At 59.4% G+C, this 57531-nt stretch carries 48 protein-coding genes and 8 tRNA genes (1 of these 56 only partly in view); 41 read left to right on the top strand and 15 right to left on the bottom strand.

What is annotated here, in order from left to right:
• Nucleotides 1-448: the end of an efflux RND transporter permease subunit gene (locus ACZ3HH_RS14085; protein WP_465805426.1), read on the top strand. It extends 2639 nt beyond the left edge of the window; only the last 448 of its 3087 coding nucleotides appear in the window; the start codon falls outside the window, past its left edge; the stop codon is at nucleotides 446-448.
• Nucleotides 449-904: 456 nt separating this feature from the next.
• Here the strand turns inward: ACZ3HH_RS14085 and ACZ3HH_RS14080 are convergent.
• Nucleotides 905-980 (bottom strand) — tRNA-Asn (locus ACZ3HH_RS14080).
• Between the two features lie 225 nt (nucleotides 981-1205).
• Between ACZ3HH_RS14080 and ACZ3HH_RS14075 the strand changes: the two genes are divergently transcribed.
• Nucleotides 1206-1436 (top strand): hypothetical protein, encoded by a 231-nt coding sequence (locus tag ACZ3HH_RS14075; protein ID WP_008007186.1) that lies wholly within the window; start codon nucleotides 1206-1208, stop codon nucleotides 1434-1436.
• Here the strand turns inward: ACZ3HH_RS14075 and ACZ3HH_RS14070 are convergent.
• A complete protein-coding gene (locus ACZ3HH_RS14070) occupies nucleotides 1433-1633 on the bottom strand; it encodes a hypothetical protein (protein WP_465805424.1) in 201 nt (66 codons plus the stop codon). The genes ACZ3HH_RS14075 and ACZ3HH_RS14070 overlap by 4 nt on opposite strands.
• A 233-nt stretch (nucleotides 1634-1866) precedes the next feature.
• Nucleotides 1867-3063: an amino acid aminotransferase gene (locus ACZ3HH_RS14065; RefSeq protein ID WP_460146698.1), complete on the bottom strand. Its 1197-nt coding sequence runs from the start codon at nucleotides 3061-3063 to the stop codon at nucleotides 1867-1869.
• Between the two features lie 352 nt (nucleotides 3064-3415).
• Here ACZ3HH_RS14065 and uvrB point away from each other — a divergent pair, with 352 nt between their 5' ends.
• The 13 genes from uvrB (at nucleotide 3416) to ACZ3HH_RS14000 (ending at nucleotide 15312) form a co-directional block, all read left to right on the top strand.
• The gene (uvrB, locus tag ACZ3HH_RS14060) at nucleotides 3416-5431 is read left to right on the top strand and encodes an excinuclease ABC subunit UvrB (protein WP_008007189.1); all 2016 of its coding nucleotides are present in this window, start codon (nucleotides 3416-3418) and stop codon (nucleotides 5429-5431) included.
• 335 nt (nucleotides 5432-5766) lie between these two features.
• Entirely contained in the window at nucleotides 5767-7248 is a 1482-nt protein-coding gene (gene gltX / locus ACZ3HH_RS14055) for a glutamate--tRNA ligase (RefSeq protein WP_465805421.1), read from the top strand.
• 190 nt (nucleotides 7249-7438) lie between these two features.
• Nucleotides 7439-7514, top strand: a tRNA-Ala gene (locus tag ACZ3HH_RS14050).
• 79 nt (nucleotides 7515-7593) lie between these two features.
• Nucleotides 7594-7669, top strand: a tRNA-Glu gene (locus ACZ3HH_RS14045).
• 53 nt (nucleotides 7670-7722) lie between these two features.
• Nucleotides 7723-7798 (top strand) — tRNA-Ala (locus ACZ3HH_RS14040).
• Between the two features lie 80 nt (nucleotides 7799-7878).
• Nucleotides 7879-7954: transfer RNA gene (locus tag ACZ3HH_RS14035), tRNA-Glu, on the top strand.
• Between the two features lie 182 nt (nucleotides 7955-8136).
• Nucleotides 8137-8676 carry a TetR/AcrR family transcriptional regulator gene (locus tag ACZ3HH_RS14030; RefSeq protein ID WP_465805419.1) on the top strand — a complete coding sequence of 180 codons (540 nt, stop codon included), beginning with the start codon at nucleotides 8137-8139 and terminating at the stop codon, nucleotides 8674-8676.
• A 30-nt stretch (nucleotides 8677-8706) separates the two neighbouring features.
• Entirely contained in the window at nucleotides 8707-9540 is an 834-nt protein-coding gene (locus ACZ3HH_RS14025) for an alpha/beta fold hydrolase (RefSeq protein WP_465805417.1), read from the top strand.
• 48 nt (nucleotides 9541-9588) lie between these two features.
• On the top strand, nucleotides 9589-10026 hold the full coding sequence (locus tag ACZ3HH_RS14020) for an acyl-CoA thioesterase (RefSeq protein ID WP_465805415.1): 438 nt from the start codon (nucleotides 9589-9591) through the stop codon (nucleotides 10024-10026).
• Between the two features lie 183 nt (nucleotides 10027-10209).
• The gene (locus tag ACZ3HH_RS14015; protein ID WP_465805413.1) at nucleotides 10210-11169 is read left to right on the top strand and encodes a tRNA dihydrouridine synthase; all 960 of its coding nucleotides are present in this window, start codon (nucleotides 10210-10212) and stop codon (nucleotides 11167-11169) included.
• 130 nt (nucleotides 11170-11299) lie between these two features.
• Complete coding sequence (locus ACZ3HH_RS14010; protein ID WP_465805412.1) at nucleotides 11300-11746, top strand: Hsp20 family protein; 447 nt, start codon at nucleotides 11300-11302, stop codon at nucleotides 11744-11746.
• A gap of 189 nt (nucleotides 11747-11935) precedes the next feature.
• Complete coding sequence (locus ACZ3HH_RS14005) at nucleotides 11936-12634, top strand: DUF1266 domain-containing protein (protein WP_465805410.1); 699 nt, start codon at nucleotides 11936-11938, stop codon at nucleotides 12632-12634.
• Entirely contained in the window at nucleotides 12631-15312 is a 2682-nt protein-coding gene (locus ACZ3HH_RS14000) for a DUF805 domain-containing protein (RefSeq protein ID WP_465805408.1), read from the top strand. The genes ACZ3HH_RS14005 and ACZ3HH_RS14000 overlap by 4 nt, the downstream gene beginning before the upstream one ends.
• Here ACZ3HH_RS14000 and ACZ3HH_RS13995 read toward each other — a convergent pair.
• From ACZ3HH_RS13995 to ACZ3HH_RS13985, 3 genes are all read right to left on the bottom strand, one after another.
• Nucleotides 15309-17000, bottom strand: coding sequence for an Hsp70 family protein (locus ACZ3HH_RS13995; protein WP_465805406.1), 1692 nt, complete (start codon nucleotides 16998-17000; stop codon nucleotides 15309-15311). The genes ACZ3HH_RS14000 and ACZ3HH_RS13995 overlap by 4 nt on opposite strands.
• 114 nt (nucleotides 17001-17114) lie before the next feature.
• Entirely contained in the window at nucleotides 17115-20393 is a 3279-nt protein-coding gene (locus ACZ3HH_RS13990; protein WP_465805404.1) for a sensor domain-containing protein, read from the bottom strand.
• 84 nt (nucleotides 20394-20477) lie between these two features.
• Nucleotides 20478-21368, bottom strand: a complete 891-nt coding sequence (locus ACZ3HH_RS13985; RefSeq protein ID WP_007905966.1) for a LysR family transcriptional regulator — start codon at nucleotides 21366-21368, stop codon at nucleotides 20478-20480.
• 159 nt (nucleotides 21369-21527) lie between these two features.
• On the opposite strand from ACZ3HH_RS13985, the gene leuC reads away from it, so the two are divergent.
• From leuC to ACZ3HH_RS13890, 19 genes are all read left to right on the top strand, one after another.
• A complete protein-coding gene (gene leuC, locus ACZ3HH_RS13980) occupies nucleotides 21528-22946 on the top strand; it encodes a 3-isopropylmalate dehydratase large subunit (RefSeq protein ID WP_367372129.1) in 1419 nt (472 codons plus the stop codon).
• Nucleotides 22947-22957: 11 nt separating this feature from the next.
• A complete protein-coding gene (gene leuD / locus ACZ3HH_RS13975; RefSeq protein WP_007905962.1) occupies nucleotides 22958-23602 on the top strand; it encodes a 3-isopropylmalate dehydratase small subunit in 645 nt (214 codons plus the stop codon).
• Nucleotides 23603-23756: 154 nt separating this feature from the next.
• Entirely contained in the window at nucleotides 23757-24524 is a 768-nt protein-coding gene (locus ACZ3HH_RS13970; RefSeq protein WP_465805402.1) for a class I SAM-dependent methyltransferase, read from the top strand.
• Nucleotides 24525-24617: 93 nt separating this feature from the next.
• Nucleotides 24618-25700 (top strand): 3-isopropylmalate dehydrogenase, encoded by a 1083-nt coding sequence (leuB, locus tag ACZ3HH_RS13965; protein ID WP_008007203.1) that lies wholly within the window; start codon nucleotides 24618-24620, stop codon nucleotides 25698-25700.
• Between the two features lie 67 nt (nucleotides 25701-25767).
• Nucleotides 25768-26880 (top strand): aspartate-semialdehyde dehydrogenase, encoded by a 1113-nt coding sequence (gene asd / locus ACZ3HH_RS13960; RefSeq protein ID WP_007935182.1) that lies wholly within the window; start codon nucleotides 25768-25770, stop codon nucleotides 26878-26880.
• Nucleotides 26881-27158: 278 nt separating this feature from the next.
• A complete protein-coding gene (locus ACZ3HH_RS13955; RefSeq protein ID WP_460146689.1) occupies nucleotides 27159-28169 on the top strand; it encodes an aspartate-semialdehyde dehydrogenase in 1011 nt (336 codons plus the stop codon).
• A gap of 208 nt (nucleotides 28170-28377) precedes the next feature.
• The gene (locus tag ACZ3HH_RS13950; protein ID WP_465805399.1) at nucleotides 28378-31026 is read left to right on the top strand and encodes a FimV/HubP family polar landmark protein; all 2649 of its coding nucleotides are present in this window, start codon (nucleotides 28378-28380) and stop codon (nucleotides 31024-31026) included.
• A gap of 355 nt (nucleotides 31027-31381) precedes the next feature.
• A complete protein-coding gene (gene truA, locus ACZ3HH_RS13945; RefSeq protein ID WP_217857957.1) occupies nucleotides 31382-32206 on the top strand; it encodes a tRNA pseudouridine(38-40) synthase TruA in 825 nt (274 codons plus the stop codon).
• Nucleotides 32207-32269: 63 nt separating this feature from the next.
• Nucleotides 32270-32902, top strand: coding sequence for a phosphoribosylanthranilate isomerase (locus tag ACZ3HH_RS13940; RefSeq protein WP_465805397.1), 633 nt, complete (start codon nucleotides 32270-32272; stop codon nucleotides 32900-32902).
• Between the two features lie 211 nt (nucleotides 32903-33113).
• Nucleotides 33114-34034: an acetyl-CoA carboxylase, carboxyltransferase subunit beta gene (accD, locus tag ACZ3HH_RS13935; RefSeq protein ID WP_056744405.1), complete on the top strand. Its 921-nt coding sequence runs from the start codon at nucleotides 33114-33116 to the stop codon at nucleotides 34032-34034.
• Nucleotides 34031-35338: a bifunctional tetrahydrofolate synthase/dihydrofolate synthase gene (gene folC / locus ACZ3HH_RS13930; protein WP_465805395.1), complete on the top strand. Its 1308-nt coding sequence runs from the start codon at nucleotides 34031-34033 to the stop codon at nucleotides 35336-35338. The genes accD and folC overlap by 4 nt, the downstream gene beginning before the upstream one ends.
• Nucleotides 35322-35987: an SPOR domain-containing protein gene (locus tag ACZ3HH_RS13925; protein ID WP_465805393.1), complete on the top strand. Its 666-nt coding sequence runs from the start codon at nucleotides 35322-35324 to the stop codon at nucleotides 35985-35987. Before folC ends, ACZ3HH_RS13925 begins: the two co-directional genes overlap by 17 nt.
• Nucleotides 35988-36085: 98 nt before the next feature.
• Nucleotides 36086-36646, top strand: a complete 561-nt coding sequence (locus ACZ3HH_RS13920) for a CvpA family protein (protein ID WP_460146684.1) — start codon at nucleotides 36086-36088, stop codon at nucleotides 36644-36646.
• A 41-nt stretch (nucleotides 36647-36687) separates the two neighbouring features.
• Nucleotides 36688-38193 carry an amidophosphoribosyltransferase gene (gene purF, locus ACZ3HH_RS13915; RefSeq protein WP_007905939.1) on the top strand — a complete coding sequence of 502 codons (1506 nt, stop codon included), beginning with the start codon at nucleotides 36688-36690 and terminating at the stop codon, nucleotides 38191-38193.
• Between the two features lie 79 nt (nucleotides 38194-38272).
• The gene (locus tag ACZ3HH_RS13910; RefSeq protein WP_048395135.1) at nucleotides 38273-39484 is read left to right on the top strand and encodes an O-succinylhomoserine sulfhydrylase; all 1212 of its coding nucleotides are present in this window, start codon (nucleotides 38273-38275) and stop codon (nucleotides 39482-39484) included.
• Nucleotides 39481-40257: an SDR family oxidoreductase gene (locus ACZ3HH_RS13905; protein ID WP_465805390.1), complete on the top strand. Its 777-nt coding sequence runs from the start codon at nucleotides 39481-39483 to the stop codon at nucleotides 40255-40257. The genes ACZ3HH_RS13910 and ACZ3HH_RS13905 overlap by 4 nt, the downstream gene beginning before the upstream one ends.
• Nucleotides 40258-40507: 250 nt before the next feature.
• A tRNA-Val gene (locus tag ACZ3HH_RS13900) sits at nucleotides 40508-40583 on the top strand.
• Nucleotides 40584-40602: 19 nt separating this feature from the next.
• Nucleotides 40603-40679, top strand: a tRNA-Asp gene (locus ACZ3HH_RS13895).
• A 93-nt stretch (nucleotides 40680-40772) separates the two neighbouring features.
• Nucleotides 40773-40849 (top strand) — tRNA-Asp (locus tag ACZ3HH_RS13890).
• A 299-nt stretch (nucleotides 40850-41148) separates the two neighbouring features.
• Here ACZ3HH_RS13890 and ACZ3HH_RS13885 read toward each other — a convergent pair.
• Nucleotides 41149-42282 carry a catalase family protein gene (locus ACZ3HH_RS13885; RefSeq protein WP_465805388.1) on the bottom strand — a complete coding sequence of 378 codons (1134 nt, stop codon included), beginning with the start codon at nucleotides 42280-42282 and terminating at the stop codon, nucleotides 41149-41151.
• A gap of 3 nt (nucleotides 42283-42285) precedes the next feature.
• Complete coding sequence (locus tag ACZ3HH_RS13880) at nucleotides 42286-44118, bottom strand: di-heme-cytochrome C peroxidase (RefSeq protein ID WP_465805387.1); 1833 nt, start codon at nucleotides 44116-44118, stop codon at nucleotides 42286-42288.
• 269 nt (nucleotides 44119-44387) lie between these two features.
• On the opposite strand from ACZ3HH_RS13880, the gene ACZ3HH_RS13875 reads away from it, so the two are divergent.
• The 6 genes from ACZ3HH_RS13875 (at nucleotide 44388) to ACZ3HH_RS13850 (ending at nucleotide 47898) form a co-directional block, all read left to right on the top strand.
• A complete protein-coding gene (locus ACZ3HH_RS13875; RefSeq protein WP_123720773.1) occupies nucleotides 44388-45101 on the top strand; it encodes an FKBP-type peptidyl-prolyl cis-trans isomerase in 714 nt (237 codons plus the stop codon).
• Between the two features lie 293 nt (nucleotides 45102-45394).
• Complete coding sequence (locus tag ACZ3HH_RS13870; protein WP_123496210.1) at nucleotides 45395-45850, top strand: YkvA family protein; 456 nt, start codon at nucleotides 45395-45397, stop codon at nucleotides 45848-45850.
• A gap of 111 nt (nucleotides 45851-45961) precedes the next feature.
• Entirely contained in the window at nucleotides 45962-46303 is a 342-nt protein-coding gene (locus ACZ3HH_RS13865) for a helix-turn-helix domain-containing protein (protein WP_030131674.1), read from the top strand.
• On the top strand, nucleotides 46300-46671 hold the full coding sequence (locus ACZ3HH_RS13860) for a hypothetical protein (RefSeq protein WP_007898892.1): 372 nt from the start codon (nucleotides 46300-46302) through the stop codon (nucleotides 46669-46671). The genes ACZ3HH_RS13865 and ACZ3HH_RS13860 overlap by 4 nt, the downstream gene beginning before the upstream one ends.
• Nucleotides 46672-47079, top strand: a complete 408-nt coding sequence (locus ACZ3HH_RS13855; protein ID WP_465805382.1) for an SEL1-like repeat protein — start codon at nucleotides 46672-46674, stop codon at nucleotides 47077-47079.
• Between the two features lie 528 nt (nucleotides 47080-47607).
• Complete coding sequence (locus tag ACZ3HH_RS13850; RefSeq protein WP_465805685.1) at nucleotides 47608-47898, top strand: hypothetical protein; 291 nt, start codon at nucleotides 47608-47610, stop codon at nucleotides 47896-47898.
• 147 nt (nucleotides 47899-48045) lie between these two features.
• Here the strand turns inward: ACZ3HH_RS13850 and ACZ3HH_RS13845 are convergent, their stop codons facing one another.
• On the bottom strand, nucleotides 48046-49836 hold the full coding sequence (locus tag ACZ3HH_RS13845; protein WP_465805380.1) for a bifunctional diguanylate cyclase/phosphodiesterase: 1791 nt from the start codon (nucleotides 49834-49836) through the stop codon (nucleotides 48046-48048).
• A gap of 134 nt (nucleotides 49837-49970) precedes the next feature.
• Nucleotides 49971-52052 (bottom strand): carboxy terminal-processing peptidase, encoded by a 2082-nt coding sequence (locus ACZ3HH_RS13840; protein WP_465805378.1) that lies wholly within the window; start codon nucleotides 52050-52052, stop codon nucleotides 49971-49973.
• A 138-nt stretch (nucleotides 52053-52190) separates the two neighbouring features.
• On the opposite strand from ACZ3HH_RS13840, the gene ACZ3HH_RS13835 reads away from it, so the two are divergent.
• Nucleotides 52191-53153: a zinc-binding dehydrogenase gene (locus ACZ3HH_RS13835; RefSeq protein WP_465805377.1), complete on the top strand. Its 963-nt coding sequence runs from the start codon at nucleotides 52191-52193 to the stop codon at nucleotides 53151-53153.
• Nucleotides 53154-53259: 106 nt separating this feature from the next.
• Here ACZ3HH_RS13835 and ACZ3HH_RS13830 read toward each other — a convergent pair whose 3' ends face one another.
• Genes ACZ3HH_RS13830 through ACZ3HH_RS13810 form a run of 5 tightly spaced genes read right to left on the bottom strand, consistent with a single transcriptional unit; the run spans nucleotide 53260 to nucleotide 57369 of the window.
• Entirely contained in the window at nucleotides 53260-53913 is a 654-nt protein-coding gene (locus tag ACZ3HH_RS13830; protein WP_465805375.1) for an HAD family hydrolase, read from the bottom strand.
• A 34-nt stretch (nucleotides 53914-53947) separates the two neighbouring features.
• Nucleotides 53948-54937: an ABC transporter ATP-binding protein gene (locus ACZ3HH_RS13825; protein ID WP_465805373.1), complete on the bottom strand. Its 990-nt coding sequence runs from the start codon at nucleotides 54935-54937 to the stop codon at nucleotides 53948-53950.
• Nucleotides 54934-55734: an ABC transporter permease gene (locus tag ACZ3HH_RS13820; RefSeq protein ID WP_465805371.1), complete on the bottom strand. Its 801-nt coding sequence runs from the start codon at nucleotides 55732-55734 to the stop codon at nucleotides 54934-54936. The genes ACZ3HH_RS13825 and ACZ3HH_RS13820 overlap by 4 nt, the downstream gene beginning before the upstream one ends.
• Nucleotides 55721-56557, bottom strand: coding sequence for an ABC transporter permease (locus ACZ3HH_RS13815; RefSeq protein WP_185047203.1), 837 nt, complete (start codon nucleotides 56555-56557; stop codon nucleotides 55721-55723). The genes ACZ3HH_RS13820 and ACZ3HH_RS13815 overlap by 14 nt, the downstream gene beginning before the upstream one ends.
• A gap of 5 nt (nucleotides 56558-56562) precedes the next feature.
• Nucleotides 56563-57369 carry an alkaline phosphatase family protein gene (locus ACZ3HH_RS13810; protein WP_465805369.1) on the bottom strand — a complete coding sequence of 269 codons (807 nt, stop codon included), beginning with the start codon at nucleotides 57367-57369 and terminating at the stop codon, nucleotides 56563-56565.
• Nucleotides 57370-57531 lie beyond the last annotated feature (162 nt).

Here is a 57531-nt window from a genome sequence, read left to right as displayed (position 1 = left end):
CTCGATGTCGGCAATGATGATGGTGTTCGCCACCGCGCCTTTGGGCCTGATTGGTGTGGTGCCAATTCTGCTGCTGTTCCAGCAGCCGTTCGGGATCAATGCCTTGGTGGGATTGATTGCCTTGTCAGGGATTCTGATGCGCAACACGCTGATCCTCATTGGCCAGATTCACTCCAATAAGCAAGCCGGCCTGTCGCCATACAACGCCGTGGTCGAAGCCACTGTGCAGCGCGCGAGGCCCGTGATTCTCACGGCGTTGGCGGCGATGTTGGCGTTCATTCCGCTGACCCATTCGGTGTTCTGGGGAACGCTGGCCTACACCCTGATTGGCGGTACGTTTGCCGGCACAGTGCTGACCCTGGTGTTCCTGCCAGCGATGTACGCCCTCTGGTTCAAGATCAAGCCTGAGCCCGCGCATGAGCTTGCAGCGAACACTCATGTTGCTTGATATCGGTGCAGCTCATTCCCTGAGCTGCGGCACCATCGCTGTTGCTGGTGACTTTGGTGTTGTCATGCCGATTGTCACGAGGGGAAATGCCGAAAAGCCTTGTACGAGGCGGGCTGCAGAAGAAAGAGGCGGGCGCAGGTTGACACAATGAAATGTCCAGGCGGATGAGTTGCTGCAGAACAGCCAGGAAGGGGTGTGAATTGCCGCAGTGGGCACTCCGTAGAAGTAGGCATCTATCTGTGGGCTTGGCCGAACGGCAAGCGGAATCGGAGAGTGGGGCAGTGGTGCGCGACATAAGGGGGCTCCCTTTAATCGAACTGACCTTTATCCCAGGCTCTACCCTTAAAACGGCTGGCATTCACCGGAATCCGACAGAACGCCAAAACGAAAAAACCCGCCAGAAGGCGGGTTTTCGGTGGTTTCAGAGATTTTGGAAGCCCTCTCTGGAACCTTGTATGGCTCCACGACCTGGACTCGAACCAGGGACCCAGTGATTAACAGTCACTTGCTCTACCAACTGAGCTATCGCGGAATGGCGCCTATGTTACTGATTCAAAAAGAGAAGTCAAGCCTCTGTTGGCGGTTTGATGTTTTCATCGGATCAGAGGGGGTTATCGGCCATTGGCGGTTACCAGAATTGCGGCAGAGGTCTACCATGGTCGCCCGGAAGTGGTGACACGCGCTGCCGGCCCTCAGCCGAAAAGGTATGCGCCATGAATCACCCAACCCTCACACCTCAAAACAGCGAGGTGTTCGCATGAGCATCGCTCAGATCAGCCTGCCCAAAGGCGTTGGTCCGCACGCCGAGAAACTGTTCGACGCAATCACTCAGGCCAGCACCGCTGATGAATTGAACCGCGCGGGCGGCAAGGCCGAAGGTTTTGTCCTGGGGCTGGAAAGCACCAAGGCGATCAAAAGCCAGGTGGCCGAGTCGCTTTATGTGGCCTATGACGACGCAGCCAGCCAGCGTGCAACCGAATTGGCTTAACCGCCGAAGGTAATGGTGCCGAGCATCAGCTTGGCGTACAGCATCGTGGCGGTCAGTTGCACCAGCCACAAGGCCAGACCGCCGAGAAACACGCCGGCAGCGACTTGCATCACCAGGTTGTTACCGCGTTTGGCCGAGGAGCGGGGCACAAAGTGGTCCAGCTCATCGCGGTCGGCGCGTAGGTCATCGTTTTTCATGTTGGCTCTCGTAAAAATTCTCGGGTGTACATAAAACCTGTGGGAGCGAGCTTGCTCGCGATGAGGCCATCACATTCAACATTGATGTTGGCTGGCCGGCCGCTATCGCAGGCAAGCCAGCTCCCACATTTAATATGTGTGCAGTCTAGAGCGGTCGTTCGCTGCGCTGGGATTTATCTGAGACAAAAAAACGGGAAGCCATTTGGCTTCCCGTTTTCATATCACGCGTCGACTCAGATCACCGCAACGATGGCCTTGGTCACAACGTCGATGTTGCTCTGGTTCAGCGCGGCGACGCAGATGCGGCCGGTGTCCAGGGCGTAGATACCGAACTCGTTGCGCAGACGGGTCACTTGCTCAACCGTCAGGCCGGAGTAGGAGAACATGCCGCGCTGGCGACCGACGAAGCTGAAATCGCGTTGCGGAGCGTTTTTCGCCAGCAGGTCGACCATCTGGGTGCGCATGCCGCGAATCCGCAGGCGCATTTCTGCCAGTTCCTCTTCCCACTGGGCGCGCAGTACCGGGCTGTTCAGCACGGCGGCGACGATGCTTGCACCGTGGGTCGGCGGGTTGGAGTAGTTGGTGCGGATCACGCGTTTGACTTGCGACAGCACGCGCGCGCTTTCTTCTTTCGATTCGCTGACGATCGACAGGGCGCCAACACGCTCGCCGTACAGCGAGAAAGATTTGGAGAACGAGCTGGAAACGAAGAAGGTCAGGTCCGATTCGGCGAACAGGCGCACGGCCGCGGCGTCTTCATCGATGCCGTCGCCAAAGCCCTGGTAGGCCATGTCGAGGAACGGCACGTGACCTTTGGCCTTGACCACTTCCAGCACGTTTTTCCAGTCCGCAGGGCTCAGGTCCACGCCGGTCGGGTTGTGGCAGCAAGCGTGCAGCACGACGATGGAGCCGGACGGCAGGGCGTTCAGGTCTTCCAGCAGGCCGGCGCGGTTAACGTCGTGGGTGGCGGCGTCGTAGTAGCGATAGTTCTGCACCGGGAAACCGGCCGTTTCGAACAGTGCGCGGTGGTTTTCCCAGCTCGGGTCGCTGATCGCCACGACGGCGTTCGGCAGCAGTTGCTTGAGGAAGTCGGCACCGATTTTCAGTGCGCCAGTACCGCCAACGGCTTGGGTGGTGATGACGCGGCCAGCAGCGATCAGTGGCGAGTCATTGCCAAACAGCAGTTTCTGTACGGCCTGGTCGTAGGCAGCGATGCCGTCGATCGGCAGGTAGCCACGGGAAACGTGTTGAGCGGCGCGAATCGTCTCGGCTTCGACAACGGCGCGCAGGAGTGGAATTCGCCCCTCCTCGTCGCAGTAAACACCGACCCCCAGGTTGACCTTGTTGGTACGGGTATCGGCATTGAATGCTTCGTTGAGGCCCAGGATTGGATCGCGTGGTGCCATTTCGACAGCGGAGAACAGGCTCATTATTGCGGCGGCTCTGAATGGAGTGTGGAGGGACGTGTCGCGCTCCAGCCGGATGCACTAGAGCGGTGCACAAACGGGGAGCTAGTATAGAGGCCATCAGTGATCGATGGCGACAGGCGATTCGGCTTTTACGGTAAGTTTTTCGAATTATTTTTCGATCGTTGATCGAGTGGTGTCATCAAAGGTTTTATCCGATGTAGGACGTTTGCCTTGAAAGCGATGGCAATCGGCTCCACATTGAGCACAATCCAGTTTTTTCCTCGGGCGACGTCGGTCGTTTGCGGTCTTTTTCGTTGCTGTCCGGTTTGACCGGACAGGCGCGAATCCCTGCACCGAGAACCGAGAGGTATGTATGTCTGAATTCCAGCTAGTCACCCGCTTCGAGCCCGCCGGCGATCAGCCGGAAGCCATCCGCCTGATGGTCGAGGGCATTGAGGCCGGGCTGGCGCACCAGACGTTGCTCGGTGTGACCGGCTCGGGCAAGACCTTCAGTATCGCCAACGTGATCGCCCAGATACAGCGCCCGACGCTGGTGCTGGCGCCCAACAAGACGCTGGCCGCGCAGTTGTATGGCGAATTCAAGGCGTTCTTCCCGAACAACGCTGTTGAATACTTCGTGTCCTATTACGACTACTACCAGCCCGAAGCCTATGTGCCGTCATCCGACACCTTCATCGAGAAGGATGCCTCGATCAACGACCACATCGAACAGATGCGTCTGTCTGCGACCAAGGCGCTGTTGGAGCGCAAGGACGCGATCATCGTCACCACGGTGTCGTGCATTTACGGTTTGGGCAGTCCGGAAACCTATTTGAAGATGGTGTTGCACGTCGATCGAGGCGACAAGCTCGACCAGCGCGCGCTGCTGCGTCGCCTGGCCGACCTGCAATACACCCGCAACGACATGGATTTCGCCCGGGCGACCTTCCGGGTGCGCGGCGATGTGATTGATATCCACCCGGCGGAATCCGATTTCGAAGCGATCCGCATCGAGCTGTTCGATGACGAAGTGGAGAGCCTGTCCGCCTTCGACCCGCTGACCGGTGAGGTCATCCGCAAATTGCCGCGTTTCACCTTCTATCCGAAGAGCCACTACGTGACGCCGCGCGAAACCCTGCTCGAAGCTACCGAAGGGATCAAGGTCGAATTGCAGGAGCGCCTGGAATACCTGCGCTCCAATAACAAACTGGTGGAAGCCCAGCGACTGGAGCAACGCACCCGTTTCGATCTGGAGATGATCCTCGAGCTGGGCTACTGCAACGGCATCGAAAACTATTCGCGCTACCTGTCGGGCCGTGAGTCCGGCCAGGCGCCGCCCACGTTGTTCGACTACCTGCCGGCGGACGCCTTGCTGGTGATCGACGAATCCCACGTCAGCGTGCCGCAAGTCGGCGCCATGTATAAAGGTGACCGTTCTCGTAAAGAGACGCTGGTGGAGTACGGCTTCCGTCTGCCGTCCGCGCTGGACAACCGGCCGATGCGTTTCGACGAGTTCGAAAGCATCAGTCCCCAAACGATTTTTGTCTCAGCCACGCCGGGCAATTACGAGGCGGAGCACGCCGGCCGAGTGGTCGAGCAATTGGTGCGACCGACTGGCCTGGTGGACCCGCAAATCGAAATCCGTCCGGCATTGACTCAGGTCGACGACCTGCTCTCGGAAATCACCAAGCGAGTCGCCCTAGAGGAGCGGGTGCTGGTGACCACGCTGACCAAGCGTATGTCCGAAGACTTGACCGATTACCTGGCCGACCACGGCGTGCGTGTGCGTTATCTGCACTCGGACATCGACACCGTGGAGCGGGTCGAAATTATCCGTGACTTGCGTCTCGGCGTCTTCGATGTGCTGGTGGGGATCAACCTTCTGCGTGAAGGCCTGGACATGCCGGAAGTCTCGCTGGTGGCGATTCTCGACGCCGACAAGGAAGGTTTCCTGCGTTCCGAGCGCTCGCTGATCCAGACCATCGGCCGGGCGGCGCGCAACCTCAATGGGCGGGCGATTCTGTATGCGGATCGCATCACCGGTTCCATGGAGCGGGCGATCGGCGAAACCGAGCGTCGTCGCGACAAGCAGATCGCCTTCAACCTGGCCAATGGCATCACGCCCAAGGGGGTGTTCAAGGACGTCGCCGACATCATGGAAGGCGCGGTAGTGCCGGGTTCGCGCAGCAAGAAGCGCAAAGGCATGGCCAAGGCCGCCGAGGAAAGTGCCAAGTATGAGGCAGAACTGCGCTCGCCGAGCGAGATCAGCAAACGCATTCGTCAGTTGGAAGAAAAGATGTACCAGCTCGCTCGCGACCTGGAATTCGAAGCTGCGGCGCAGTTGCGCGACGAAATCGGCAAATTGCGGGAGCGGTTGATCGCGGTTTGAGATGTGCAGTGAATGGGCGGGCCTCATCGCGGGCAAGCCCGCTCCCACAAGGATTGAGGGTATTCATACAATATGTGGCCACCTACGGATCCTGTGGGAGCGGGCTTGCCCGCGATGAGGCTCGCCGGAACACTACAGATATCAATTGCGCGCTTCCCAAGCCTTCAGCCCTGCCTGCAACCTCCTGGTAGGCAACGTCGCCACAAGCTGATCCCTCAATGCAATATTGGCTTATATGCCCTGCTGACTGGAGCATGGCAGGCTACGCCTGTTACCATTCGGCTCTTGTTGGAAGTTCGCTTTGATCTTCGCTTTTATTCTTTTCGAGACATGCCATGACCACCGTCCGCACTCGCATCGCGCCATCGCCTACCGGGGACCCCCACGTAGGTACCGCTTACATCGCTTTGTTCAACTACTGCTTTGCCAAGCAGCATGGCGGTGAGTTCATCCTGCGGATCGAAGATACCGACCAACTGCGTTCGACCCGCGAGTCCGAACAGCAGATTTACGACGCCCTGCGCTGGTTGGGTATCGACTGGAGCGAAGGCCCGGACGTTGGCGGCCCGCACGGTCCTTACCGTCAGAGTGAGCGCGGCGATATCTATCAGAAGTACTGCCAGCAATTGGTCGACATGGGTCATGCCTTCCCGTGCTTCTGCACGGCCGAAGAATTGGACCAGATGCGCGCCGAGCAAATGGCCCGTGGCGAAACCCCGCGTTACGACGGCCGTGCGCTGTTGCTCTCTGCGGATGAAGTCGCGCGCCGCCTGGCCGCCGGCGAGCCACACGTCATCCGCATGAAAGTGCCGACCGAAGGCGTGTGCGTGGTGCCTGACATGCTGCGTGGCGATGTCGAGATCCCGTGGGATCGCATGGACATGCAAGTGCTGATGAAGACCGACGGCCTGCCGACGTACTTCCTGGCCAACGTGGTCGATGACCACTTGATGGGCATTACCCACGTTCTGCGCGGTGAAGAATGGCTGCCTTCGGCACCGAAATTGATCCTCTTGTATGAATACTTCGGCTGGGAACAACCGCAGCTGTGCTATATGCCGCTGCTGCGTAACCCGGACAAGAGCAAGCTGTCCAAGCGCAAGAACCCGACCTCGGTGACGTTCTACGAGCGCATGGGCTTCATGCCGGAAGCAATGCTCAACTACCTGGGCCGCATGGGCTGGTCGATGCCGGACGAGCGCGAGAAGTTCTCGCTGCAGGAAATGGTCGACAACTTCGACCTGCAGCGCGTTTCCCTCGGCGGGCCGATTTTCGACATCGAGAAGCTGTCGTGGCTCAACGGCCAGTGGTTGCGTGACCTGCCAGTGGAAGAGTTTGCCGCTCGTCTGCAACAGTGGGCACTGAACCCGGAATACATGATGAAGATCGCACCGCACGTGCAGGGGCGGGTTGAAACCTTCAGCCAGGTCGCACCGCTGGCCGGTTTCTTCTTCGCCGGTAGTGTGAACCCGGACGCCAAACTGTTCGAATCCAAGAAGCTCTCGGGTGATCAGGTTCGTCAGTTGATGCAACTGATCCTGTGGAAGCTGGAAAGCCTGCGTCAGTGGGAGAAGGACAGCATCACTGCAACGATCCAGGCGGTGGTCGAATCCCTGGAGTTGAAACTGCGTGATGCGATGCCGCTGATGTTCGCCGCGATCACAGGCCAGGCCAGCTCGGTGTCGGTGCTCGATGCAATGGAAATCCTCGGTCCGGACCTGACCCGTTTCCGCCTACGCCAGGCCATCGACCTGCTGGGCGGCGTGTCGAAGAAGGAAAACAAGGAGTGGGAAAAACTCCTGGGCGCTATCGCTTAAGGCTGTTTAACCTTGTGTAGGAACTGCCGAAGGCTGCGATCTTTTGATCTTGCTCTTCGGCGCCACCCCCGTTTTTCGGGGGGAGGGCGGTAAGTGATTGTTATGTGGGCAAAAAATTTTGGAAATTGTTAAAAATAAGTTTGACAGCCTTCCGATGCGCCATTAAGATTCGCCCCGTCCTCAGCGATGAGGGGCTATAGCTCAGCTGGGAGAGCGCTTGCATGGCATGCAAGAGGTCGACGGTTCGATCCCGTCTAGCTCCACCAATTTACACTTCGAGGTCTGGCCACACCGGCCTTGAAGCGATCAACACTCAGCGTTGATCAGTTGTATAGAAGGGTTTGCGTCCCCTTCGTCTAGTGGCCTAGGACACCGCCCTTTCACGGCGGTAACAGGGGTTCGAGTCCCCTAGGGGACGCCAGTTTTACAGAAGCGATGTTGCAAGATGTCGCTCCGCCGCGAGGCGAAAAATCCGGGGCTATAGCTCAGCTGGGAGAGCGCTTGCATGGCATGCAAGAGGTCGACGGTTCGATCCCGTCTAGCTCCACCAATTTTACAGTTCAAGGTCTGGCCACACCGGCCTTGAATCGATCAGCTCTCAGCACTGATCAGTTGTATAGAAGGGTTTGTGTCCCCTTCGTCTAGTGGCCTAGGACACCGCCCTTTCACGGCGGTAACAGGGGTTCGAGTCCCCTAGGGGACGCCACGATTACCCGCTCTGCGGGATTTTTAAGGGTCATTCAATTATTGAATGGCCCTTTTGTTTGTCTGGCGTTTGGCCAACTCTCCTTTTTCCTCAAAACTGTTCTTCAGACCAGCGGTCACATCCACGACTTGCGGAAAATTATTATGAGAATAATATTCTAGTCGTAATATTCGGAGGCAACGATGAACGATAAAAAAGCTCAAACCCGCGAACGCATCCTCAAGGCTGCCAGTGCAGCGCTGATCCAGCGCGGCCCGGCTGAGCCGAGCGTGGGCGAAGTGATGGGCGCGGCTGGCCTGACGGTCGGCGGCTTCTATGCGCACTTCGAAAGCAAGGACGCATTGATGCTGGAAGCGTTCAAGCAGCTGCTCAGCCATCGTCGTGGCTTGATCGCCAATATGGACGCCGAGTTGACCGGTGAAGAACGTCGCGCGTTGGTCGCAGCGTTCTACCTGTCGCGCAAACACCGTGATTCCACCGAGCAGGCGTGTCCGATTCCGGCGTCGGTCGGCGAGCTGGGCCGTCTGCCGGACGAATTTCGTGTGGCGTTGAATGAGCATGTTGAGTTGATGGTCGCGCAGTTGGCGGCCAGCCCGGAAGAAGCCGACAAAGCCTTGGCCGACTTGGCCTTGATGGTCGGTGGTTTGGGTCTGGCGCGGGCGCTGGGGCCAGGAGAGTTGTCCGATCGTTTGCTGCGCGCCGCCAAGTCGGCGGTGTTATGACCTAAAGGCGTCAGCCTGAGGAGATGGGCGATGAACACGTTGAGCTGGGTTCGTGGCGTTAATGGCACCTTGGGCTGGTTCGCGCCGACGCTGGTGGCGAGCAAGATGCGCCTGGCATTCATGACCCCGCGGCAATTGCTGCCGCGTGACTGGGAGTTGCCGCTGCTGGCGAAATCCGAACGAATCACCTTGCGCTTCGGTCTCTCTGCGCTGCGTTGGGGGCAAGGGCCGGCGGTGTTGTTGATGCACGGCTGGGAGGGTCGGCCAACACAGTTTGCTGCGCTGATCACGGCGCTGGTCGATGCCGGTTACACCGTGGTTGCCCTGGACGGCCCGGCTCACGGTCGTTCGCCTGGTCGCGAGGCTAATGTGGTGCTGTTCGCTCGGGCCATGCTCGAAGCGGCCGCTGAATTGCCGCCGCTGCAAGCGGTGATCGGTCACTCCATGGGCGGCGCCAGTGCCATGCTCGCAGTTCAGTTGGGCTTGCGCACCGAAACCCTGGTCTCGATCGCCGCCCCGGCGCGAATTCTCGGGGTGCTGCGCGGTTTCGCGCGCTATGTGCGCCTGCCGCCCAAAGCCCGTTCGGCGTTTATTCGTCAGGTCGAGAAGGACGTCGGCATGCGCGCCGCCGCGCTGGATGTTGCGCACTATCAGCTCGACATGCCGGGGCTGATCGTTCATGCCGAGGACGACAACTTTGTTCCGGTCAAGGAATCGCAATTGATCCACGAAGCCTGGTTCGACAGCCGTCTGTTGCGCCTGGAAGAGGGCGGTCATCAGCGGGTGCTCGCCGATCCGCGAGTGATCGACGGGGTTCTTTCGCTGCTGGCCGGTCGCAGCCTGCAATCGCGCCAATCGGCCTGAGCTTCCGTTACACTGCCCCGGTCGAAATAATCTGACCGGGAGTGGGGTATGGGCTGGGATCGGGCAACGCCGTTTATCATTGATCTGGAAGTGGCCGCCGAGGACATCGACGGGCTGGGCCATGCGAACAACGCGGTGTACGTGACCTGGCTCGAACGCTGTGCCTGGCGCCACTCGCAACGGCTGGGCCTGGATTTGGTCGAGTACCGGCGGCTGGATCGGGCGATGGCGGTGGTGCGACACGAGATCGATTACCTGGCAGCAGCCTATGAGGGCGATGAGTTGCAGTTGGCGACATGGATCGTCGATTGGGATCAGCGCCTGAAAATGACCCGACACTTCCAGTTGAAGCGCCCCAGCGACAACACGACGTTGCTGCGGGCACAGACCACTTTCGTGTGCATCGAACTGTCGACCGGCAAGCCCAAGCGCATGCCGGCGGAATTTATCGAGGGCTACGGTCCGGCGTTGCAAGTTCCAAGCTGACACGGTCCTGTGGCGAGGGGGCTTGCCCCCGTTCGGCTGCGCAGCAGTCGTAAAATCATCAATGATCTTGGGGGTCGCTACGCAACCCAACGGGGGCAAGCCCCCTCGCCACAGAGGTATGCGCAAGTCTTTCATTAGATAATCCAGTAAACTGCCGCACGTTTTTCGTTGAGTGTGTTTTTCATGCAAATTGCTTTGGCGCCCATGGAGGGGTTGGTCGACAACATCCTGCGGGACGTGCTGACCCGTGTGGGCGGTATTGATTGGTGCGTGACCGAATTCATTCGGATCAACGATCAGCTGCTCACGCCTGCCTATTACCACAAGTTCGGCCCGGAACTGCTGACCGGTGCCCGAACCGCGTCCGGCGTTCCGCTACGAGTGCAGTTGCTCGGCTCCGATCCGGTGTGCCTGGCGGAAAACGCCGCATTGGCCTGCGAGTTGGGTTCCGAAGTCATCGACCTGAACTTCGGCTGCCCGGCCAAGACCGTCAACAAGTCCCGTGGCGGCGCGGTGCTGCTCAAAGAACCTGAACTGCTCAACCAAATCGTTGAACACGTCCGTCGTGCCGTACCCGCGCACATTCCGGTGACCGCCAAGATGCGCCTCGGCTTCGACAGCCCGGACGGTGCGCTGGTTTGCGCCACGGCCCTGGCCGAAGGTGGCGCGGCGCACATCGTGGTTCACGCACGGACCAAGACCGATGGCTACAAGCCGCCAGCGCACTGGGAATGGATCCCTCGGGTGCAGGACGTGGTCAAGGTGCCGGTGTTTGCCAACGGCGACATCTGGAGCGTCGAAGACTGGCGCCGTTGCCGCGAGATCAGCGGCGTTGAAGACATCATGCTCGGTCGTGGACTGGTATCGCGCCCGGATCTGGCCCGGCAAATCGCTGCCGCCCGCGCCGGTGAAGACGTAATCGAGATGACCTGGGCCGAGCTGCTGCCGCTGATTCAGGACTTTTGGCTGCAAGCCAAGGCGCAGATGACGCCACGTCAATCGCCGGGTCGCTTGAAGCAATGGCTGGCGATGTTGACCCGCAATTATCCCGAAGCGGTCGAGCTGTTCACCGTCCTGCGTCGTGAGACCGAGCTGGATAATGTCTCGCGTTTGCTGGGTCTGCAGGTCTCTGAAGCGGCCTGAAGCTACTTTAAAAAAACAGAAAAAGAGCTCTTGAAAAGTAATCAGCGGTCCTTATCTAAGGATTACGCGATGCCGAATTCGGGTCGCGGAGACAAAAAAACTTGCTGATTATGTTCAGGAGATTTGAATCATGAGTACTGCATTTTCCCTGGCCCCACTGTTCCGTTCCTCGGTAGGTTTCGACCGTTTCAACGACCTGTTCGAAACCGCCCTGCGCAATGAGCCAGGCAGCACCTATCCACCCTACAACGTTGAAAAATACGGTGATGATCAATACCGCATTGTCGTAGCAGCCGCCGGTTTCCAGGAAGAAGACCTGGACTTGCAAGTGGAGAAAGGTGTGCTGACCATCAGTGGCGGCAAACGTGACGCGGACGAAAGCGTCACTTACCTGTACCAAGGCATCGCGCAGCGCGCCTTCAAACTGTCGTTCCGTCTGGCGGACCATATTGAAATCAAGGCCGCCAAACTGCGCAACGGTTTGTTGAGTATCGACCTGCTGCGCGTGATTCCGGAAGAAGCGAAAGCCAAACGCATCCCGATCAACGGGACGGAAAAACCGGCTCTGCAGCATTGAGTCATTCGAAGAAATACATTCGTTTGAACAGGCTGTAACCCGCTGAATGAAGGCCCCGACTTGTCGGGGCCTTTTTGTTTCCAGGCAAAAAACAGCCATGCAAGCTTTGCCGCCTTGCGACGGTTTCTCTACAATCCGCGCCAGTTTTGCCGACACCCATCCTGCCTGGTCGGCCCGGAGCTTTTTTTCATGGAAGAGATACAACAGCGTTGGCTGTGCGGTCTTTCTGCGCCGATGGTGGCCCTCAATCCTCGCGCCCATTACGACGAGCCTGCTTTCTACTCCGATCCGCAATTCATTGACCTGCAATGCAGCTGGGGCATCAGCGACCGGCCGCAGTTATTAAGCATGCTCGAAGGGATGGCGGACGACGGTCATGCCTCTCATCTCGATGGGGCGTATCAGTCGTGGCAGCGTTGCTTGCCGAGCGAATGGCAGACACTGCTTGAAACGCTGTCACCCCGCGAGCGCGACTTGCACGAGTTCGCCGGGCGTACCTTCGGTGGATGCGGGCCGGGTGGCATCAGGGCTTGGGATCTCGGGCGCATGGGGTTTCTCTTGCGCTGTGGTTTGCGCAATGAGTGGATCGATTTAACTGAAAGTCTTTGGCTACATGGCCGACTCGCCGCAAGAGCGCAATACCATTACGGCAGTTGGTTCTCCTATTTCAATGGTTTCCTGGCCGGTCATGCGTTCTGGAGCTGTCTGGGCAACAGTGACGAACAGATGGCTCACGAGCTTGATCGGCAAGGGGAGTTTTCGCGTAGCGCTTTCATTGCGCGTGGTCTTGCGCGCGACATCCCTTCTTTCCTGGTAGACCTGCCCTGGCACATGGACCTCAACTCACCGCCACGCCCGGCGTCCCTTGAGGAGTTCGACTGGTCATGAGTTGCTGGATACGCCTGGGTATAGAACCCACCAAAGACCAGACAGTTATTCGAAATGCCTACCGCGCGCGTCTGCCGGAGCATCATCCGGAGAGTGATCCTGAGGGCTTTCAGGCACTGCGTGAGGCCTATGAAAGTGCCAACCGTTTCGCTCGTCATGAAGAGGTCGAAATCGAAGATGAAGGCGTTGGTGCGCCCGAGATTCCGCAGACCTTGGTGGATTTTTACGCGTTGCTCGAAGATCCGGCTCGGCGCTTCAATCCTGAGGCCTGGCAAGCGTTCGTTAAAGCGTTGGATCAGCTACCTCTGGACGCTTTTGATGACCTCGGTTGGGGGCTGTTCCATGCATTGGCCAATGCCGGATCGCTGTCTTACTGTTGCGCAAATCTGCTGGCGCAACGGATGGGTTGGGAGCACCAGTTGCTGGATCTGGGGTTCGAGCAGGCGAATAAAGTCGAACAGTTCCTGCAACGCATCAAGACGCCAGACCCGTTCGATACGACACTGATGAGCGGCTGGTCCGAGCCTGCGCAGATGGAAACCCTGTGGTATGCCCGAAGCCTCGACTACCTCTTCGAGCATCGTCCGCTCCATGAATTCGAAGACTTTGCCAGCCATCACACCTGTTTGCCGCTGCCGGCGGACGAAGCATTCATCACGCGTTTGCTAGTGCGGTTCACCCAGGCGGGTATCGGTGGTGCAGGTCTGCAGCAGCTGTGTGTCGAACAACAGAGCCAAGCGCCAGACGATGTCGATTGGCTTTACTTGTTAGCTTGTCAAAACAGTTTGTTGGGGCTTGAGGATCAGGCGCTGCCCTGCTGGATCCGGCTCTGGCTGGAGTATCGTCACCCGAAGGCTGAAAGTTACTTGCTGGAGCTTTGCGCCAAACGTCAGCCAGACTTTCTCGCGCTACTGATTCAGGCATTTGACCGTCTGGAAAATTTCCGTGACTGGTCCCATGACCTCGACGATGTCACTCAAGAATATGGCAGCCCTTCACAGCGTCCCGAAACGCTGGCTCGCTGGCTTGGGGTCGGGCAACTCAATCTGCAAGGATTGGCAGCCGCATTTGTCGATTGGCGAATGACGGGGGATGAACTGCCTCTGCTGGCATTGCTTCTAGGGGAGCATCCGGATTCCCGCTTGCAGCGTCTGTACCGGCATGCATGGGCCTTGCATCGTGGGGATGTGTGGTTGTTGCAACAAATACTGGACGAGCCGCATCCGTTCGATGCCCTTGAGGGGCTGGTTCTGAGTGGGTTCAAGTATCAGGCAGAGCAGCAACTCTGTTGGTTGAATCAGGCGCCGATTCCGTTGGCAATGAAGGCCTTTCTCAACAGTCGTTCAGTTGAGCCGCAACTGGCCGAGGAACTGACAAAAGGCGAGCCGCACAAGATATGTCGCCTGTGGCTGAGCAGGCTGCGGGCTTACGACCCGTCTGCCCTGGTGCGGATCGATCAGGCATTTGACTTGGTGGACGCAGAAGCGGACGTGAACTTGCGGAGCTTGAGTCTGCTGGTCCAATTGGGGCAGCGAGGCGCAGTCCTGCCGGTCATTGCGCAAGGCGAGGCGGCGTGGCAATGGCACGCTCAGACGGTATTCCTGCTGGCATTGCTCGAACAGCCTGAGCGTTGGCTGACGTTGATCGATACGCAATGCCTGGAGCGACTGGAGGTCAACCCGGCTCATCCCCTGAGTCGGCTCCAGCCGTTGCTGCGGCGTTTGCAGCGTGAGCAAGGTAACTGCACCGGTTTGCTGGGGTGGCTGCAAGGTACCGATCCGGTCCATGGCTTGCTCGTGCAGCAGTTGTTCAATGTGCAGCAGGTCCTCGACAGCGCAGCGCTGCCCGGTAACGCGCAGCTCTATACCTGCATTGAAAGTGATCCCGATGCGTGCGGCGAGGATTTGCTGGGGCTGATGCTGCTCTGGGGTGTGCTGTATCACGATCCGAGCCTTGACGCCGAGCAGCATCGCGCACTGTTGCAATCCATCGCCGCTATCAGTTGTGAAGATGACTGGTTCGAAGCGTTTCGTAATGGTTTGATCAAAGGGGATCCTGTTTGGCCGCCTCGCAAAGTGCTGACGGATTTCGACGTCGACAAGCTGCTGGTCTATGAAGTCCTCGATACGCTGAGAAGCCTGATTCGTTATGGCGCGGCAGGAGTGCCGAGGACCAAGGTGTTGCAACAGTTGCAGCGCGGCAAGGATGAAACCGCGAACAGTGTGGGCCTGCGTCTGGCATTGACTGCCTTGCTGTCCTGGAGCGAGCGCCTGCTCTTGGCCAAAAGCGACACTCGCCCGGTGCCGTCTGCTGCGGTCTGGCGTTTGGGCACGCGATTGGGACGCAAGGCATTTATCGGACAGGTGCTGGGGTGTGTGGTGATCACCCCGATCGTGGCGCTGCTCAGCGGCACCGCCATCTCGGGGATTGTCATGCTGCTGCTGGGCATCGCGTTGTTGCTTGGTGCGATTCTGCGTCGGCTGCATGACATTGGCCGCGGGATTCCCACACTGCTGATTATTGCCTGCCTGACGCCGGTATTGCCGTTCCTGCCTCTGGTGTTGTTCGGCTTTCCCGGCGACAGGCTGCCTAACCGCTATGGTGTGCCGCCGGACAGTGCTGGTGAGGACACGCTGCCCGGTGGTTTGCAGGCGACCCTGCGGCGGCTTAACGGCTAAAGGCGAAGCTGATCCAGCGCTTTATTGAGTTGTGACCGATGGCTGGCAATCTCTACCGATTGCTGGCCACCGAGCACGGCGGTAAAGGCATCCAGCCAACCGGCAATTTGTTCGCGCTCATCGCCCAGGCTTTGCGTCCATGCACGCTCCAGCCGTGCCAGCAGGGTGCGATTGGGCAGCGCGTCCCGTGGATGGATTTTCAGGGCGCTGAGCCGTTCATGGCTGTTTTGTCGTGATTGCGGGTCGAGCCCGGTGGGGCTGCGATCAATGCTATGGCTGTGGCGTTCGCCGCTGGCCAGCAGGGTCACGTCAACTTCAAGCAAACCGTTGATGTCGTAGCTGAAACGCACATCCAGGGCCTGAGTCTGGTCACCGGGTGTCACCGCGACGTCGAAAGCATCGATGAAAATATTGTCCCGCACCCACGGCCGTTCACCCTGATAGACCGCGATACGGATTTGGTCTTGCTGCGGATGGGTGGTGTAAAAACGTTGCACCCGAGAGGTCGGGATCACGGTGTTGCGTTCGATGATCGGTGAGAAGGCGCCGCTGACGTCTTCTCCGCGATTGGTCGAGATGCCCAGAGTGTACGGGCAGACGTCGGTCAGGATCAGCTCCTCGATTGCGCTATCGCGGGCCTTGCACGCCGCCTGGGTGGCGGCGCCCAGTGCGACTATCGTGTCCGGGTCGAGATGGCGATAGGGCAGGCGCCCGAACAGTATGGCGACCATCTGCTGCACGGCTGGCATCCGCGTAGCTCCGCCGACCAGCACCAGGCTGTCGAGGTCCCGGGGCTTGAGCCGTGCATCGCGCAGGGCTTGTTCGATGGGAGCGCGCAACCGGGCCAGCAGCGGCTCCCAGATTTTCATCGCGGTAGCCTCATCCAGCGACCACTCGCGCAAGACGCCGGCGCCATTCCAGTTCAGATGCTGGGTGCCTTCACTGAGTTTGCATTTGAGTTGCTCCAGAGCATCACCCAGGCTGGCCAACCCCTGGCCGTCGATCAGCTGCGGGGTGAGTTGCCAGTCTTTCAGGCAGGCCTGTAGCAACGCTGCAGTGAAGTCTTCACCGCCGAGGAAGTTGTCGCCTGTGGAGGCATGCACTTCAATCAGCGGCAGTGCGTATTCAAGTACCGTGACGTCGAAGGTGCCGCCGCCCAGGTCGAAAATCAGCGTGCGCTCGAACTTCTGCTCGTGCAGCCCGTACGCCATGGCGGCGGCGGTCGGCTCGTTGATCAGCCGCGACACCGTCAAGCCTGCCAGCTCGGCGGCAAACAGCGTGCGTTTGCGTTGCTCGTCACTGAAGTAGGCCGGCACCGAAATCACCGCTTCATGCACCGGATGGCCCAGCCAGGCTTCGGCATCCTGTTTGAGTGAACCGATCACCAGTGCTGACAGTTCTTCCGGGCTGAATTGCCGCCCGCCCAGTTCGAACTGTTTGTCGCTGCCCATAAAACGCTTGAACGCCGCCACTGTGCGTTCCGGATGGGTGGTTAGACGGGCGCGCGCCGCATTGCCAACCAGAATGCTGTCGTCCTCGTCGAGGCTGACCACTGAAGGGGTGAGGAAATCGCCAAGGGCGTTGGGAATCAACTGTGCCCGACCTTCCTGCCAAACGGCGATCAGGCTATTGGTGGTCCCAAGGTCGATACCCAGCAAGGCCGGGCGGGGGAGGGTTGCATCCTGCATGGTTGATCTCTTTGAGGCGGTGCAAAAAAACGCGACCCTACAGGTTGAGAGAAAAACTGGCAATTGGAGTGCCTGTTACGGAACGTCTCCCGTGCCGTGCATCAGTGACCCCGATTATTTGAGGAGTTTCTGAAACTCCTCCACCAGCAGCGGCCGGCTGTGCAAATACCCTTGATACAAGTGGCAGCCCAGCCCCTGCAAAAACTCCAGTTGCTCCAGGGTTTCCACCCCTTCGGCGATGACTTCCAGCTCCAGGCTGCGGGCCATGGCGACGATGGCGCGAATGATTTCGGCATCGTTGGGGTCGGTGGTGGCGTCGCGGATGAATGACTGATCGATTTTCAGGGTGTCCACCGGCAGGCGTTTAAGGTAGGTCAGCGAAGAGTAACCGGTACCGAAATCGTCCATCGCGAAGCTCACACCGAGTTTTTTCAGGCGCCGCATTTTGCTGATGGTGTCGTCCAGGTTCTGGATGACGATGCCTTCGGTGATTTCCAGTTTCAGCAGCGAGCAGGGCAGGTCGTGGCTGCCGAGGCTGTGTTCGATGCGTTCGACGAAATCGTTCTGACGAAATTGCCGTGGGCTGATGTTCACGCACAGGCTGAAATTGAGCGGATCGATCAGACCTTTGGCAGTCAGTTGTTTGAAGGCCTTGCAGGCTTCGTCGAGAATCCAGGTGCCGACTTCCAGAATCAGCCCGCTGTCTTCCAGCACCTTGATGAACTCGGTGGGCGATTGCGCGCCCAGTTGTGGATGGTGCCAGCGCACCAAAGCCTCGGCGCCGGTAATGCGATTGTTGCGGGCATCCACTTGCGGTTGGTATTGCACGCTGAACTCACCCCGGGAAAGAGCCAGGCGCAGGTCGGTTTCCATGCGCAGGCGTTCGCTGGCGGCTTTCTGCATGGTGTTGTGAAACATCTGCGTGGTGTTGCGGCCAGAGTCCTTGGCGCGGTAGAGGGCGATATCGGCGCGTTTGAGCAAGTCGGTCGGGGTCGAGCCATGGTCGGGGATCAGCGCGATGCCGATGCTCGGCGTCACTTGCAGACGCTGTCCGTCAAGGAACATCGGTTCGGACAGGAGTTCGCGCAAGGTGTCCGCCAACTCCCGGACCTGAGCGCTGACATCGCTGCGCGAACCTTCCAGACCGCTGAGCAACACCACGAATTCGTCACCGCCCAGGCGCGCGACGGTGTCCTCCATGCGCACGCTGGCTTCAAGGCGCGCGGTGATGATCTTCAGCACCGTATCGCCCACCGGGTGGCCGAGGGAATCGTTGATGTGCTTGAAGTGGTCAAGATCGAGGAACATCAGCGCGCCGCGCAGGTTGTGGCGTTTGAGCAGGGCGATCTGCTGGCTCAGACGATCCATCAATAGGGCGCGGTTGGGCAGGTTGGTCAGCGGGTCGTGGTAGGCCAGGTGACGGATCTGCGCTTCGGCATTTTTCAGCAGGCTGACATCCCGAGCGGTCAGCAGCAGGCACGCCGTTTCGTTGAGGGTGATCGGCTCCACCGAGACTTCGACGGTCAGCAACTCTCCGCGTTTGTTGCGCCCGAGCATTTCCTGATGGTGAACCCGGCCCTTGATCCGTAGTTCCGCCAACAAGGCGGAGCGTTGTTTCTCTTCGGCCCAGATGCCCACCTGATACACCGTGCGGCCGATCACTTCATCGGAACGGTAGCCGGTCAGGCGACAGAAACCATCGTTAACCTCCAGGTAGCGTCCGGTGTCGCGCTCGGTAATGGTGATGGCGTCGGGGCTTGAGTGGAACGCCTTGGCGAACTTCTCCTCGCTGGCCTTGAGCGCCGCTTCCGAGCGTTGCTGCTGGGTGATGTCGCGCAGGGTGGTGACGATGCAGGGTTGGTCGCCGACGCTGATCTGCCGGCTCGATATCACGCAGGTCAGGGACTGCCCGTCCTTGTGCTGAACGATGATCGCCACATTGTTCAGGCCCTGTTCGCGGATGACCCGCTCGATCCGTTGCAGGCTTTTTGCCGAAGCGTCCCACAGGCCGATTTCGTCAGCGCTGCGACCAATCACGTCGGTGGTGCTCCAGCCGAATGTCTGAGTGAAACTGGAGTTGATCTCGATGAAATGGCCGGTGTCCTGGCGCGTGACGCAAATCGGGTCCGGGCTGACCTGGAAAAGGGTGGCGAATTTCTCTTCCGACGCCACCAGTTGCTGTTCGCGTTCCACCTGATCAGTGATGTCCAGCAGTGTGCCGGCCATGCGCAGCGGGTTGCCGTGGTCATCGCGGTAGAGTCTGGCGCGGCTTTCCAGGTAGCGCGAACTGCCGTCCTGCAGCTGCACCCGGTACGTCAGTTGATAATTGCCGGCCGGGCCTTCGCGCAAGCTGCGGTAGGCGTCGCGCATGGTGTCGCGTTCTTCGCCGGGCACGCCTTCGAAAAACGCATCGAAGGATTCATGGAAGGGCTTGGGTTCCAGCCCATGCAACTGGGCGGCCCGCGCCGAGCCGTAAAGCATGCCGCTGGGAATGTGCCAGTCCCAGGTGCCGAGTTGTGCCGAATCCAGGGCCAGGTCGAGACGTTCCTGGCTGTCTTTGAGGGCGTGCTCGGCAATTTTGCGTTCGGTGGTGTCGAGGAACGTGCTCAGCAGATAAGGCTGACCTTCGAGTTCGACCTTTTGCGCACTGAGGATGCCGTCGTGGACCTGCCCATTGCTGGAGCGAAATTGCACCTCCATGTTGATCAGCTCGCCTTTGGCCTTGGTGGCCTTGACCAGTTGCACCCGTTGTTCCGGGTTGACCCAAAGGCCCAGTTCCAGCGTGGTTCGGCCGATAGCGTCTTGCACCGGCCAGCCGAACAGGCTTTCGAAATACTGGTTGGCTTCGCTGATCAGGCCGTCTTCCTGACGGGTCAGCAGGACCATGTTCGGGCACAGGTGAAACAGCGTGGCGAAGCGTTTTTCCGAGCTGCTCAGCGCCTGTTCGCGCTGGCGCTGATGGGTGATTTCACGAATGACCCCAATCATTCGCGGTCGGCCGTTTTTGTCCGGCAGCAGGCTGCCGTTGATCTCCAGCCAATGCAGACTGCCGTCGGGCCAGCGGATGCGGTGGTGCATCGCCTGTTCCAGCGGGGCGCCGGCGATCACTGCATTGAAGGCGCGAATGGCTTTCGCCCGATCCTCCTGGGGCAGCAGGTCTAGGTATTCCAGATCTTCCGGCAGCGGTTGCCGGGGATCGAAGCCGAACAACGCCTGAGTACCCCGGGACCAACTGATTTGCCCCCGCTCGATGTCCCAATACCAGGCGCCGAGTCGGGCGCCGTTAAGGGCCGCCAGCAACTGTGGGGCGCTTTCCCAGCTCTGCTCGGACCGTTTGGGGTCAAGTGCCTGAATTCGCGGCATCGGCGGCATACGTTCAACAGATTTGGGCATGGATAACAGGCCTTGGGCTGAATTGGGCGTTAGGCACAGGGTTTTGGGGCTCTATAGGCGTAGCACAAAAAGAAGAAGCACAGCTTAGCCGCGAGTCCCTGGCTGATCGATTTGTGCATCCAGCAGAGCCATGAAGGCCCGTGCCGCGTTCGACAGCGTCCGTTCGGTGTGCAGGATATAGCCTAGCTGGCGAGTGAGCTGTATGCCCGGCAAAGGTATGCGCGCCACTTGATCGTCCAGCATGGTGCGCGGCAAAACGCTCCAGGCCAGGCCGATCGAGACCATCATCTTTATGGTTTCCAGATAATTCGTGCTCATGGCGATGTTCGGCGTCAGGCCCTGGGCCTCGAACAGGCGCTGCACGATGTGGTGGGTAAAGGTGTTGCCGCCGGGGAAAACCGCGGGGTGCAGGGCGATATCCGCCAGGCTGACCGGACCGTTAGCGATCAGCGAATGCTCCGGGGCGACCACGAAATCCAGTGGGTCGTCCCACACGGGCGTGGCCTTGACCAGCGCGTGTGGCTCCGGTGCAAGAGTGATTACCGCCAGTTCGGCGCGGCCATGGAGTATTTCTTCGTAGGCCACTTCCGAATCGAGGAACTGAATATCCAGCGCCACTTGTGGGTAGCGTCGAGTGAACTCCCTTAATAAGGGCGGCAAACGGTGCAGGCCAATGTGATGACTGGTGGCCAATGTCAGACGACCGGAGACTTCGCCGGTCAGGTTGGTCAGGGCGCGGCGGGTGTCATCCAGTACATTGAGGATCTGATAGGCCCGTGGCAGCAGGGCGCGACCGGCTTCGGTCAAGCTGACTTCCCGGCCCAGTCGATCGAACAGCCGCACCTTCAATTGCTGCTCCAGGCCGGCGATGCGCTTGCTGATGGCGGGTTGCGTCAGGTGCAGCCGTTCGCCGGCGCCGGAGAAGCTTCCGGTCTCGGCAATCGCGATAAAAGCATTGAGGTTGGCGAGGTCCATGATGATGTCTCGGTTGTATTCCAGTTGGTTATGCAAAGCATAAAAAATATGAATTTGAGTTATTTAATGTAACCCCCTAGGATCGACCTCACAAGCCAAGGGGTTATTGAAACTTTCAAGATCCGGGGCATAGAAACAAGCTGATGAGGAAACCGTCTGATGGCCGGCAAAACGCTCTACGACAAGCTCTGGGATTCGCATTTGGTCAAGCAGCGCGACGATGGCTCGGCGCTGATCTACATCGATCGTCACATCATCCACGAAGTGACCTCGCCGCAAGCCTTCGAAGGCCTGCGTCTGGCCGGGCGCAAGCCTTGGCGCATCGATGCCAACATCGCGACCCCGGACCACAACGTTCCGACTACCCCGGAGCGCAAGGGCGGCATCGAAGCGATCGTCGACCAGGTCTCGCGTTTGCAGGTCCAGACCCTCGACGATAACTGTGACGAATACGGCATCGTCGAATTCAAGATGAATGATGTCCGCCAAGGCATCGTCCACGTCATTGGCCCGGAGCAGGGCGCAACCTTGCCGGGCATGACCGTGGTTTGCGGCGACTCCCATACCTCGACTCACGGTGCATTCGGTGCCTTGGCTCACGGTATCGGCACTTCCGAGGTCGAGCACGTACTCGCCACTCAGTGCCTGGTCGCGAAAAAGATGAAAAACATGCAGGTCGTAGTCGAAGGCCAATTGCCGTTTGGCGTGACCGCCAAGGACATCGTCCTCGCGGTGATCGGCAAGATTGGCACCGCCGGCGGTAATGGCCATGCCATCGAGTTCGCCGGTAGCGCGATTCGCGACTTGTCCGTTGAAGGCCGCATGACCATCTGCAACATGGCGATCGAGGCCGGCGCTCGTGTAGGTCTGGTGGCCGCCGACGAAAAAACCGTGGCTTACGTGAAAGGCCGTCCATTTGCTCCGAAAGGCGCGGAGTGGGACTTGGCTGTCGAAGCGTGGAAAGACCTGGTTTCCGACGCCGACGCCAAATTCGACACCATCGTTGAGCTCGACGCGACCCAGATCAAGCCGCAAGTCAGCTGGGGCACCTCGCCTGAGATGGTCTTGGCTGTGGACCAGAATGTTCCCGATCCTGCGAAGGAAATGGACCTGGTCAAGCGCGGTTCCATCGAACGCGCGTTGAAGTACATGGGGTTGACCGCCAATCAGGCGATCACCGACATTCAGCTGGATCGCGTATTCATTGGCTCCTGCACCAACTCGCGGATCGAAGACCTGCGCGCCGCTGCCGTGATCGCCAAGGGCCGCAAAGTGGCTTCGACCATCAAGCAGGCCATCGTGGTGCCGGGTTCGGGTCTGGTGAAGGCTCAGGCCGAATCCGAAGGCCTGGACAAGATTTTCCTCGAAGCCGGTTTCGAATGGCGCGAGCCGGGTTGCTCGATGTGCCTGGCGATGAACCCGGACCGTTTGGAATCCGGCGAGCATTGCGCGTCGACCTCCAACCGTAACTTCGAAGGCCGTCAAGGCGCCGGTGGCCGTACGCACCTCGTCAGCCCAGCCATGGCGGCCGCCGCCGCTGTGAACGGTCGTTTCATCGACGTCCGTGAATTGATCTAAAGGAGCGCAGCATGAAAGCTTTTACCCAGCACACTGGTCTTGTCGCGCCTTTGGATCGTGCCAACGTCGACACTGATCAGATCATTCCGAAGCAGTTCTTGAAGTCGATCAAGCGCACCGGTTTCGGCCCGAACCTGTTCGATGAGTGGCGTTACCTGGATGTCGGGCAACCGTATCAGGACAACTCCAAGCGCCCGTTGAACAAGGACTTCGTCCTCAACGCCGAGCGTTATCAGGGCGCCAGTGTATTGCTGGCTCGCGAGAACTTCGGTTGCGGCTCCAGCCGCGAACACGCGCCGTGGGCGCTGGAAGAGTACGGTTTCCGCAGCATCATCGCGCCGAGCTATGCCGACATCTTCTTCAACAACAGCTTCAAGAACGGCTTGCTGCCGATCATCCTGAGCGACGCTGAAGTCGATGAGCTGTTCCAGCAAGTTGAGGCGACTCCGGGCTATCAGTTGCAGGTTGACCTGCAAGCTCAGACCGTGACCCGCCCAGATGGCAAAGTGTTGAGTTTTGAGATTGACGCGTTCCGTAAGCATTGTCTGCTCAACGGTCTGGACGATATCGGCCTGACGTTGCAGGACCACGAGGCGATTGCGACGTTTGAAGCCAAGCATCGCGCGAGTCAGCCGTGGTTGTTTCGCGACGCGTGATTGATTCGGGTTTATCTAGGCAGTACCGGCCTCATCGCGGGCAAGCCCGCTCCCACAGGTTTTGTGAACACCGCAAATTCCTGTAGGAGCGAGGCTTGCCCGCGAAGAGGCCCACCCAGACAACACAAGACTAATCCCCAAAACGGAAGTCCCCATGACCAGCACCGCCAAGCACAGCCAAGTGGTACAAAAGCAATTCGGTGAACAGGCCTCGGCCTATCTGAGCAGCGCTGTACACGCTCAAGGCACTGAATTCGCGTTGCTACAGGCTGAACTGGCGGGGCAGGGCGATGCTCGCGTGCTCGACCTCGGTTGCGGCGCCGGTCATGTGAGTTTTCACGTGGCTTCGCTGGTCAAGGAAGTGGTGGCTTACGATTTGTCTCAGCAGATGCTCGACGTGGTGGCCGCTGCTGCCGTCGATCGCGGCTTGAGCAACGTGTCCACCGTACTGGGTGCCGCCGAGCGCTTGCCGTTCGCTGACGGCGAGTTCGATTTCGTCTTCAGCCGTTATTCGGCGCACCATTGGAGCGATCTCGGGCTGGCCCTGCGCGAAGTTCGTCGGGTGCTGAAGCCGGGCGGGGTGGCGGCGTTCATCGATGTATTGTCGCCGGGCAGCCCGTTGTTCGACACTTACCTGCAAAGCGTCGAAGTGCTGCGCGACACCAGCCACGTGCGCGATTATTCTGCCGGTGAGTGGTTGCGTCAGGTCAGCGAGGCGGGGTTGCATACCCGCAGCACCACGCGCCAACGGCTGCGCCTTGAATATACGTCCTGGGTTGAGCGCATGCGCACGCCGCAGGTGATGCGCGCGGCGATCCTCGAGTTGCAGCAGTCGATGGGCAACGAAGTACGCGAATATTTTGAGATTGAGGCCGATGGTTCGTTCAGTACAGATGTGCTGGTGCTGATGGCTGAACGATAAGCTCTGAAACATAAGCTCTAAAACGTAAGCACCGAGCGATAGAATTTTTCCGGGTGTGCCCACGGGCGTGCCGACTGATGACATGAGGAAAGCATGAGCAAGCAGATTCTGATTCTCCCGGGTGACGGTATTGGCCCGGAAATCATGGCCGAAGCGGTCAAGGTGCTGGAGCTGGCGAACGACAAGTACAGCCTGGGCTTCGAGCTGAGTCATGACGTGATCGGTGGCGCCGCCATCGACAAGCACGGCGTGCCGCTGGCCGACGAAACCCTGGCCCGTGCCCGTGCCGCCGATGCGGTATTGCTGGGCGCCGTGGGCGGTCCGAAATGGGACACCATCGAGCGTGACATCCGCCCTGAGCGCGGCCTGCTGAAAATCCGTGCGCAACTGGGCCTGTTCGGCAACCTGCGTCCGGCGATCCTGTACCCGCAACTGGCCGAGGCTTCCAGCCTGAAGGCAGAAATCGTGGCCGGTCTGGACATCCTGATCGTCCGTGAACTGACCGGCGGCATCTACTTCGGCGCGCCACGCGGTGTGCGTGAACTGGAAAACGGCGAGCGTCAGGCCTACGACACCCTGCCGTACAGCGAAACTGAAATCCGCCGAATCGCCCGTGTCGGTTTCGACATGGCCCGCGTGCGTGGCAAGAAGCTGTGCTCGGTAGACAAGGCCAACGTGCTGGCCTCCAGTCAACTGTGGCGTGAAGTTGTCGAGCAAGTGGCCAAGGACTACCCGGACGTCGAACTGAGTCACATGTACGTCGACAACGCGGCCATGCAACTGGTGCGTGCACCGAAGCAGTTCGACGTGATCGTCACCGACAACCTGTTCGGCGACATTCTTTCCGACGAAGCGTCGATGCTCACCGGCTCCATCGGCATGCTGCCGTCGGCGTCGCTGGATGCCAACAACAAAGGCATGTACGAGCCGTGCCATGGTTCGGCGCCGGACATCGCTGGCAAGGGCATTGCCAACCCGCTGGCGACCATTCTGTCGGTGTCGATGATGCTGCGTTACAGCTTCAATCTGCAGGATGCGGCCGATGCCATCGAGAAGGCCGTGAGCCTGGTATTGGATCAGGGCCTGCGCACGGGCGACATCTGGTCGGCTGGTTGCACCAAGGTCGGTACGCAGGAAATGGGCGATGCAGTAGTCGCCGCGCTGCGGAATCTGTAATCTCTTTGGCCCGCTGCAACTTTCAACCGTGAAAGCAGCGGCCCACTTTTAAGAAGGTGTAGTTGCGATGAAACGTGTAGGTCTGATCGGTTGGCGCGGTATGGTCGGTTCCGTGCTCATGCAGCGGATGCTGGAAGAGCAGGATTTCGATCTTATCGAGCCGGTGTTTTTCACCACTTCCAATGTCGGTGGCCAAGGCCCGTCCGTGGGCAAGGACATTGCTCCGCTCAAGGACGCTTACAGCATTGAAGAGCTGAAAACCCTCGACGTGATTCTGACCTGCCAGGGTGGCGACTACACCAGCGAAGTCTTCCCGAAACTGCGTGAAGCCGGCTGGCAGGGGTACTGGATCGACGCCGCTTCCAGCCTGCGCATGCAGGATGACGCGGTCATCGTGCTGGACCCGGTGAACCGCAAGGTCATCGACCAGCAGCTCGACGCGGGCACCAAGAACTACATCGGCGGCAACTGCACCGTCAGCCTGATGCTGATGGGCCTGGGTGGCTTGTTCGAAGCCGGTCTGGTCGAGTGGATGAGCGCCATGACCTATCAGGCGGCCTCTGGTGGCGGCGCGCAGCACATGCGTGAACTGATCAAGCAGATGGGTGTGACCCACGGCGCTGTCGCCGATCAACTGGCCGATCCGGCCAGCGCCATCCTCGACATCGACCGTCGTGTTGCCGAAGCCATGCGCAGCGACGCGTACCCGACCGAAAACTTCGGTGTGCCACTGGCTGGCAGCCTGATCCCGTGGATCGACAAGGAACTGCCGAACGGTCAGAGCCGCGAAGAGTGGAAGGCCCAGGCCGAGACCAACAAGATCCTCGGTCGCTTCAAGAGCCCGATCCCGGTGGATGGCATCTGCGTGCGCATCGGCGCCATGCGTTGCCACAGCCAGGCGCTGACCATCAAGCTGAACAAAGACGTGCCGATCGCCGACATCGAAGGGCTGATCAGCCAGCACAACCCTTGGGTCAAGCTGGTGCCGAACAACCGTGAGATCAGCATGCAGGAGCTGAGCCCTACAAAGGTTACCGGTACCCTGAACGTGCCGGTTGGCCGTCTGCGCAAGCTGAACATGGGGTCGCAGTTCGTCGGCGCTTTCACCGTCGGCGACCAACTGCTGTGGGGCGCGGCCGAACCGCTGCGTCGCATGCTGCGGATTCTGCTTGAGCGTTGATCTGTTGAAGTAATGAAGAGCCCGCGCCTTGAAAGAGGTGCGGGTTTTTTATGCGCGACAGTCTGAGAGTGCTCGGTTGGCTGCTATTCCGTCATCGCGGGCAAGCCCGCTCCCACAAGGTTGGGGTCGTATGCAAAATATGGGAGCCCCTCAAAACCTGTGGGAGCGGGCTTGCCCGCGATGAGACCGGTAAAGGCGCCACAAATCCTTGGCAGAAATTGCCTGCACGCCAACCACCCGGTAAAGTGCCGCTCCCCCGTTTCGCCAGAGGTAGAACCATGAGCCAGTCCTTCGATATTGCCGTGATCGGCGCCACCGGTACTGTCGGCGAAACACTCGTCCAGATTCTCGAAGAGCGGGATTTTCCGGTCGGTAACCTGCACCTGCTGGCGAGCAGTGAATCGGCCGGGCATTCGGTACCGTTTCGCGGCAAGAACGTGCGGGTGCGGGAAGTCGATGAGTTCGATTTCAGCAAAGTCCAGTTGGTGTTCTTCGCCGCTGGCCCGGCAGTGACCCTCAGTTTCGCTCCGCGTGCCACAGCCGCCGGTTGCTCGCTGATCGACCTGTCCGGCGCCTTGCCGGCCGATCAGGCGCCGCAAGTGGTGCCTGAGGCCAACGCTGAAATTCTTGCCGGCCTGAAGAAGCCTTTCCAGGTCAGCAGCCCAAGCCCTTCGGCCGCAACGCTGGCGGTGGTGCTGGCGCCGTTGCTCGGTTTGCTCGACCTGCAACGCATCAGCCTGACGGCGTGTCTGGCGGTCTCTGCCCAAGGCCGCGAAGCGGTCACCGAGTTGGCCCGGCAAACCGCCGAGTTGCTCAATGTGCGCCCGTTGGAGCCAGCGTTCTTCGATCGGCAGATGGCTTTTAACCTGCTGGCGCAAGTCGGTACGCCTGATGCTCAGGGTCATACGCTGCTGGAAAAACGCCTGGTTCGCGAGCTGCGTCAGGTCATGGCGCTGCCTTCATTAAAGATTTCCGTCACTTGCATTCAAGCTCCGGTGTTTTTCGGCGATAGCTTTAGCGTGACCTTGCAGTCATCGAGCGCTGTCGACCTGGCGAAAGTCAACGCAGCTCTGGAAGCGGCACCCGGTATCGAGCTGGTCGAGGCGGGCGATTACCCGACTCCGGTAGGCGATGCGGTAGGACAGGACGTGGTTTACGTTGGTCGGGTTCGCAGCGGGATCGACGATCCGGCGGAACTTAATGTGTGGCTGACGTCAGATAACGTACGCAAAGGGGCCGCGCTCAATGCTGTGCAGGTGGCTGAATTGTTGATAAAAGACCTGCTGTAAAAGATACTTGGCAACAATTTATCGAATGATTCCCGTCGAGCGTCATGCTTGGCCGGAATGCTTAAGGTGAGCCACCCCGCAGGGCTTTCCATTGCATGAATGAAATAATCGCGCGCGACGACCCTTCGTCGCCGCGCGCAATGCCTTACGGCAGCGGCAATCAACACCTTCTCGCTGGCCGAGGAATGTTCAAACAAAGGAAGAGGTTATGGTTCAAGTTCGCAAACTGGTGTTAGCAATAGCGGCCGCCTCGGCGCTGTCCTCCGGTATGGCGCATGCCCTCGGGCTCGGGGAATTGACCCTGAAATCGACGCTGAACCAGCCTCTGGTAGCAGAAATCGAGTTGCTCGACGTCAAGGACCTCACGGCTGCCGAAGTGGTGCCGAGCCTGGCCTCGTCCGAAGATTTCGCCAAAGCCGGTGTCGATCGTCAGGCGTTTCTCAACGACCTGACCTTCACTCCAGTACTTAACGCCAGCGGCAAAAGCATCCTGCGCGTCACGTCCAGCAAACCGCTGTCCGAACCGATGGTGAAATTCCTGGTTCAGGTAATGTGGCCCAACGGTCGTCTGCTGCGCGATTACAGCGTGCTGCTCGATCCGTCCAAATTCTCGCCGCAGACCGCCGATGCGGCCGCGCAACCGGCACCATCCCAAACAGTGACCGCACCAGTCACCGGCGCCACCAAGCCATCGCAACACACCACCACGCCGCGCGATACCCTGTGGGAAATCGCCGCGAAGGCGCGTAACGGCGGTTCGATTCAGCAGACCATGCTGGCCATCCAGGCGCTGAACCCGGATGCGTTCATCGACGGCAACATCAACCGGCTGAAAACCGGTCAGGTGCTGCGTCTGCCTGATCAGGTTCAGAGCACCAACCTGGCGCAACCCAAGGCTATCGCTGAAGTCGCCGCGCAGAACACCGCCTGGCGTCAGGGCCGTCGCTATGTGGCGAAACCGGGAACCGGTCAGCAGCAACTCGACGCCACCAAACGCGCTCGCGGTGAAGGTGCTTCCTCGCAAGCCGCCACAGACAAACTGAGCCTGGTCTCTGCCGACACCGGCAAGGGTCGTGGCAAAGGTGCCGCCGGTGATGCGAAAGCGTTGAGCGACAAGCTGGCCGTCACCCAGGAAAGCCTCGACACGGCTCGTCGTGACAACGCTGAACAGAAAAGCCGCATGAACGATCTGCAAAGTCAGCTGGACAAGCTGCAACGCCTGATCGAACTGAAGAACAATCAGTTGGCCAAACTGCAGGCCGAAGGCGGCGCGGGTGCGCCGGCGACCGCTCCGGCGATGTCGGCTGAGCTGGCGACCAACCCTGCGGCAACGCCTGCGGACGCGGCACCTGCACCAGAGGCTGTTGCACCAGAAGCCGTTCCGGCGCCAGCTGTCGAGCCAACGCCTGCGACATCCGATGATCAGAAATTCAACGAGCTGCTGACCAACCCGATCCTGCTGGGGCTGGTAGGTGGCGGTGCGGTGGTGCTGCTGCTCTTGCTGCTGTTGCTGGCCCGCCGCCGCAAAGCTCAGCAAGAGGCCGAGAAGCATCTGCGCATGGCCCGTGCCTTGGAGGAGGAGCAAGAGTTCTCCGTCGACCAAGACTTGCCAGAAAGCAGCTTCGAAGGCCTGGAAGTTCCGCCGCCGAGTGTGAAACTTGCGACCGCACCAGCACCAGCACCAGCACCAGCGCCTGCACCGGCCCCGGTGATTGCTCCGGTTGTGGTGACGCCGCCGATCGCTGCGCCACTGGTGTCGCCTGCCGCCGAGCGTTCCGATCGTTCCGACGACGTACTGGCTCAGGCGCAGTCGCACATTGTGGGCGGTCGTCTGAATCAAGCCGCCGCATTGCTGGAAGACGCTATCAAGCAAGAGCCGCAACGCAGTGACCTGCGCTTGAAGCTGATGGAAGTCTACGGTCAGCAGGGCGACCGCGATGCATTCGTCGCCCAGGAGCGTCAACTGGTAGCAAACGGCGATAACTTCGCCCGGGTCGAAGAGTTGAAAAACCGCTTCCCCGCGATGGCGGTCGCAGTTGCGGGTGGTCTGGCCGCCGCGGCAATCGCCGCCGAGCTGGACGCGCAATACGTCAAGGACCTGCTGCTGGACGAACCGCAAGCCCCGGAACCGGCATTGTCCGACTTCGACAGTGCATTCGATCTGAGTCTGGACGATCTGGAGGCGGCTACTCCAATCTTGCCTGCCGTTGCGGCGGAACCAGAGCCAGCACCAGAGCCAGAGCCAGCACCAGAAGCTCTGGCTGAGCTGGACGAATTCCCGCTGGACGACGACCTGAGTTTTGAGTCGGTGTTGCAGCAACAGACTGAAATCAAGGAAAACCTCGACGATCTGTCGGACTTCGACCTGGACATGGATCTGGGTGGCAATGCCTCCCCGGCAACGCTGGCCGAAGACGACTTCCTGCTGAGTCTGGATGAAGATCTCAAGGACTTGCCTGTCGCCGAAGCGCCATCCGTGACCGAGCCGACGCTCGATGACCTGGAGTTGCCTGCGGATTTCGACCTGTCACTGGCCGATGAAATGGACGCCACCCCGGATCAGCCTGACGCCTTCGAAAACGAACTCAACGACGTCAATGCAGAGCTGGATCGCCTGTCCCAGAGCCTCGGTGAGCCGAGCTTCACTGAGGAAGATGCTTTGGCCTCCGCGGCTGATGAACCGGACTTCGATTTCCTCTCCGGCACTGACGAAGTCGCCACCAAACTCGACCTGGCCCAGGCCTACATCGACATGGGCGACAACGACGGCGCTCGGGATATCCTCAATGAGGTGGTGACCGAGGGCGATACCGGTCAGAAAAGCGAAGCCAAGGAAATGCTCTCGCGTCTGGCGTGAGTCATCGGTAAGGCATAAACAAAACGGCAGCCCATCGAGGCTGCCGTTTTTGTTTGAGTGGTGATGTGAGGCGAACCGTCAGATTCGACATCAATGTCGACAGTTGCGCCGTCATCGCGGGCGGGCCCGCTCCCACAAGGGATTGGTGTCGGATACAAACGATGCGAACAGCCCTGATCCTGTGGGAGCAGGCTTGCCCGCGATGGGGGCCTCAGCCCCGGCACAAATCCCGACCCGACAGTTCACAAAAAACACTCAGCTCTGGCATCCCGGTCCGGCGGCCCTATAATGCCTGCCTTTGCGTAGATCAGCAGGCTGTCACCCTTTGGCAAACATAGATAATCCGGCCGCCGAAATGGCGGCCGACGGCTTTTTTCGGATCGCGTTGGGCGTTGAATACAAAGGTTCGCGTTATCGCGGCTGGCAACGTCAGGCCTCCGGTGTGGCCACGGTGCAGGAAACCCTCGAAAAGGCCTTGTCCAAAGTCGCCGACTCACCCGTGTCGCTGCATTGCGCCGGACGCACCGACGCCGGTGTGCATGCTTGCGGGCAAGTGGTGCATTTCGACACCCAGGTCGAGCGTTCGATGAAGGCTTGGGTCATGGGTGCCAACATCAACTTGCCGCACGACGTCAGCGTCAGCTGGGCCAAGGTTATGCCGGCGGATTTCCATGCGCGGTTCAAGGCCATCGCCCGTCGTTATCGTTACGTGATCTACAACGATCAGATCCGCCCGGCGCACCTGAACGAAGAAATCACCTGGAATCACCGTCCACTGGACGTCGAGCGCATGTCCGAGGCTGCTCAGTATCTGGTCGGCACCCACGACTTCAGCGCATTCCGCGCCGGCCAGTGCCAGGCCAAGTCGCCGATCAAGGAGCTGCATCACCTGCGCGTCACGCGCCATGGCAAAATGATCGTGCTGGATATCCGCGCCAGCGCGTTCCTGCACCACATGGTGCGCAACATTGCCGGGGTGCTGATGACCATCGGCGCCGGCGAGCGTCCCGTGGAGTGGATGAAGGAAGTCCTGGAAAGTCGTGTGCGTCGTTCCGGCGGGGTGACGGCCCATCCGTTCGGCCTATATCTGGTGCAGGTCGAGTATCGCGACGAGTTCGAATTGCCCGAGCGTTACATCGGCCCACACTTCCTCACCGGTTTCTCGGAACTTGACGGCTGACGCCCTCGAACGCTTTTGTTACCATCCGGGACTTTCCCGGATTTGTCCTGAGGTTCTATCGACATGTCAGCCGTTCGCAGCAAAATTTGTGGGATTACCCGCATAGAGGATGCGTTGGCGGCGGTCGAGGCCGGGGCTGATGCCATAGGATTTGTGTTCTACGCCAAAAGCCCACGGGCCGTAACATTCCAGCAGGCGAGGGCGATCATCAAGGCCTTGCCGCCGTTCGTGACCACCGTGGGTTTGTTCGTCAATGCCAGCCGCTGCGAGCTGGGGGAAATCCTCGACGCCGTGCCGCTGGACCTGTTGCAGTTCCATGGTGACGAGACCGCGGCCGACTGTGAAAGCTGGCACAGGCCCTACATCAAGGTGTTGCGGGTCAAGGCCGGCGACGACATCGCAGCAGCTTGCGATGCCTACGCCAGTGCCAGCGGGATCCTGCTCGATACGTACGTCGAAGGTGTTCCTGGCGGAACCGGCGAAGCGTTCGACTGGTCACTGATACCGCAAGGCCTGAGCAAGCCGATCATCCTGGCGGGCGGCTTGACGCCGGACAACGTCGCCGAGGCGATTGCCCGGGTTCGGCCTTATGCGGTGGACGTCAGCGGTGGAGTAGAGGCGAGCAAGGGCATCAAGGATCACGCAAAGATTCAGGCATTCATCAAAGCGGTACGCGGTAGCACGTCGTTGATGTGACGGCTGGCAGACTGCCGCCGTCCACTGCTCTGTACAAAAGAGGTGCACCTGCACAAAGCAGGCATGGCTGAGAATTTTTGGGTTGTACGCCGGTCGCGTCTCGCAGACCCGGCAATCCATCGATCATCGCTACATACATGAATTTAGGTCAAGGGCATACGCGGGGCTGCGAACCAGAGCGTTCGGGCCACCGGTACTGGAGAAAGAAAGCATGAGCAACTGGTTAGTAGACAAACTGATCCCTTCGATCATGCGTTCCGAGGTCAAGAAGAGCTCGGTGCCTGAAGGTCTGTGGCACAAATGCCCGTCTTGCGAGGCGGTGTTGTATCGTCCGGAGCTGGAAAAGACCCTGGACGTTTGCCCCAAGTGCAACCACCACATGCGCATCGGCGCGCGCGCGCGCATCGACATCTTCCTCGACGCTGAAGGCCGTGCCGAACTGGGCGCGGACCTGGAGCCGGTTGACCGTCTGAAATTCCGCGACGGCAAAAAGTACAAGGATCGCCTGACCGCTGCGCAAAAGCAGACCGGCGAAAAAGATGCACTGATCTCCATGAGCGGCACCTTGCTGGGCATGCCGGTCGTGGTATCGGCTTTCGAATTCTCCTTCATGGGTGGCTCGATGGGCGCCATCGTTGGTGAGCGCTTTGTGCGCGCCGCCAACTACGCCCTGGAAAACCGCTGCCCGATGATCTGCTTCGCCGCCTCCGGTGGTGCGCGGATGCAGGAAGCGCTGATCTCCCTGATGCAAATGGCCAAGACCTCCGCGGTGTTGGCGCGTCTGCGTGAAGAGGGCATTCCGTTCATCTCGGTACTGACCGACCCGGTCTACGGCGGTGTTTCCGCCAGTCTGGCAATGCTCGGCGATGTAATCGTTGGTGAGCCAAAAGCCCTGATCGGTTTCGCCGGCCCGCGTGTTATCGAACAAACCGTTCGCGAAAAATTGCCGGAAGGCTTCCAGCGCAGTGAGTTCCTGCTGGAGCACGGTGCGATCGATATGATCATTCACCGTCAGGAACTGCGTCCGCGTCTGGGCAACCTGCTGGCACAAATGATGGGCCTGCCGACGCCAAAATTCGTCGCCGCGCCAATCGAGCCGATCGTGGTTCCGCCGGTGCCTGCCAACATATGATCCAACGCACCCTTGGCGAGTGGCTCGCCTACCTTGAGCAGTTGCATCCCTCGGCCATCGACATGGGGCTGGAGCGTTCGCAACAGGTAGCGTCCCGCATGGGACTGGGCAAGCCGGCGCCTCGGGTGATCACGGTCACCGGCACCAACGGCAAGGGTTCTACCTGCGCGTTCGTGGCTTCGTTGCTGCGGTCGCAGGGCCTGAACGTCGGTGTCTACAATTCTCCGCACCTGCTGCGTTACAACGAGCGGGTGCAGGTCAATGGTGTCGAAGCCACTGACGCCGAGCTGTGCGAAGCCTTCGCGGCGGTCGAGGCCGGTCGTGGCGACACTTCCCTGACATACTTCGAAATGGGCACCCTGGCGGCGTTCTGGCTGTTTCAACAGGCAGGGCTTGATGCAGTGGTGCTGGAAGTGGGTCTGGGCGGGCGTCTGGATACCGTCAACGTGGTCGATGCGGACATGGCGCTGGTCACCAGCATCGGCGTCGATCATGCGGACTATCTGGGTGATACCCGTGAGTCCGTGGCTTACGAAAAAGCCGGCATTTTCCGCCAGGGCGCGCCTGCGCTCTGTGGCGATCTGAATCCCCCTCAGCCTCTGCTGGATAAAGCGCGCGAGCTCAATTGCCCGTTTTTCCTGCGTGGGCGCGATTTTGACCTGGGTATCACCGATCACAGCTGGCAATGGCGCGGCCTTGATGCTCAGGGGCGTGCAGTCGAGTTGCATGATCTGCCATTGCTCGATCTACCGATGGAAAACGCAGCACTGGCGTTGCAGGCTTACCTGCTGCTCGGTTTGCCTTGGGTGGATGCGCAGATTATTGATGCCCTGAAAGCGACACGCGTGGTCGGTCGTCTTGATCGCCGTCAGTTCGACTGGCAGGGCAAACGTCTGAATGTGTTGCTGGACGTGGGGCACAACCCCCATGCGGCAGAATACCTGGCCCGTCGTCTGGCCAGTCGGCCACCGGCAGGCAAGCGTCTGGCGGTGTTCGGGTTGTTGGCGGACAAGGATCTGGATGGTGTTGTCGGTGAATTGAATGCTAGTGTCCAGCATTGGGCTGTCGCCCCGCTGGATTCGCCGCGGGCGCGGCCCGTTGAGCAGTTGCACACGGCGTTGCAGAACCTTGGCGCCTCGGTAACCTCTTATGACAGCGTGGCCGCAGCCCTGGAAGGGCAGTGCGCGCAGGCGACGAGCGACGACGAAATTCTGTTGTTCGGATCATTTTATTGTGTCGCCGAGGCCCTTGAATGGCTGGCCCGGCACTCCACGGAGGAAGCGGCAAATGGCTTTGCTGGATAAGGCGTACAAGCAGCGCATGGTCGGTGCCCTGGTGCTGGTGGCGCTGGCGGTGATTTTCCTGCCAATGCTGTTTTCCCGTCAGGACGAGCAGCGCCAGGTGAGGGTTGACGCACCGGCTGCACCGCAAGCGCCTGCTGTGCCGCAAGTGCAGGTCGAGCCGGTGGTGGTGCCTGAACCGCAGGCATTGCCGCAGGAACCTGTGCCAAGCGATGAGGAAATTGCCGCACAGCAAGCTCCGTCGACACCGATTGCGCCAAGTGCTCCTGTGGCAGCGCCACCAGCGCTGCCGGTTGCTAAACCGGTCACGCCTCCGGCGCCAGTCGCCAAGCCTGTGCCGGCACCTGCCCAGCCAATTACTGCCGCACCGAGCAAGCCGGCTACCACCCCAAGCCGCGTCGATGCCAATGGCCTGTCGGTCAGCTGGTCGGTGCAGCTGGCCAGCCTGGCGAGCCGTGAGAGCGCTGAAAGCCTGCAGAAAACCCTGCGCAGCCAAGGCTATAACGCCTATATCCGCTCCGCCGATGGCAAGAATCGGGTATTCGTCGGGCCGCTGATCGAGCGCGCTGAAGCCGATCGTCTGCGTGACTTGTTGAGTCGCCAGCAGAATCTCAAAGGTTTTGTGGTGCGTTTTCAGCCTGAGCGCGGTTAAAACTATTGCCCCGATTTGAAAAGCACTGACAATCTCAGCTTACCGATAGCCATGGGCTCTGCTAAAATGCGCCGCCTTATCTGTCTGTAGGCTGCACTGTGCCATTTACCTGGGTTGATTGGGCGATCGTTGCAATCGTCGCCATCTCCGCTTTGATCAGTCTTAGCCGCGGCTTCGTCAAAGAAGCACTCTCGCTGCTGACCTGGATCATCGCAGGAGCCGTTGCCTGGATGTTCGGTGGTTCATTGTCCGAGTACCTCGGCGGATACATCGAAACGCCATCGGCTCGTGTGATCACGGGCTGTGCCATCATGTTTGTCGCCACTTTAATCGTAGGCGCAATGATCAATTATCTTATCGGCGAGTTGGTTCGCGTCACCGGGCTATCCGGGACCGATCGATTCCTCGGCATGGCCTTCGGCGCTGCGCGTGGCGTGTTGCTGGTGGTCGTGGCGGTCGGGCTGTTGAGCCTGGGGCCGGTACAGCAGGACGGCTGGTGGAAAGAATCACAGCTCGTGCCAAAATTTCTATTGGTCGCAGACTGGTCCAAAAACCTGATTCTTGGGTGGAGCAGTCAGTGGCTTGCCAGCGGAATCAGCGTACCCGCTGATATACCGTTCAAGGAGCACCTCTTGCCGACGGCCAAAACGCCTCAGTGAGTTGTGTTCAGTTCAGATCCATTAAGTAGGGGTTGCGTCGCATGTGTGGCATCGTCGGTATCGTCGGTAAGTCGAACGTCAATCAGGCGCTGTATGACGCGCTAACCGTCCTCCAGCACCGCGGCCAGGACGCTGCCGGTATCGTGACCAGCCATGATGGCCGGTTATTCCTGCGCAAGGACAATGGCCTGGTACGTGACGTGTTCCATCAGCGTCACATGCAGCGTCTGGTCGGCCACATGGGCATTGGCCATGTGCGTTACCCGACCGCGGGCAGCTCGACTTCGGCCGAAGCTCAACCGTTTTACGTCAACTCGCCGTACGGCATCACCTTGGCGCACAACGGTAACCTGACTAACGTTGAACAATTGGCCAAGGAGATTTACGAATCTGACCTGCGCCACGTCAACACCAACTCCGATTCGGAAGTACTGCTCAACGTGTTCGCACACGAGCTGGCCCAGCGCGGCAAGTTGCAGCCGACCGAAGAAGACGTGTTCGCTGCCGTCACCGACGTGCACAACCGTTGCGTCGGTGGTTACGCAGTCGTGGCGATGGTGACCGGTTACGGCATCGTCGGTTTCCGCGATCCGCACGGCATCCGCCCGATCGTCTTCGGCCAGCGTCATACCGACGAAGGCGTCGAGTACATGATCGCCTCCGAAAGCGTTTCGCTGGACGTGCTCGGTTTCACCCTGATTCGCGACCTGGCACCGGGTGAAGCGGTCTACATCACTGAAGATGGCAAGCTGCACACTCGTCAGTGCGCGACCAACCCGTCGCTGACTCCGTGCATTTTCGAACACGTCTACCTGGCGCGTCCGGACTCGATCATTGACGGCGTCTCGGTCTACAAGGCCCGCCTGCGCATGGGCGAGAAGCTTGCCGAGAAGATCCTGCGCGAGCGTCCGGATCACGACATTGATGTGGTCATCCCGATTCCGGACACCAGTCGCACCGCGGCCCTGGAGCTGGCGAACCACTTGGGCGTCAAGTTCCGCGAAGGCTTCGTGAAGAACCGCTACATCGGCCGGACTTTCATCATGCCGGGTCAGGCTGCACGGAAAAAATCCGTACGCCAGAAGCTCAACGCCATTGAGCTGGAATTCCGCGGCAAGAACGTGATGCTGGTGGACGACTCCATCGTTCGCGGCACCACCTGCAAGCAGATCATTCAGATGGCTCGCGAAGCCGGCGCCAAAAACGTCTATTTCTGCTCCGCGGCACCGGCCGTGCGTTACCCGAACGTCTACGGCATCGACATGCCAAGCGCTCACGAGCTGATCGCCCACAACCGTTCGACCCAGGACGTAGCCGACCTGATCGGCGCTGACTGGTTGATCTATCAGGATCTGCCTGACTTGATCGAAGCGGTCGGTGGCGGCAAGATCAAGATCGAGAAATTCGATTGCGCGGTGTTCGACGGCCAGTACGTCACCGGTGACGTCGACGAGGCTTACCTGAACAAGATCGAGCAGGCACGCAACGATGCCTCCAAGGTCAAGACCCAGGCAGTCAGTGCGATCATTGATCTGTACAACAACTGAGTAACTACCGGCCCCTTAGGGGCCGGTTTTGTATCTACTAAAGACTCTCTAAATCAAGAGCAGGGCAAGGAGTGACAGCATGAGTCAGGATTGGGATGCCGGTCGGCTGGACAGCGACCTCGAAGGCGTAGCGTTCGATACCCTGGCCGTACGCGCCGGTCAGCACCGCACGCCGGAAGGCGAACACGGTGATCCGATGTTCTTCACTTCCAGCTACGTCTTCCGTACCGCTGCCGACGCGGCCGCACGCTTTGCCGGTGAAGTGCCGGGCAACGTTTACTCGCGCTACACCAACCCGACCGTGCGCGCGTTCGAAGAGCGCATTGCCGCGCTGGAAAGCGCCGAGCAAGCCGTGGCCACTGCCACTGGCATGGCTGCGATCATGGCAGTGGTAATGAGCCTGTGCAGCGCCGGGGACCATGTTCTGGTCTCGCGTAGCGTATTCGGCTCGACCATCAGCCTGTTCGAAAAGTACTTCAAGCGATTCGGCATCGAAGTCGATTACGTGCCCCTGGCGGACTTGTCCGGCTGGGATGCGGCGATCAAGGCCAACACTAAATTGCTGTTCGTCGAGTCGCCGTCCAACCCGCTGGCTGAGCTGGTAGATATCAAGGCACTGTCGGAAATTGCTCATGCCAAGGGCACGATGCTGGTGGTCGACAACTGCTTCTGCACGCCTGCGTTGCAGCAGCCGCTGAAGTTGGGCGCGGACATCGTCGTGCACTCGGCGACCAAGTTCATCGACGGCCAAGGCCGTTGCATGGGCGGCGTAGTGGCCGGTCGTAGCGAGCAGATGAAAGAAGTCGTCGGTTTCCTGCGTACTGCCGGGCCCACCCTGAGCCCGTTCAACGCCTGGATCTTCCTCAAAGGGCTGGAAACGCTGAGTCTGCGCATGAAGGCGCACTGCGCCAATGCCCAGCAACTCGCCGAATGGCTGGAGCAGCAGGACGGTATCGAGAAAGTCCATTACGCCGGTCTCAAGAGCCATCCGCAGCACGAACTGGCCCAGCGTCAGCAGAAGGGTTTCGGTGCGGTCGTGAGTTTCGAGGTCAAGGGCGGCAAAGAGGGCGCTTGGCGCTTTATCGATGCGACTCGCCTGATCTCCATTACCGCCAACCTGGGTGACAGTAAAACCACCATCACGCACCCGAGCACCACCTCTCACGGCCGTCTCGCGCCGCAAGAGCGTGAAGCGGCAGGGATCCGTGACAGCCTGATCCGCGTTGCGGTCGGTCTGGAAGACGTGGCAGACCTGCAGGCCGATCTGGCGCGCGGGTTGGCTGCCTTGTGATCGAGTTGTCGACGCCGACCACGGGTACCCATGGCCGCGTCGCGCTGGTCACCGGTGCTGCGCGCGGCATCGGTCTGGGGATTGCGGCCTGGCTAGTCAGTGAAGGCTGGCAGGTGGTGCTGACCGATCTGGATCGGGAGCGCGGTTCTAAAGTGGCGAAGGTACTTGGCGAAAACGCCTGGTTCATCGCCATGGACGTCGCGAACGAAGCGCAGGTGGCACTGGGCGTGGCCGAGGTGCTGGGGCAGTTCGGGCGTCTGGATGCGCTGGTGTGCAATGCGGCGGTGGCCGACCCGCACAACATCACCCTGGAAAGCCTCGATCTGGCCTACTGGAACCGGGTGCTGGCGGTGAACCTCAGCGGGCCGATGCTGTTGGCCAAGCACTGTGCGCCGTACCTGCGCGCTCACAGCGGCGCCATCGTCAATCTGGCCTCGACCCGTGCCGGACAGTCGGAACCCGACACAGAGGCTTATGCGGCGAGCAAGGGCGGTCTGTTGGCCCTGACTCACGCCTTGGCCATCAGCTTAGGGCCGGAAATTCGCGTTAACGCAGTCAGTCCAGGCTGGATCGACGCGCGAGATCCCGCGGCAAGGCGTGCCGAACCGCTGACCGACGCCGATCATGCGCAGCATCCGGCGGGCAGGGTAGGGACGGTCGAGGACGTGGCGGCGATGGTGGCGTGGTTGCTGTCGAAGAACGCCGGGTTTGTCACGGGCCAGGAGTTCGTGGTCGATGGTGGCATGACCAAGAAGATGATTTACAGCGAGTAATAGGGCGGGCGCGGTCTCCAGCATTGATGTTGAATGTGCCGCCATCATCGCGGGCTCGCTCCCACATTAGAAAGCATGTTGCCCGAAGAAACGCGGTCCACTGTGGGAGCGAGCCTGCTCGCGAAAGCGGTCTGACGGTTGTCGACCTCGTTGGGAAGGACACAATTTTGTCTTTTTCAGAAAAACTTCAAGCGGGGTATTGACTTAGCTTCGGTACCTGCGTAAATTTCGCGGCCTCGGAGATGCAAACGGGTGATTAGCTCAGCTGGGAGAGCGTCTGCCTTACAAGCAGAATGTCGGCGGTTCGATCCCGTCATCACCCACCACTTACTTTCAACGCTACGCGCAGCGGTAGTTCAGTCGGTTAGAATACCGGCCTGTCACGCCGGGGGTCGCGGGTTCGAGTCCCGTCCGCTGCGCCATATTTTCCGAGTCAGGTTTACCTGTCTCGAGATTGAAAAGCCTCGAAGCTTTCCAGTCAGACGAGTTACTTGGGCGAAAGTCCAAAGCGATACGCAGCGGTAGTTCAGTCGGTTAGAATACCGGCCTGTCACGCCGGGGGTCGCGGGTTCGAGTCCCGTCCGCTGCGCCATATTCGGTATCTGGAACGCTGAACGCCAGATCACCACAGAAAGCCCGCTTAATGCGGGCTTTTTGCTGTCTGGGATTTGGCTTTGTGCTGGATCCACTGAAAAAGCGACCCGAACAGGTCAATGCCATTCAGTTAAGCGCAGAACCTGTGGGAGCGGGCTTGCCCGCGATAGCGACCTGTCTGACACATCAATGGTGAATGTGCTGCCATCATCGCGGGCAAGCCCGCTCCCACAGGGATTTTGCTTAACTGACTGGCACTACCCGAACAGGTCGCTTTTTTCGTTTCTGCCTTGCCTATTATTCGGCATTACGACTGTGCCGGTAGTCGCTGACGGCCTCGTACACCGCTTTGCGCAACCGGTTGATCCCACCAATCGGCCTATGGGCTTCAAGACCGAACCATGGGTTGAACGACTGGTTGTCGCATTGCAGGTTCAGCGCCGGGGTGTCGAAATCCTGGGCGGGCAGTTTGATCCTGGCCACGGTTTCGAAGGGCGCGTCGCTTTCGCTCCACTCGATACTGGTGTCTTCGATCGGCATGTACCTGCCCGCATCCTGGCGCTGGATCTGCAAGACGAAACACGCCGGTACCCGATCGGTCGACAGCTGCTGGTTCAGCGCACTGCGCAGAAAGTTCGGCAGGTTTTGATTTTGCGTGGGCAGCGCGTAGACCGGGCAGCTATCAGGATCCGGCATCACCCGGAATTTTGCGTTGGCTTCACCAAACTTGTACGGCGAAACCGAAAAGTAAGTGGTCTGCGTCGGGCTTGTCGGGGCAGGGGAGAGCGTCGCCAGCGCGATAAACAGATGGCGAACCTGCCAGGTGCGCGGATCCCAACCCGGGAAGAACGCCATTACCTTTTTGCCATCAGCCTGAGCGGCCACATTCTGACGATACTCGGCGACATCGCTGACAAAGAAATTCGGGTGGTTGAACATCACGAAATCCTGTTCGCTGCGTCCTTGTCGGTCACCCAGCAACTGTTTACCAGGCACATCGAACAGTTTGATCGCCATGCCCCGGGCATCGCGGATGCTGTCGAACTGCGGATACGCATTGCCATTGGACAGCCGCATCGTCGCTTGCCAGGTTTTGCCGGGTTCACTGAACACCCCTTGACGTAATGCCACCGCCAGATCCGGCAGCACCTGAACCTCGGCCTTCACGCAGCCATGGGCTTTGGCATGGGCATCGCGCAGGTAGCGGGTACTTTCGCGGTGTTGATCGACGATACGCACGGCCGTCTGGATGATGTCCTGGGTCATTGCCGCTTCGCCGTCCGGAATCAACTCTTCAGCCGATACCGGGCCGCGATGCTGCCAGGCGGACCAAGCCATGATCAGCGCCCAGCCGAGCAAACCCAGGCCCAGCAACCACAGCAGGGTTTTGCCGAGGAAAACGCCAAGGCGCAACCAGAGAGTGATCAGCATGGGTCAATCCTTTTGACTGAGGCGGCGGTCTGGCAATTGCGACTCCATCGGGCCACCCAATACTTTCAGGTATTCCAACAGTGCCCAGCGTTCCTCCGGTTGCAGCAGGCGACCAATGACGCCGTTGCCGCGCTCGCCTGCGCGGAACTCGTGGCCGCTGTTGTGATTACCAGTGACGCGCGTATCGAACACAAAACCGTTGGTGAAGACTTCGGTGCGATAACCCAAATGTTTGGGGTCGTATTCGAAGGTGCCCTTGTAGAACGTGGTCGCGCGTTCATCCTGGGGCGAGAGCAGTTGATAAATACTTGGTACCGAACCGTTGTGCAGAAACGGCGGCGTGGCCCAGACGCCCGCCAGTGGTCGAGCTTTGTAGCTACGCAACTCCTGAACGCCGATCGGCAGGCCGAATCCGTCCAGGTTCGGGCGCTCTGCGGGTGTCACATTGGCTTCGCGGTAGGCCTGGTTGCTCACGAAAGCAGTGACGTAAGCCAGTCCCTTGGCCACGGACAACTGGCTCATATCCAATGGTTCTGTGGGTTTGGGATGCAGTTGTACGTCCAGTTGCGCAAGCTCTGCCGGATCCCACTGCAAGGCTGTCAGATCGAAGCGGTGATCAGCAATATTGTTGGCGGCGCCGGCGTCTGTGCCAATCACCTCCACAGGCAGTAATTTCAGATGATGCACTGGTCTGCCGTCGCTTTGGGTGACGCGGGGTACATGGCACCCGGCGCAGTTTTCAGCGAATAGTTCGCGGCCTTTTGCGGCCAGGGGCTTGTCGATGTTGCCCAGCAGGGCTTCCGGCCAGGCAGGCGGTTTGAGTCGTTGCAGGGTTTGTTCGATCCGGTGCAGATCGCGCACCCGGACGCTGGACGGGTAGCGGTCGTCGCCCTTGAGCGGCTGCCCGCTGCTGTCGAAGAAGTTCAGCGTGGCACCCACACCCAAGGCCTCACCGATATTACGGGCCATCGGTTGCTGCGCCGAACCGTTCCACTGCACCCAGTCGAAGGTCCACATGTCCCACAGTTGCGGGTAGTCCACCGGTGCGTTGGCCACGCGGTAGTTGGCGGGTGAAATCGCGTCGCCGAAGCTGGCGTTGGCAATACGCCCGAAGGCATCGGTGCGGCCGGGGCCTTCTTCGGTGGGGTAGAGGCCGCGGTGGGTGTCGTTCCAGGCCACTTTCAAGAAGGTATCGAGTGAGACTTTAAAATCCTGGCGTAGTTGTTGATGCCGTGCGTCGTAGTCCTGACCCAGAACGCTGCGTGCGAAACGTTCGAATTTCCAGGGGTTGTAGTAAGTCGAGGCGAGGCTGGCCACCAGTGCCTGGCCGAAACTGCCGCCACGCAGGGTAGGAACGCTGGATGGCAACACATGCTGGGCCGAGCCGCCGTCGATGCGCACGGCTTGGCCATTGAAGCGCAATTCGCCGGTGTGGCAGGCGGCGCAGGTGATGTCCAGAAACTCGTCCTGGCTGCCGGGGTTTTGATGACGGGCAAAACCGACGGGCAGGTTACCGGGATTGTTCGGCGTGGCTTTCTGGCTCGGGTCGATCAGAAAACCAAAGCGTGCGAGGTATTCAGGAGCGGCGAATCGTTTTTGCGAAAAGGGCAGTTCCAGGGCGTTGAACCAGTCATAGCGCAAGCCTTTGACCTGGGTACCTTGAGGTGTGAAGTAGTAAGCCTGTCGGTCGGCGGCACTCCATTGCTCCAGGTAATTCACCTGTTGCGCCGGTGACCAAGTCGGTAGTTTCGGGTTGGCGACGTAATACAGCACTATGGCGAGGCCTAGCCCCAGTAATACTGCGATCAGAATCAGCAAGCGGAATATGTGGCGCAAGATAAACGTCCTTGTCAATTTGTAGCTCTCTTATGCCTCAGCGGACGAGGTGCGGCAAGAGGCCATTACGCCAGAGGCTGTGAGAACCTGCCCCTAAGTCTGTAAGAGCCAAATGACAGAAGCTTCATCCTTCTATGGCCGAAATGCGTTTAAACACCTGAACTTATCAGACGTTTCCTGCTCTCATGCCGGTAGCCATTGGTCGTGGCGGCCTGATAAGCTCGCGGCTTTACTCGATTGCCCTTTAGGCGCATGAACAAGGAAATAGCATGAAACAGCATCGGTTGGCGGCGGCGGTGGCCCTGGTTGGCCTGGTACTTGCGGGTTGTGATTCGCAGACCAGCGTAGAGCTGAAAACCCCGGCGCAAAAAGCTTCCTACGGTATCGGCCTGAACATGGGCAAAAGTCTTGCTCAGGAAGGCATGGATGACCTGGATTCCAAAGCGGTAGCCCAGGGCATCGAAGATGCCGTCGGCAAGAAAGAACAGAAGCTGAAAGATGAAGAGCTGGTTGAAGCCTTCGCCGCACTGCAAAAGCGTGCTGAAGAGCGTTTGGCCAAGATGAGCGAAGAGTCGGCAGCCGCCGGCAAGAAGTTCCTTGAAGAAAACGGCAAGAAAGCGGGTGTCACCACCACGGCTTCCGGCCTGCAATACGAAGTGGTCAAGAAAGCCGACGGCGCTCAGCCTAAGCCAACCGACGTAGTGACTGTTCACTACACCGGTAAATTGACCAACGGCACCGTTTTCGACAGTTCCGTCGAGCGTGGCAGCCCGATCGATCTGCCGGTCAGCGGTGTGATTCCGGGTTGGGTCGAAGGCCTGCAACTGATGCACGTTGGCGAGAAGTACAAACTGTACATCCCTAGCGAACTGGCTTACGGCGCCCAAAGCCCAAGCCCGGCGATTCCAGCCAACTCGGTGCTGGTATTCGACCTGGAGCTGCTGGCCATCAAGGATCCAGCAAAACAAGACGCCACCAAGTAATTCGCGTCTGCTCGAAAAACAACGCCTCGCTTATGCGGGGCGTTGTTGCATCTGGGGTTCAGGGGAGGTAAACAAAGCGAACGGATGCGGTACGCTGGAGTCATAGCCAGTGAGAGCGTTTGGCTAGACGGACCGAGGCGCCAAGTCAATGAATTCTTGGGTTTTTTTATGTGAGTAAAAAACGCCCGATCTGAGTCAGGCCCTTATGAAACGGGGCTTTCAGCGATGAAATGCAGCTCTGTTCACAAGGTTATCCACAATTTGTGTGGATAACATTTCAGCGGGAGGAACAAATGAAAACGCCCTGGAATTTCGCTCGTTTCCTGCCTCTGGCCGGACGCCTGCTCGCCCGTGGTCGTTTGCCGACCCTGCTGTTCGCTGTTGCCAGCAAAGGCGCGAGCCAGGGCAATCGCCTGGGTAAACTCAAAGATGATCTGCGTCTGTTGCAGGCACTCTGCCTGGCCTACTGGCGTGGCGAGTACCGGGCCATCAGCCCCAAAGCACTGGTCTCGGTGGTGGCTGGCCTGATGTATTTCCTGAGCCCGGTGGATGCAATCCCGGATTTCATCCCGGTATTCGGCATGCTCGACGACATTGCCGTGCTGGCCTGGTTGATGAAAGTTCTCGATGACGAACTCAATGCCTTCCGTGCCTGGCGCAAGCGTCAGTTGCCGGAAAAGCTCGCAGTGGTCGAACGCCTGCCCGATACCCCGGAACAACTGCAACTTCAGGGCCCGAAAAAAACCTGAACCGATTCAGGATCATCCATATTCATACCCCCGCGACCTTGGCCGCTGTTAGGATTACACTTCTAGGGAAAAGCGCCGACTCGCTAAGTGTCGTTGTCCTACGGGGTAGTCATGGATATTCAGATAATTACACGCGAAGGCGAACCCGAATATGCGGTTCTGCCATGGGCTCAGTATCAGGCTCTACTGAAAGCAGCAGGCATCAAGCAACAACCACCGCGCGACGCCACAGTGCCTCCCGCGGCGGCACCAGACCAGATTCTTCCGGGTCTGGATCAACTACGCAATTTGCGCGAAGGGAAGGGCATCGCCATTGAGGCGCTGGCCCGCACGGTAGGCATCAGCCCGTCATATCTCGCCTTGATCGAAAGCGGTGAGCGTCAACCCGACGCTGCTATTCGCCGCAGCCTCGCCTGGGAATTGACGGTGCCAGGATGGAGGGATGAATCGTGAGCGTACGCATCAGTCGTCAACATTGGGACGGATTGTTGGGGGAGCTGGATCAGGCGCGTCGTCAGCGCCATCTTTTGACTTATCGGGCGTTGCTGGAGCGTTTGCAGCTACCCACGCCGGCCATGCAAACCTTGACCGCTGCCCTTGAGCACCTGGCGGCGCTGGATGCCAGAGCCGAGCAGCCGTTGCGCAGCTCGTTGGTGATCAGCCAGGGCGCGAGTCGCTTGCCGCGCACCGGCTTCTTCGAATGTGTCGAGCGCCTCGGGCGCTTCTCCGGTCCGTCCGATGGCGTGGCTGCCGCGTCCTGGCATGCCTCGGAAGTGGTGCGGGTGTTCGAATACGAGTACCCCGAGTCGGCGGAAGCCTGAGTGTTTTTAAGACTCAAGGCGCGGGCCAGTTACTGGCTGGCCCGCCGGTTGTTCCACTGGTCGTGGTTTGTGCGTCAGCCGCGAGGCTGGCGTTGGCTCGAGGGCCAGTTCGCCCGCATGGCGAACCTGGGTGATGTCGGCGCCCAGAGCTTCTATGGCCACATTCTGACCTTTCGCGGCGTCGGTCTTGGGGCACGCGAGGAGGGGGTGCGATTACTGCGCCTGGCCGCGTTGGCGGGGGATGGCAAGGCGGCGTATCAGGTTGGTGTGATCAGCCTGGCGGGGACGGCGAGCAAGGCGCCGAATCCGGTGGAAGCGGCTCGCTGGTGGGAAATGGCGGCGAAGGCCGGGCATCCGCTGGCCGAGCTCAAATTGAAAGAATTGGCGTCTCGTGGTTCTGCGGATTAAATAATTGTGTGTCTGACAAATTAACGTGGTGAGAGGGAAACCTCTCGCCACGTTTGCGTTTTTGCCTGCTTGTTGATTGATGGAGTGGCCATTAAGAGAATCGGCCTACATCCACATCATCCTTTCCTGACTTCTTTCCTGATTGATCCCCCGCAAAGTCTCGCGCGTTTATTACCGGGCAGATCCATCGGAGATTTCCTTCAAGTTGTAGCGGTTTGCATGAACTGGTGCGCGATGCGCTCCATCGATAGTCTTGGGGTTGTCACTGCAAATTCAGTGACAGGGCGTGGAAGCCCTTCTATCGTTAGGCGCATCAAGCGCCACCAGTTCGGCGTTTTTTATCGTCTGAGTTTTATGGTGGCTGTGCGCGGGGCGCTTTCGAGTGCGCCAGGTGCCTAACGTCCTGGTCTTCCACACCTGCGTACAGCCGCCACCTATTGCGTGGAAGTGATTTCTGGCGGCTCCAATCCATACGTTAGGAATCAAACAATGACAGCAATTACCCCTGATCCACCCTAAGAAAAACCAATTCCCCACCCCAAGAGCCGCTTCATGGCGCTCACCAGCAACTGCAACGACATGCCCACGCTGTTCGTCGATACCCACGCGCCGCTCGATGTTTTGTATGACGCTGCCAACTATCGAATTTGCGCCGTCACCCAGGTACTCGAAAACCTGTCCATGCGTGGTTCAGTCGAGTGCGACTCGATGATACTTAGCGACTTTGCCTTGCTCTGCGCCATTCCATTGCGCGATGGGTGTGATGTGCTGGATGTGATTGGGCGGCGGTTGCGGGCTCGGCCTTCAGGCGATGTCTAGTGACGGATTAGTCCTGGAAATTTGCGGCGACTGAGCGGGCCTCTTCGCGGGCAAGCCTCGCTCCCACAGGTTTTGTGTCGTTTGTGAATATTGCGTACGACACAAAACCTGTGGGAGCGAGGCTTGCCCGCGAAGGCGTCAGATCAATCAGCGATGCCCAATGAGCAGTTCTTCTTCAGGTCCGGACACCGCCAGACTATCAATCACATGCACGCTATACCCCGGCACATTCTTCGCGTGATGCTTGGCCTGTGATGCCATCTCTGCCAACTGGCTCGCATCGAGTTGTTCGCAGGCCTGTGGATGCAAATGCACCACGCCGATGGACAGTGACAACAACGGAAACTCTTGCCTTACGCCCTGGCGGTTGGGGGCGATGAAGCAGCCGGCTTCCAGGTGTTCGCTGCGATAAAAGCGTCGGCATTGGCTGTGGAAGTCGTCCAGCAGTTGATTCAGGCGTTTGCGCCAGTCTTCCGGGCCGAGTACCAGCAGGAAGTCGTCGCCGCCGATATGGCCGACGAAGTCGCGGGAAGGGTCGACGCGATCGTTCAGGCATTGCGCCAGGCACAGTAGGACTTCATCCCCGCGACCGTAGCCGTAGATGTCGTTGAAGGGTTTGAAGCTGTCGATATCCACGTAGCAGATCACCGATTCCCGTTCCTGTTGCAGCAGCCGTGTCAGGCATTGCTGGATCGGCACGTTGCCCGGTAGCAGGGTCAGCGGGTTAGCGTAGCGCGCTTGCTGGATTTTCAGTTCGGTAATCAGCTTGAGCACGTCGATCACTCGGCCCAGTCCCAGATAGCTGCCGTTGAGGGTGATGATGAAATCCTCTTCGATGCGCTGGCGGGCGCGGCTGGTGATCAGGCGGCTGACCTGTTGCAGCGATTGGCTCAGCTCCACGGCGAGGAAGTCGTCGCTCATCAAGCGGCTGATGGGCTTACGGGCGAACAGGTCGGTGGCAAAGGGCTTGAGCAGGGCGTCCGAGAGCGAATGACGGTGGACGATGCCGCAGGGCTGACCCTGTTCGTCGAGCACCGCCAGGGAGTTCAGGTTGGCCTGGCGGCGGAAGGCTTCCAGTACGGTGGCGGTCGGGGTGTCGCTGGTCACCGCCGGTTGGTCGTTGAGCAGGGCACTGAGGTCACTGACTTCCTCGCTCAGTATCGCGGCGACGCTGTTTGGTTTGGGTATGAACGTTCGGGCATCGTGGGGCGGATGTTCTTGGGGGCGGCAAAGCAGATAGCCTTGCAGCAGATCGACGCCCATCTCAGTCAACACCGCCAGTTCTTCCGGCAATTCGATGCCTTCGGCGATCACTTTTGCCCGCGACGCCTTGGCAATCTGCAGGATCGAGCCGACGAACTCACGCTTGAGCGCGTCCTGGTGAATGCCGTCGATAAAGTGCCGATCGATCTTGACGTAATCCGGGCGCAATTCGGACCAGAGCCGCAAGCTCGAATAACCGGCCCCCAGATCGTCCAATGCAATGGAAAACCCCATTGCCCGATAGTGATGCAGGGCGGTTTGCAACAACTGGAAATCATCGGTCGGGGTCTGTTCGGTGAGTTCGATCACCACCTGGCTCGGTGGTATGCCGAAATCCTGCAGCAGTTGCAAAGTGCGGCCGGGTTGGTGGGCGGCTTCGAGCAGGGATTCCGGGGACACATTGAGGAAGAGTTTGCCGGGCAGTTGCTGTTCATTGAAACGGCGGCAAGCGCTTTGACGGCAAGCGATCTCCAGTTCGCTGAGGCGACCGGCCTGGCGAGCTATCGCGAACAGGGCAACGGGGGAGTGCAGTGGACTGTTGGAGGGGCCACGGCTGAGGGCCTCGTAACCGATGATACGTCGTTCAGAGAGGGAAATGATCGGCTGGAACAGGCTGTGCAAACCGCTTTGAGTCAGTATTGAGCTCAAGGCACTCAGCTGTTCGGTTGTGGTCATGGCGTTCTCTGGCGATAAAAAAAGGACCGAGTGCAATGTGCACTCAGTCCTTTATTTCACGACAGAATGATGACTGTTTGATGACGCTCCGGGGAGCGTCAGTATTAAATTGCCATCATCCAGATTGTAACAACCTAGTGCTTGGCAACCGCGGTGTTGAGTTTCAAGTAATCCAGCAGAATCCGCCCGGTCTCGCTCAGATAAGCATCGTCTTCTGGTTTGGTCTTGTCCTGCTCGGCCGCGATGGCATCCTCGTCTTCTTTCTTCAATTCTTTGAGCGGCTCTTCGCCCTTGGCCTTGCGACGGATGTTTTCCATGACAAGTTGTTTGGCTTCGATATCGGCATGTTGTGCGCGACGGTCGGCTTCATTGAGGCTGACTGTTTTTTCGCTCATCAACTTCTGCGCCAGGGCCAGTTTGTCGCGGATGAACACGAACTCCGCGTCTTTGGCCGTGCGTACGTCATGCTCGGACTTGAGCTGCGTGATGTACGGTTTGAAGGGGTCAAGCGCAGGCTTGATGGCCGCACGAATGGTGTCCCATGGCATGGCTTCCGGCAGGGCGCTTTCGCCGATTTCCTTGGTGTCGATGATCGACGGGTAATCGATGTCCGGCAGTACGCCCTGATGCTGGGTGCTCTGACCGGAAACCCGGTAGAACTTGGCCAGGGTCAGTTTCAGTTCGCCATGGTTCAGCGGCTGAATGGTCTGCACGGTGCCTTTGCCGAAGGTCTGGCCGCCGATGATCAGTGCGCGGTGGTAGTCCTGCATGGCACCGGCGAAAATCTCCGAAGCCGAGGCGGACAAACGGTTGACCAGCAACGCCATCGGGCCTTTGTAGAACGCGCCCGGGTTTTCGTCTTCCAGTACATCGACCCGGCCGTCGGCGTTACGCACCAGTACGGTCGGACCTTTGTCGATGAACAGACTGGTCAGCTCGGTGGCCTCTTGCAAGGAACCGCCGCCGTTGTTGCGCAGGTCGATGACCACGCCGTCGACCTTGTCTTTCTGTAGCTCGGTCAGCAGCTTCTTGACGTCGCGGGTGGTGCTCTTGTAGTCCGGATCGCCGGCACGGAAGGCCTTGAAGTCCAGGTAGAAGGCCGGGATCTCGATGACGCCGAGCTTGTAGTCCTTGCCATCCTGCTTGAGGTTGAGGACCGACTTCTTCACCGCCTGGTCTTCAAGCTTCACCGCTTCGCGGGTGATCGGCACGATTTTGGTGGTCTGGTCGTTCGGCGCGTTGCTGGCCGGAATCACTTCCAGGCGCACCACGGTGCCTTTTGGACCGCGAATCAGTTTGACCACTTCGTCCAGGCGCCAGCCGACCACGTCGACCATCTCTTTGTTGCCTTGGGCCACGCCGATGATCTTGTCGGCCGGTGCAACCTGCTTGGTTTTGTCGGCCGGGCCGGCAGGCACCAGGCGCACGACTTTCACTTGATCGTTATCGCTCTGCAGCACGGCGCCGATGCCCTCAAGGGACAGGCTCATGTTGATGTCGAAGTTTTCCGCGTTATCCGGCGACAGATAATTGGTGTGCGGGTCATAGGACATGGCGAAGGTGTTGATGTATGCCTGGAAGATGTCTTCCGCACGGGTCTGGTCCAGACGCGTCAGCTGATTCTTGTAACGCTTGGTCAGGGTTTCCTGAATCTGCTTCGACTCTTTGCCGGAGATCTTCATCCGCAGCACTTCGTCCTTGACGCGTTTGCGCCACAGGTCATCCAGTTCTGCGTTGGTCTTGAGCCAAGGGGCATCCTTGCGATCGACCAGCAAGGTTTCCTTGGCGGTGAAGTCGATCTTGTCGACACCCTTGTTCAGCTCGGCAAGGGCAAAGTCCAGACGCGCCTTGACGCGGTCCAGGTAGCGCTTGTAGATGGTGAAACCGGCGTTCAGGTCGCCGCTTTTGAGGAAGTCGTCAAACTGGGTTTTCCATTTGTCGAATTCGGCAATATCGCTGGCCATGAAGTAGCTGCGCGATGGGTCCAGCAGCTTGAGGTAGCTGTCGTAGATGATCACGGAGCGTGCATCGTCGAGCGGTGGCTTGCTGTAATGATGACGCTTGAGCAATTCGACGACGTTCAGACTGGCGATTACTTCATCACGATCGGGCTGAAGCTTGTCCCAGCTGTTGGCTGCGAACGAATTGCTCGACATCGGCAAAAGGCCGAGACCAATGACAAGAGCGAGGGCGGTGCTGGGGAGCAGATGCTTCATGCTGATTCGACGCGGGGACAATTGATAACGCATATTAGGCCGTCTTTGAAGTCGCCGGATCCACAAGGACCGGTCGCATAATGCAAAAAGCCCGGCGCTACAGCTACGGGCTCAGTCCAGACTCACTATGGAGGCACTGTGAAAGCATTGCAAGGCGTTGAGGGGCGAGTGGAGTGGGTTGAAGAGCCGAGTCCTACGTGCGATGTAGGACAAGTTCGCATCCGAGTGGCGGCAGCGGGACTCAATCGCGCCGATTTGTTACAGAAAGCAGGACTTTACCCGCCACCGCCGGGGGCCAGTCAAGTACTGGGTCTTGAGTGTTCGGGGGTGATCAGCGAGGTCGGTCCGGGCTCTTCCTGGCAGGTGGGTGATCGGGTTTGCGCCTTGCTGGCCGGGGGTGGGATGGCCGAGGAGGTAGTTGTCGACGGACGGCATGTGTTGCCGGTTCCCGAAGGTTTGTCCCTGGCCGAAGCGGCGGCATTGCCGGAAGTGTATGCGACCGTTTGGCTGAATTTGTTTCAATTGGCTGCGCTCAAACCGGGTGAGAAAGTTCTCCTGCACGCCGGAGCGAGTGGAATCGGTTCAGCTGCCATTCAGCTGTGCAAGGCGTTTGGTAACCCGTGCTGGGTCAGCGTCGGTTCTGCCGAGCGTCTGGCTTACTGTGAAGCGTTGGGTGCGCAGGGCGGGGTAGTGCGCAATGGTGATCTGGACAGCTTGAATGATCTTGCGCCGTTCGACGTGATCCTCGACCCGGTGGGTGGCAATTACGCGGCGTTGAACCTCAAGCTGCTGGCTCGTGACGGTCGTTGGGTGTTGATCGGTTTGATGGGCGGGCGTGAGGCGCAGCTGGATCTGGCGCAGGTGTTGGCCAAGCGTGTGCAATTGTTGGGTTCGACCCTGCGCAGTCGTGACGAGCAGTTCAAGGCCGATTTGTTCAGCGATCTTGGCCAGCATGTCTGGCCGCTGTTTGCCGAAGGGCGTTTGAGTCCGCAACTGGCCAGGACATTTGCGATCAAGGATGCCGAGGCGGCGTTTGCGGAGCTGGCGAGCAATAAGGTTTCCGGCAAACTGGTGCTGGTGATCGACGACAGCCTGGTGTGACACTTACCTGTGGGAGCGTGGCTTGCCCGCGATGAACGATGACGCGGTATGACAGACACACCGCGTCGCCTGAATCGCGGGCAAGCCCGCTCCCACAGGATTTGAGTTACTTCCAGATATGGATCGGCCAACCGGCCTTTTCGGCGTGCTCAAGCAGCACCGGATCCGGATTCACCACGTGTGGGAAATCTACCTTCAGCAGCAGCGGCAAATCGTTGCGTGAGTCGGAATAAAAACTCGCGCCTTCCAGGTTTTCCTCTTCGGCATCCAGCCATTCCAGCAAACGGGTGATCTTGCCTTCGCGGTACGTCAGTGTGCCAACGGTATTGCCGCTATACACCCCGTGCGCCACTTCCAGTTCGATGCCGAGAATTTCGTCGATGCCCAGACGGTCGGCAATTGGCCTGACCAAATGCGTGCCCGAGGCGGAGATCACCAGGATCCGGTCGCCGGCCTTGCGATGGGCGGCGATGGCTTTGGTGGCGTCGCTGAAGATGATCGGCTCGATGAAGTCTTCTACCCAAGGCGCCACCAGGTGCTCGACCTCTTCCGGCGTGCGACCGATCATCGGTTCCAGACTGAAGGTCATGAACTCCTCCATCTGTAACTTGCCGTGGCTGTAAGCGTCCATCAGTTCGTTGTTCTGACGCATGAACGACTCGGGATCGACCCAGCCCAGGCGGCCCATTTGCTCGCTCCAGAGGGTGGCGCAGTCGCCGTGGATCAGGGTTTCGTCCAGATCAAAAATTGCCAGGGCCATTAGTGCAGTTCTCTCTTCAACATCAGCAAAGTCATCAGGCTACCTCACACAGGGCCGTCGGATCGATGGAAAGCGCCAGGCGCTGACCATCGGGATGCAGGTCGGCCGCCGAGCGGTTCAGCACATCCACCACCAATTCCACGCCCCGGGCGTCGACCCGGTAGCGAATCACGTTGCCCAACAGGCTGTGGCTGCGGACCTGCGCGTCGAGCTCGCCGTTCAGGCTCAACTCGATAGCCTCCGGACGAATGGCGATGCGATGGGTGATCGGCCTCTGCAGCAGTTTCGTCGCGCTGTCGGCGTCCAGCAGGTTGTAGTTGCCGATGAAGCCTGCGGCAAAAACATCGACTGGCGCGGTGTAGAGGGTTTCGGCATCGCCGCTTTGTACGATCTTTCCCTGATTCATCAGGAAGATTCGGTCAGACATCGTCAGGGCTTCTTCCTGATCGTGAGTGACGAAGATCGTGGTCAGACCCAGTTCGCGCTGGATCTGACGGATCTGTTCGCGCAGGTGCTTGCGAATCCGCGCATCCAATGCCGACAGCGGCTCATCCAGCAACAACAAGCGGGGCCGGGTCACCAGCGAGCGAGCCAGGGCGACACGCTGGCACTGGCCACCGGACAGTTGATGCGGGTAACGGGCGGCGAAGTCATTGAGCTCCACCAGTGTCAGCACTTCGGCGACGCGCTTGTGGCTATCGTCGGCGTTGACCTTCTGCATGCGCAAGCCGAAAGCGACGTTCTGCTCCACGGTCATGTTCGGGAACAGCGCATAACTCTGGAACACCATGCCGATCCCGCGTTTTTGCGGGCTCAGCGGGACGAGGTCCTGACCCTCCAGCAGAATCTTGCCGCCGTCCACCGAGGTCAGGCCGGCAATGCAGCGCAGCAGGGTGGACTTGCCGCAACCGGACGGGCCGAGAAGGGTGACGAATTCGCCTTTCTTGACTTCGCAGTTGATGTCGCTGAACACCGTGGTGCCTGCGTAGTTTTTCTGTAGATGTTGGACGCTGACATAGCTCATTCGCTTTTGTCCTTGTTCAAGATATTGGCAGCCCAGGTCAGAACCAGCACAAAGAAGAAGTAGGAAATCACCAGCGCGCTGGTGAAGTGGCCGCTGCTGTTGCGCATGTTGTTGAGGTAGACCTGCAGGGTTTCGTAGCGGGTGCCGACGAGGATGTTGGCGAACACGAATTCACCGAACAGGAACGAAAATGACAACAGCAACGCCACCATCAAACCTTTGCGCAGGTTCGGCAGCACCACCAGGAATGCAGCTTGCCAGGTGCTGGCACCGAGCAGTTGCGCGGAGTCCATCAGGTCGCGCAGGTTGATCGCTTGCAGGTTGTTGGTGATCGCCCGGTACATGAACGGCAGCGCCACGGTGAAGTAGCAACCGATCAGAATCCAAGGCGTACCGACCATCGCGAACGGCCCCGAACCGTAGAGCTGCAACAGCCCCACCGACGACACCACCGGCGGCACCGCGAAGGGCAGCAGAATCAGGATGTTCATCAAAGCGTCGAGTTTCGGGAAGTGGTAATGCACCACGAACAGCAGCGGCAGAATCAGCACCACCGACAGAATCAGCGAGCCGACACAGACCAGCAATGACTGGCCGAACGCGTTGAGAAAGCGCGGATCGCTCCACAGCTGGATGTACCACTTGAAGGTAAAACCGCTGGGCATGATCGTCGCAGACCAACTGCTGGCGATCGAGTAGATCAAGGTTCCGAGCAGCGGCAACAGCAGAATGGCAAACAGCAAGTACACCACGACGCGGTGGTAGACACCGACGGGGCCCAGTTCAGCGCGAGACATGGTAGCTCCTCTTCAACAGCAGCTGATGCACGATGGTCACCAGGGTCATCAACGCCACCAGCACCACGGCCAAGGCGCTGGCCAGGTTCGGGTCGAGGGAAATGTCACCGGAGACCATCGCCGCGATGCGGATCGGCAACACGTTGAAGTTGCCGGTGGTCAGGGCGTAGACCGTGGCATACGCGCCGAGGGCGTTGGCCAACAGGATTACGAATGTGCCCAGCAGCGCCGGGGTCAGCACCGGCAAACCGATGTGCCGCCAGAATTGCCAACCGTTGGCGCCGAGCAACGCGGCGGACTCACGCCAGTCTTCGCGCAGGGCATCGAAGGCCGGGTAGAGCAGCAGCACGCCCAAGGGAATCTGGAAGTAGGTATAGAGAATGATCAGCCCGGTTTTCGAGTACAGATTGAAGTCCTGAATGATCCCGGCCTGTTTCAGCATGATGGTGAAGGTGCCGTTGAACCCCAGCAAAATGATGAACGCGAAGGCCAGGGGCACGCCGGCGAAGTTGCTGGTCATGTTGGCGAAGGCGTTGACGAAGTTGCGCAGTTTCGAGTCGACCCGGCGCAGGGAATAGGCGCCGAGTACGGCGATGATGATGCCGAACACGCTGGACCAGAAACTGATCTCGAGGCTGTACTGGATCGCCTGCAAATAGAACTTCGAGTTGAAGATTTTGCTGAAGTTGGCCAGGCCCCAGCCAAACTCTTCCGATTGCAGGCTGTTGATCATCACCCAGAGCAGCGGGGCGATCTGGAACACGAAGAAGAAAATCGCGAAGGGCACCAGGCATAGAACGGCCAGCCATTTACCGCGGGTCATGGCGTTCACTTGAGCAGCTCCCGGCACACAGGTTTGTCGTGGGGCACGCCCAGCAGTTCGCAGACGGTGCCGCAGATTTCGGTCTGTTTCGGTGCGGCGTCTTTGTTGAAGCTGAAGGCATCGCCAAGGACGAACAGCGGCACTTCGCGTTCTTCGGGCAGCAGGCCGTTGTGCGAACGGTCGTTATTCATGCCGTGGTCAGCCGTCACCAGCACCTGGTAACCGGCGTCGAGCCAGCCTTGCAGGTAATCGGCGAGGATGATGTCGACTGAGCGAGCGCTATTGCGATACTGCGGGGTGTCGAGGCCGTGCTTGTGCCCGGCGTCGTCGATGTTCATGGGGTGGACCAGTAAAAAGTTCGGCGCGTGGCACAGACGCAGATGTTCCGCGTCGGCGAACAGATGCGAGTCCGGGTAATGGTCGCTCCAATAGAAATGACCATGCTGGATCGGCAGTTTGGGGTCGTCGGTATGACGATCCCGGGCGGCCACGAATGGCGAGCGGTTATACAACTCGCTGACCCAGTGATAGGCCGCGGCGGCGGTTGTAAGGCCCGCGTCGGTGGCGTAATGGTAGATGCTGCGCTGGTTGGACAGGCGTGAGACGTTGTTGTGAACGATGCCGCTGTCGATCGGCGTAATGCCGGTCAGGATGCATTCATAAAGCGGTCGGGACAGGGCCGGCAGTTCGCACTCCAGTTTGTAGAGTGCCGCGCGTCCTGCGCCAACGTAAGCCTGCAGATGCCCCATGGCGTGGCGCGCGACTTCGTAATTGAGGCCGTCGAGCACGACAAGGATGACGTTGTGCTTCATAGGGCTGGGACTCCGCAAAAACAGATGATTCAAGTACGCAACCAATCCCCTGTGGGAGCGGGCTTGTGTGGCGAGGGGGCTTGCCTGTGGCGAGGGAGCTTGCTCCCGTTGGGCTGCGAAGCGGCCCCAAAAAAGGAACTGCTGCGCAGTTCAACGGGAGCA

The sequence above is a fragment of the Pseudomonas sp. PME37.24/025 genome, assembly GCF_055556615.1.
The sequence above is the reverse complement of the archived record's forward strand: the minus strand, read 5'-3'. Positions and strand labels throughout refer to the sequence as shown.

Bases quoted from the DNA above. Each gene is read 5' to 3' on its own strand.
- leuD (WP_007905962.1), top strand. From the start codon at position 22,958: ATGAAAGCTTTTACCCAGCACACTGGTCTTGTCGCGCCTTTGGATCGT.
- folC (WP_465805395.1), top strand. From the start codon at position 34,031: ATGATCCAACGCACCCTTGGCGAGTGGCTCGCCTACCTTGAGCAGTTG.
- ACZ3HH_RS13845 (WP_465805380.1), bottom strand. From the start codon at position 49,836: ATGACCACAACCGAACAGCTGAGTGCCTTGAGCTCAATACTGACTCAA.
- ACZ3HH_RS14065 (WP_460146698.1), bottom strand. From the start codon at position 3,063: ATGAGCCTGTTCTCCGCTGTCGAAATGGCACCACGCGATCCAATCCTG.
- ACZ3HH_RS13870 (WP_123496210.1), top strand. From the start codon at position 45,395: ATGAAAACGCCCTGGAATTTCGCTCGTTTCCTGCCTCTGGCCGGACGC.
- ACZ3HH_RS14020 (WP_465805415.1), top strand. From the start codon at position 9,589: ATGGGCTGGGATCGGGCAACGCCGTTTATCATTGATCTGGAAGTGGCC.
- asd (WP_007935182.1), top strand. From the start codon at position 25,768: ATGAAACGTGTAGGTCTGATCGGTTGGCGCGGTATGGTCGGTTCCGTG.
- ACZ3HH_RS13985 (WP_007905966.1), bottom strand. From the start codon at position 21,368: ATGGACCTCGCCAACCTCAATGCTTTTATCGCGATTGCCGAGACCGGA.
- leuC (WP_367372129.1), top strand. From the start codon at position 21,528: ATGGCCGGCAAAACGCTCTACGACAAGCTCTGGGATTCGCATTTGGTC.
- ACZ3HH_RS13990 (WP_465805404.1), bottom strand. From the start codon at position 20,393: ATGCCCAAATCTGTTGAACGTATGCCGCCGATGCCGCGAATTCAGGCA.
- ACZ3HH_RS13840 (WP_465805378.1), bottom strand. From the start codon at position 52,052: ATGAAGCATCTGCTCCCCAGCACCGCCCTCGCTCTTGTCATTGGTCTC.
- ACZ3HH_RS14025 (WP_465805417.1), top strand. From the start codon at position 8,707: ATGAACACGTTGAGCTGGGTTCGTGGCGTTAATGGCACCTTGGGCTGG.
- truA (WP_217857957.1), top strand. From the start codon at position 31,382: ATGGCGGCCGACGGCTTTTTTCGGATCGCGTTGGGCGTTGAATACAAA.
- gltX (WP_465805421.1), top strand. From the start codon at position 5,767: ATGACCACCGTCCGCACTCGCATCGCGCCATCGCCTACCGGGGACCCC.
- ACZ3HH_RS13875 (WP_123720773.1), top strand. From the start codon at position 44,388: ATGAAACAGCATCGGTTGGCGGCGGCGGTGGCCCTGGTTGGCCTGGTA.
- ACZ3HH_RS14005 (WP_465805410.1), top strand. From the start codon at position 11,936: ATGGAAGAGATACAACAGCGTTGGCTGTGCGGTCTTTCTGCGCCGATG.
- ACZ3HH_RS14070 (WP_465805424.1), bottom strand. From the start codon at position 1,633: ATGAAAAACGATGACCTACGCGCCGACCGCGATGAGCTGGACCACTTT.
- ACZ3HH_RS14075 (WP_008007186.1), top strand. From the start codon at position 1,206: ATGAGCATCGCTCAGATCAGCCTGCCCAAAGGCGTTGGTCCGCACGCC.
- ACZ3HH_RS14030 (WP_465805419.1), top strand. From the start codon at position 8,137: ATGAACGATAAAAAAGCTCAAACCCGCGAACGCATCCTCAAGGCTGCC.
- ACZ3HH_RS13995 (WP_465805406.1), bottom strand. From the start codon at position 17,000: ATGCAGGATGCAACCCTCCCCCGCCCGGCCTTGCTGGGTATCGACCTT.
- ACZ3HH_RS13830 (WP_465805375.1), bottom strand. From the start codon at position 53,913: ATGGCCCTGGCAATTTTTGATCTGGACGAAACCCTGATCCACGGCGAC.
- ACZ3HH_RS13865 (WP_030131674.1), top strand. From the start codon at position 45,962: ATGGATATTCAGATAATTACACGCGAAGGCGAACCCGAATATGCGGTT.
- ACZ3HH_RS13825 (WP_465805373.1), bottom strand. From the start codon at position 54,937: ATGAGCTATGTCAGCGTCCAACATCTACAGAAAAACTACGCAGGCACC.
- ACZ3HH_RS14000 (WP_465805408.1), top strand. From the start codon at position 12,631: ATGAGTTGCTGGATACGCCTGGGTATAGAACCCACCAAAGACCAGACA.
- ACZ3HH_RS14010 (WP_465805412.1), top strand. From the start codon at position 11,300: ATGAGTACTGCATTTTCCCTGGCCCCACTGTTCCGTTCCTCGGTAGGT.
- ACZ3HH_RS13955 (WP_460146689.1), top strand. From the start codon at position 27,159: ATGAGCCAGTCCTTCGATATTGCCGTGATCGGCGCCACCGGTACTGTC.
- ACZ3HH_RS13810 (WP_465805369.1), bottom strand. From the start codon at position 57,369: ATGAAGCACAACGTCATCCTTGTCGTGCTCGACGGCCTCAATTACGAA.
- accD (WP_056744405.1), top strand. From the start codon at position 33,114: ATGAGCAACTGGTTAGTAGACAAACTGATCCCTTCGATCATGCGTTCC.
- uvrB (WP_008007189.1), top strand. From the start codon at position 3,416: ATGTCTGAATTCCAGCTAGTCACCCGCTTCGAGCCCGCCGGCGATCAG.
- purF (WP_007905939.1), top strand. From the start codon at position 36,688: ATGTGTGGCATCGTCGGTATCGTCGGTAAGTCGAACGTCAATCAGGCG.
- ACZ3HH_RS13885 (WP_465805388.1), bottom strand. From the start codon at position 42,282: ATGCTGATCACTCTCTGGTTGCGCCTTGGCGTTTTCCTCGGCAAAACC.
- ACZ3HH_RS13925 (WP_465805393.1), top strand. From the start codon at position 35,322: ATGGCTTTGCTGGATAAGGCGTACAAGCAGCGCATGGTCGGTGCCCTG.
- ACZ3HH_RS13815 (WP_185047203.1), bottom strand. From the start codon at position 56,557: ATGACCCGCGGTAAATGGCTGGCCGTTCTATGCCTGGTGCCCTTCGCG.
- ACZ3HH_RS13950 (WP_465805399.1), top strand. From the start codon at position 28,378: ATGGTTCAAGTTCGCAAACTGGTGTTAGCAATAGCGGCCGCCTCGGCG.
- leuB (WP_008007203.1), top strand. From the start codon at position 24,618: ATGAGCAAGCAGATTCTGATTCTCCCGGGTGACGGTATTGGCCCGGAA.
- ACZ3HH_RS13820 (WP_465805371.1), bottom strand. From the start codon at position 55,734: ATGTCTCGCGCTGAACTGGGCCCCGTCGGTGTCTACCACCGCGTCGTG.
- ACZ3HH_RS13970 (WP_465805402.1), top strand. From the start codon at position 23,757: ATGACCAGCACCGCCAAGCACAGCCAAGTGGTACAAAAGCAATTCGGT.
- ACZ3HH_RS13940 (WP_465805397.1), top strand. From the start codon at position 32,270: ATGTCAGCCGTTCGCAGCAAAATTTGTGGGATTACCCGCATAGAGGAT.
- ACZ3HH_RS13910 (WP_048395135.1), top strand. From the start codon at position 38,273: ATGAGTCAGGATTGGGATGCCGGTCGGCTGGACAGCGACCTCGAAGGC.
- ACZ3HH_RS14015 (WP_465805413.1), top strand. From the start codon at position 10,210: ATGCAAATTGCTTTGGCGCCCATGGAGGGGTTGGTCGACAACATCCTG.